Source organism: Microbacterium sp. NPDC080220, assembly GCF_040686395.1.
Taxonomy (GTDB): domain Bacteria; phylum Actinomycetota; class Actinomycetes; order Actinomycetales; family Microbacteriaceae; genus Microbacterium; species Microbacterium gawkjiense.
Genome location: NZ_JBFBOP010000003.1, coordinates 1 through 56901 on the forward strand (window position 1 = coordinate 1; position 56901 = coordinate 56901).

50 protein-coding genes, 2 rRNA genes and 3 pseudogenes (1 of these 55 only partly in view) are annotated in these 56901 nt (G+C 70.6%); 44 read left to right on the forward strand and 11 right to left on the reverse strand.

Features of this window, described 5'->3' with window-relative positions; translation table 11 throughout:
- The 3 genes from AB0P29_RS05880 to AB0P29_RS05890 form a co-directional block, all read left to right on the forward strand.
- Positions 1 to 98: ribosomal RNA gene (locus AB0P29_RS05880) — 23S ribosomal RNA — on the forward strand; the annotation flags it as partial.
- Positions 99 to 196: 98 nt separating this feature from the next.
- Positions 197 to 313: ribosomal RNA gene (gene rrf, locus AB0P29_RS05885) — 5S ribosomal RNA — on the forward strand.
- Positions 314 to 439: 126 nt separating this feature from the next.
- Complete coding sequence (locus tag AB0P29_RS05890) at positions 440 to 898, forward strand: ATP-binding cassette domain-containing protein (RefSeq protein ID WP_363379058.1); 459 nt, start codon at positions 440 to 442, stop codon at positions 896 to 898.
- A gap of 171 nt (positions 899 to 1069) precedes the next feature.
- Here AB0P29_RS05890 and AB0P29_RS05895 read toward each other — a convergent pair whose 3' ends face one another.
- On the reverse strand, positions 1070 to 2011 hold the full coding sequence (locus tag AB0P29_RS05895; protein ID WP_363379059.1) for a helix-turn-helix domain-containing protein: 942 nt from the start codon (positions 2009 to 2011) through the stop codon (positions 1070 to 1072).
- Between the two features lie 107 nt (positions 2012 to 2118).
- On the opposite strand from AB0P29_RS05895, the gene AB0P29_RS05900 reads away from it, so the two are divergent.
- The 7 genes and pseudogenes from AB0P29_RS05900 to AB0P29_RS05930 all read left to right on the forward strand — a co-directional run bounded on the left by AB0P29_RS05900 (position 2119) and on the right by AB0P29_RS05930 (position 9011).
- Positions 2119 to 2430, forward strand: a complete 312-nt coding sequence (locus AB0P29_RS05900) for an antibiotic biosynthesis monooxygenase (RefSeq protein WP_311284431.1) — start codon at positions 2119 to 2121, stop codon at positions 2428 to 2430.
- A 314-nt stretch (positions 2431 to 2744) separates the two neighbouring features.
- Positions 2745 to 3161 (forward strand): annotated as a pseudogene (locus AB0P29_RS05905) (ABC transporter ATP-binding protein); the annotation flags it as partial.
- A 48-nt stretch (positions 3162 to 3209) separates the two neighbouring features.
- Complete coding sequence (locus AB0P29_RS05910) at positions 3210 to 4331, forward strand: GuaB3 family IMP dehydrogenase-related protein (RefSeq protein ID WP_064001230.1); 1122 nt, start codon at positions 3210 to 3212, stop codon at positions 4329 to 4331.
- Positions 4331 to 5188 carry an SURF1 family protein gene (locus AB0P29_RS05915; protein WP_253034984.1) on the forward strand — a complete coding sequence of 286 codons (858 nt, stop codon included), beginning with the start codon at positions 4331 to 4333 and terminating at the stop codon, positions 5186 to 5188. Before AB0P29_RS05910 ends, AB0P29_RS05915 begins: the two co-directional genes overlap by 1 nt.
- 10 nt (positions 5189 to 5198) lie before the next feature.
- Entirely contained in the window at positions 5199 to 5717 is a 519-nt protein-coding gene (locus AB0P29_RS05920; protein WP_253034983.1) for a DUF3817 domain-containing protein, read from the forward strand.
- Positions 5714 to 7294 carry a glutamine-hydrolyzing GMP synthase gene (gene guaA, locus AB0P29_RS05925; RefSeq protein ID WP_217531550.1) on the forward strand — a complete coding sequence of 527 codons (1581 nt, stop codon included), beginning with the start codon at positions 5714 to 5716 and terminating at the stop codon, positions 7292 to 7294. The genes AB0P29_RS05920 and guaA overlap by 4 nt, the downstream gene beginning before the upstream one ends.
- Positions 7295 to 7418: 124 nt before the next feature.
- Positions 7419 to 9011, forward strand: a complete 1593-nt coding sequence (locus AB0P29_RS05930; RefSeq protein ID WP_363379060.1) for a PAS domain-containing sensor histidine kinase — start codon at positions 7419 to 7421, stop codon at positions 9009 to 9011.
- A 70-nt stretch (positions 9012 to 9081) separates the two neighbouring features.
- Here the strand turns inward: AB0P29_RS05930 and AB0P29_RS05935 are convergent, their stop codons facing one another.
- Complete coding sequence (locus AB0P29_RS05935) at positions 9082 to 9990, reverse strand: Bax inhibitor-1/YccA family protein (protein ID WP_064001235.1); 909 nt, start codon at positions 9988 to 9990, stop codon at positions 9082 to 9084.
- 163 nt (positions 9991 to 10153) lie between these two features.
- On the opposite strand from AB0P29_RS05935, the gene AB0P29_RS05940 reads away from it, so the two are divergent.
- The 5 genes from AB0P29_RS05940 (at position 10154) to AB0P29_RS05960 (ending at position 17795) form a co-directional block, all read left to right on the forward strand.
- On the forward strand, positions 10154 to 11149 hold the full coding sequence (locus AB0P29_RS05940; RefSeq protein WP_253034980.1) for a glycerophosphodiester phosphodiesterase family protein: 996 nt from the start codon (positions 10154 to 10156) through the stop codon (positions 11147 to 11149).
- A 93-nt stretch (positions 11150 to 11242) separates the two neighbouring features.
- On the forward strand, positions 11243 to 12514 hold the full coding sequence (locus tag AB0P29_RS05945) for an MFS transporter (protein WP_253034979.1): 1272 nt from the start codon (positions 11243 to 11245) through the stop codon (positions 12512 to 12514).
- A gap of 10 nt (positions 12515 to 12524) precedes the next feature.
- Positions 12525 to 13457 carry an ABC transporter ATP-binding protein gene (locus AB0P29_RS05950; RefSeq protein ID WP_253034978.1) on the forward strand — a complete coding sequence of 311 codons (933 nt, stop codon included), beginning with the start codon at positions 12525 to 12527 and terminating at the stop codon, positions 13455 to 13457.
- Positions 13454 to 14527: an ABC transporter permease gene (locus tag AB0P29_RS05955; RefSeq protein WP_253034977.1), complete on the forward strand. Its 1074-nt coding sequence runs from the start codon at positions 13454 to 13456 to the stop codon at positions 14525 to 14527. Before AB0P29_RS05950 ends, AB0P29_RS05955 begins: the two co-directional genes overlap by 4 nt.
- Positions 14528 to 14681: 154 nt before the next feature.
- On the forward strand, positions 14682 to 17795 hold the full coding sequence (locus tag AB0P29_RS05960) for a S8 family serine peptidase (protein WP_363379061.1): 3114 nt from the start codon (positions 14682 to 14684) through the stop codon (positions 17793 to 17795).
- A gap of 61 nt (positions 17796 to 17856) precedes the next feature.
- On the opposite strand, the gene AB0P29_RS05965 is transcribed toward AB0P29_RS05960, so the two are convergent.
- The gene (locus AB0P29_RS05965) at positions 17857 to 18285 is read right to left on the reverse strand and encodes a hypothetical protein (protein ID WP_363379062.1); all 429 of its coding nucleotides are present in this window, start codon (positions 18283 to 18285) and stop codon (positions 17857 to 17859) included.
- A gap of 69 nt (positions 18286 to 18354) precedes the next feature.
- On the opposite strand from AB0P29_RS05965, the gene AB0P29_RS05970 reads away from it, so the two are divergent.
- The gene (locus AB0P29_RS05970) at positions 18355 to 18984 is read left to right on the forward strand and encodes a DUF1684 domain-containing protein (RefSeq protein WP_064001242.1); all 630 of its coding nucleotides are present in this window, start codon (positions 18355 to 18357) and stop codon (positions 18982 to 18984) included.
- Here AB0P29_RS05970 and AB0P29_RS05975 read toward each other — a convergent pair.
- Positions 18876 to 19154 (reverse strand): aldo/keto reductase, encoded by a 279-nt coding sequence (locus AB0P29_RS05975; protein ID WP_363379063.1) that lies wholly within the window; start codon positions 19152 to 19154, stop codon positions 18876 to 18878. The two genes, AB0P29_RS05970 and AB0P29_RS05975, sit on opposite strands and share 109 nt — an antisense overlap.
- Between AB0P29_RS05975 and AB0P29_RS05980 the strand changes: the two genes are divergently transcribed.
- Positions 19089 to 19256 carry a hypothetical protein gene (locus AB0P29_RS05980; protein ID WP_253034987.1) on the forward strand — a complete coding sequence of 56 codons (168 nt, stop codon included), beginning with the start codon at positions 19089 to 19091 and terminating at the stop codon, positions 19254 to 19256. The genes AB0P29_RS05975 and AB0P29_RS05980 overlap by 66 nt on opposite strands.
- Positions 19257 to 19471: 215 nt before the next feature.
- Here AB0P29_RS05980 and AB0P29_RS05985 read toward each other — a convergent pair whose 3' ends face one another.
- The gene (locus AB0P29_RS05985) at positions 19472 to 20953 is read right to left on the reverse strand and encodes a protein kinase (protein WP_363379064.1); all 1482 of its coding nucleotides are present in this window, start codon (positions 20951 to 20953) and stop codon (positions 19472 to 19474) included.
- A 211-nt stretch (positions 20954 to 21164) separates the two neighbouring features.
- Here AB0P29_RS05985 and AB0P29_RS05990 point away from each other — a divergent pair, with 211 nt between their 5' ends.
- From AB0P29_RS05990 to ligD, 8 genes are read left to right on the forward strand one after another with little or no spacing between them, the layout of a single operon-like run.
- Positions 21165 to 22268, forward strand: a complete 1104-nt coding sequence (locus tag AB0P29_RS05990; protein WP_359918269.1) for an FUSC family protein — start codon at positions 21165 to 21167, stop codon at positions 22266 to 22268.
- Positions 22269 to 22309: 41 nt separating this feature from the next.
- On the forward strand, positions 22310 to 23485 hold the full coding sequence (locus AB0P29_RS05995) for a GAF domain-containing SpoIIE family protein phosphatase (protein ID WP_363379065.1): 1176 nt from the start codon (positions 22310 to 22312) through the stop codon (positions 23483 to 23485).
- Positions 23482 to 25476: a glycosyltransferase gene (locus tag AB0P29_RS06000; protein WP_363379066.1), complete on the forward strand. Its 1995-nt coding sequence runs from the start codon at positions 23482 to 23484 to the stop codon at positions 25474 to 25476. Before AB0P29_RS05995 ends, AB0P29_RS06000 begins: the two co-directional genes overlap by 4 nt.
- A complete protein-coding gene (locus AB0P29_RS06005) occupies positions 25461 to 25793 on the forward strand; it encodes an STAS domain-containing protein (protein WP_363379067.1) in 333 nt (110 codons plus the stop codon). The genes AB0P29_RS06000 and AB0P29_RS06005 overlap by 16 nt, the downstream gene beginning before the upstream one ends.
- Positions 25783 to 26202, forward strand: coding sequence for an ATP-binding protein (locus AB0P29_RS06010; RefSeq protein ID WP_363379068.1), 420 nt, complete (start codon positions 25783 to 25785; stop codon positions 26200 to 26202). The genes AB0P29_RS06005 and AB0P29_RS06010 overlap by 11 nt, the downstream gene beginning before the upstream one ends.
- 43 nt (positions 26203 to 26245) lie before the next feature.
- Positions 26246 to 28690 carry a UvrD-helicase domain-containing protein gene (locus AB0P29_RS06015; RefSeq protein WP_064001251.1) on the forward strand — a complete coding sequence of 815 codons (2445 nt, stop codon included), beginning with the start codon at positions 26246 to 26248 and terminating at the stop codon, positions 28688 to 28690.
- 39 nt (positions 28691 to 28729) lie between these two features.
- The gene (locus tag AB0P29_RS06020; protein ID WP_363379069.1) at positions 28730 to 29812 is read left to right on the forward strand and encodes an SseB family protein; all 1083 of its coding nucleotides are present in this window, start codon (positions 28730 to 28732) and stop codon (positions 29810 to 29812) included.
- Between the two features lie 45 nt (positions 29813 to 29857).
- Positions 29858 to 30871, forward strand: a complete 1014-nt coding sequence (gene ligD / locus AB0P29_RS06025) for a non-homologous end-joining DNA ligase (protein ID WP_363379070.1) — start codon at positions 29858 to 29860, stop codon at positions 30869 to 30871.
- 3 nt (positions 30872 to 30874) lie between these two features.
- On the opposite strand, the gene AB0P29_RS06030 is transcribed toward ligD, so the two are convergent.
- The 4 genes from AB0P29_RS06030 to AB0P29_RS06045 all read right to left on the reverse strand — a co-directional run bounded on the left by AB0P29_RS06030 (position 30875) and on the right by AB0P29_RS06045 (position 35168).
- Positions 30875 to 32071, reverse strand: coding sequence for an AI-2E family transporter (locus AB0P29_RS06030; RefSeq protein WP_363379071.1), 1197 nt, complete (start codon positions 32069 to 32071; stop codon positions 30875 to 30877).
- A 44-nt stretch (positions 32072 to 32115) separates the two neighbouring features.
- Positions 32116 to 33156 carry an ATP-dependent DNA ligase gene (locus AB0P29_RS06035; RefSeq protein WP_363379072.1) on the reverse strand — a complete coding sequence of 347 codons (1041 nt, stop codon included), beginning with the start codon at positions 33154 to 33156 and terminating at the stop codon, positions 32116 to 32118.
- 54 nt (positions 33157 to 33210) lie between these two features.
- On the reverse strand, positions 33211 to 34437 hold the full coding sequence (locus AB0P29_RS06040; protein ID WP_363379073.1) for an acyl-CoA dehydrogenase family protein: 1227 nt from the start codon (positions 34435 to 34437) through the stop codon (positions 33211 to 33213).
- 68 nt (positions 34438 to 34505) lie between these two features.
- Positions 34506 to 35168 (reverse strand): TetR/AcrR family transcriptional regulator, encoded by a 663-nt coding sequence (locus AB0P29_RS06045; RefSeq protein WP_253034960.1) that lies wholly within the window; start codon positions 35166 to 35168, stop codon positions 34506 to 34508.
- Between the two features lie 73 nt (positions 35169 to 35241).
- Here AB0P29_RS06045 and AB0P29_RS06050 point away from each other — a divergent pair, with 73 nt between their 5' ends.
- Positions 35242 to 36756, forward strand: a complete 1515-nt coding sequence (locus AB0P29_RS06050; RefSeq protein WP_253034959.1) for an FAD-dependent oxidoreductase — start codon at positions 35242 to 35244, stop codon at positions 36754 to 36756.
- A gap of 1 nt (position 36757) precedes the next feature.
- Here the strand turns inward: AB0P29_RS06050 and AB0P29_RS06055 are convergent, their stop codons facing one another.
- Positions 36758 to 37258 (reverse strand): hypothetical protein, encoded by a 501-nt coding sequence (locus AB0P29_RS06055; protein WP_064001259.1) that lies wholly within the window; start codon positions 37256 to 37258, stop codon positions 36758 to 36760.
- Between the two features lie 773 nt (positions 37259 to 38031).
- Here AB0P29_RS06055 and AB0P29_RS06060 point away from each other — a divergent pair.
- The 5 genes and pseudogenes from AB0P29_RS06060 to sucD form a co-directional block, all read left to right on the forward strand.
- Positions 38032 to 38172, forward strand: a pseudogene (locus AB0P29_RS06060) (histidine kinase); the annotation flags it as partial.
- A 379-nt stretch (positions 38173 to 38551) separates the two neighbouring features.
- A pseudogene (locus AB0P29_RS06065) lies at positions 38552 to 38902 on the forward strand (response regulator transcription factor); the annotation flags it as partial.
- Positions 38903 to 38905: 3 nt separating this feature from the next.
- Positions 38906 to 39658, forward strand: a complete 753-nt coding sequence (locus tag AB0P29_RS06070) for a phosphotransferase (protein WP_363379074.1) — start codon at positions 38906 to 38908, stop codon at positions 39656 to 39658.
- Between the two features lie 136 nt (positions 39659 to 39794).
- Entirely contained in the window at positions 39795 to 40961 is a 1167-nt protein-coding gene (gene sucC, locus AB0P29_RS06075; protein WP_064001263.1) for an ADP-forming succinate--CoA ligase subunit beta, read from the forward strand.
- A gap of 37 nt (positions 40962 to 40998) precedes the next feature.
- Positions 40999 to 41901: a succinate--CoA ligase subunit alpha gene (gene sucD / locus AB0P29_RS06080; protein ID WP_064001264.1), complete on the forward strand. Its 903-nt coding sequence runs from the start codon at positions 40999 to 41001 to the stop codon at positions 41899 to 41901.
- An 86-nt stretch (positions 41902 to 41987) separates the two neighbouring features.
- On the opposite strand, the gene AB0P29_RS06085 is transcribed toward sucD, so the two are convergent.
- A complete protein-coding gene (locus tag AB0P29_RS06085; protein WP_363379075.1) occupies positions 41988 to 43403 on the reverse strand; it encodes an NCS2 family permease in 1416 nt (471 codons plus the stop codon).
- Between the two features lie 55 nt (positions 43404 to 43458).
- Between AB0P29_RS06085 and AB0P29_RS06090 the strand changes: the two genes are divergently transcribed.
- From AB0P29_RS06090 to AB0P29_RS06150, 13 genes are all read left to right on the forward strand, one after another.
- Complete coding sequence (locus tag AB0P29_RS06090) at positions 43459 to 43800, forward strand: DUF2200 domain-containing protein (RefSeq protein ID WP_217531580.1); 342 nt, start codon at positions 43459 to 43461, stop codon at positions 43798 to 43800.
- Between the two features lie 65 nt (positions 43801 to 43865).
- A complete protein-coding gene (locus AB0P29_RS06095; RefSeq protein ID WP_363379076.1) occupies positions 43866 to 45179 on the forward strand; it encodes a DUF6350 family protein in 1314 nt (437 codons plus the stop codon).
- Positions 45180 to 45183: 4 nt separating this feature from the next.
- A complete protein-coding gene (gene purN, locus AB0P29_RS06100) occupies positions 45184 to 45765 on the forward strand; it encodes a phosphoribosylglycinamide formyltransferase (protein WP_064001268.1) in 582 nt (193 codons plus the stop codon).
- Between the two features lie 37 nt (positions 45766 to 45802).
- Complete coding sequence (purH, locus tag AB0P29_RS06105) at positions 45803 to 47410, forward strand: bifunctional phosphoribosylaminoimidazolecarboxamide formyltransferase/IMP cyclohydrolase (RefSeq protein WP_064001269.1); 1608 nt, start codon at positions 45803 to 45805, stop codon at positions 47408 to 47410.
- 98 nt (positions 47411 to 47508) lie between these two features.
- Positions 47509 to 48213: a hypothetical protein gene (locus AB0P29_RS06110; protein ID WP_254632232.1), complete on the forward strand. Its 705-nt coding sequence runs from the start codon at positions 47509 to 47511 to the stop codon at positions 48211 to 48213.
- Between the two features lie 146 nt (positions 48214 to 48359).
- Positions 48360 to 48515 carry a hypothetical protein gene (locus AB0P29_RS06115; protein WP_363379077.1) on the forward strand — a complete coding sequence of 52 codons (156 nt, stop codon included), beginning with the start codon at positions 48360 to 48362 and terminating at the stop codon, positions 48513 to 48515.
- 69 nt (positions 48516 to 48584) lie between these two features.
- Positions 48585 to 49235, forward strand: a complete 651-nt coding sequence (locus AB0P29_RS06120; protein WP_253034953.1) for a hypothetical protein — start codon at positions 48585 to 48587, stop codon at positions 49233 to 49235.
- Complete coding sequence (locus AB0P29_RS06125; RefSeq protein WP_363379078.1) at positions 49232 to 50347, forward strand: hypothetical protein; 1116 nt, start codon at positions 49232 to 49234, stop codon at positions 50345 to 50347. Before AB0P29_RS06120 ends, AB0P29_RS06125 begins: the two co-directional genes overlap by 4 nt.
- A gap of 57 nt (positions 50348 to 50404) precedes the next feature.
- Entirely contained in the window at positions 50405 to 51103 is a 699-nt protein-coding gene (locus AB0P29_RS06130) for a hypothetical protein (RefSeq protein ID WP_363379079.1), read from the forward strand.
- Positions 51100 to 51687 (forward strand): hypothetical protein, encoded by a 588-nt coding sequence (locus tag AB0P29_RS06135; RefSeq protein WP_363379080.1) that lies wholly within the window; start codon positions 51100 to 51102, stop codon positions 51685 to 51687. Before AB0P29_RS06130 ends, AB0P29_RS06135 begins: the two co-directional genes overlap by 4 nt.
- 48 nt (positions 51688 to 51735) lie before the next feature.
- Positions 51736 to 52599: a hypothetical protein gene (locus AB0P29_RS06140; RefSeq protein ID WP_363379081.1), complete on the forward strand. Its 864-nt coding sequence runs from the start codon at positions 51736 to 51738 to the stop codon at positions 52597 to 52599.
- On the forward strand, positions 52596 to 53897 hold the full coding sequence (locus AB0P29_RS06145) for an RDD family protein (protein ID WP_363379082.1): 1302 nt from the start codon (positions 52596 to 52598) through the stop codon (positions 53895 to 53897). The genes AB0P29_RS06140 and AB0P29_RS06145 overlap by 4 nt, the downstream gene beginning before the upstream one ends.
- A 55-nt stretch (positions 53898 to 53952) precedes the next feature.
- Positions 53953 to 56901: the 5' portion of an FtsK/SpoIIIE domain-containing protein gene (locus tag AB0P29_RS06150; protein ID WP_363379083.1), read on the forward strand. 1650 nt of this gene lie beyond the right edge of the window; the window shows 2949 of its 4599 coding nt (coding positions 1-2949); it begins with the start codon at positions 53953 to 53955; its stop codon lies off the right edge, out of view.

The window sequence follows — 56901 nt, forward strand, 5'->3', positions numbered from 1 at the left end:
GAGAGGCTCCCAGCCAGACTACTGGGTTGATAGGCCGGATGTGGAAGCGTGGTAACACGTGAAGCTGACCGGTACTAATAAGCCGATGACTTGATAACACACCGTTTAGGTGCTTGCGTCCACTGAGTGGTTCTCGATGTACGGTCGAGAACCGCATAACGAACAATCGTTGTGCAGACTGAAACATCAATAGTGTTTCGGCGGCCATAGCGTGAGGGAAACGCCCGGTCACATTCCGAACCCGGAAGCTAAGCCTCACAGCGCCGATGGTACTGCAGGGGGGACCCTGTGGGAGAGTAGGACACCGCCGGACTTCTTTCGATCGAAAGCCCCTACCAATGCTGGTCGGGGCTTTCGTGGTTTCCGGGCATAGTCGTGAGAACCTGCGTTCTCCGATGAGCTGATCGGCACCGCTCTCGGGGCGGAAGGACCGCCCATCGTGGCTCAGATCGACGTGCAGAACGTCTCGTTCACCCTCCCCGACGGGACCCCGCTTCTCGAGGACGTGGCGTTCCGCGTTCCGGCGGGATCGACGACAGCCCTCGTCGGGCAGAACGGGGCCGGCAAGATCACGCTCATGGGCATCATCCGAGGCGAGCTCCGCGCGCACGGCGGCGCCGTCACGATCGGCGGTTCGCCGGGTGTGATGGATCAGTTCATCGGGCACGGGGCTTCCGGCCAGACCGTCCACGACCTCCTCATCACCGTGGCTCCCGCTCGGATCCGCGCCGAGGCGCGAGAGTTCGAGGACGCCGAGAACGCGCTCAGTGAGTCCGACGATCTCGATGGGCAGATGCGCTACGCCGAGGCGATCGCCGATTACGCGGATGCCGCCGGTCACGAGTACGAGACCGTGTGGGACACCTGCACGACGGCGGCCCTTCCCAATCCACCCTGATGGGGTCTGCTGATCCTCTCGATGAGAACACAAGCCACCCAACCCGACCGTCCGGGAAGCCGGGGCACGTCGCATGGCCTGTGCTGCGGGCATGTCGAGTGGGTCGTCCAGGGGCGACGCAGGAGCGCGGACGCGACGTGCTGAGAGGTGGTTCTCAGGCATGGCGATCGGTCAGGAACGGCGTCGCTCCCTGCGCAGGAGGGAGCGCAGAGTCTCGGCGTTCGCGTAGCCGACCCGTAGCGCGATCTCGGCGGAGGTGAGGTCCGTGGTTGCTGAGAGGTGCCGAGCTCGTTCGATGCGAAGCCGTTGGACGAAGCCGAGCGGAGTGAGGTTGAGCGCCGCACGGACTCGTCGTTCGAGGGTGCGCCGGCTGGTGCCGAGCGACTGCGCGACGAAGGCGACGTTGAACGGTTCGTCCAGGCGGGCGCGCACGAAGCGTTCGAACTCGACGATGATCGGGTCCTCGTGCCGGAGATGATCGTAGGCGACGAAGGCCGCCTGCGACGGGCGCTCGTCGATGATGAGGAGCTTGGCGACATGTCGGGCCAGGTCGGGGCTGATCGATCGCACGAGTGAGAGCGCGAGGTCGATGTGGGCGAAGGCGGCGCCGGCGGTGACGAGGTTCCCGTCGGCCACGACCATGGTGTCGAGATCGAGGGCGACGGTCGGATAGCGCTTCAGGAACTCCGGCCCCAGGAACCAGCTGGTCGTCGCCCGCCGATGATGCATCCGTCCGGTCTCGGCGACGGCGAACACGCCGGTGCACGCCGCGGCGATCCGGGTGGTCGCCTCGTCGAGGCGCCCGAGCGAGGCGATGACCGAACGAGCATCTCGGCTCTGCAGGACGTCGTTGGTAGCGGCGGCCGTAAGGGTTCCAAGCGCAGGGACGACGACCACGTCGAACTCTCCGGACTCCGACAGCGGTTGGTCCACCGACAGGGTCATCGATGCCGTCGTGGTCACTCGCCGTTTCGGTCCGAGGATGGCGAGTTCGATCGGGTCGATCCGCGGGTCGACATCGCCGCGAGCTCCATCGGCCACCCGCACGATGTCGATGATCGACGCGATAGCCGAACCGAAGCAGCCGTCGATCGCGATCAGTCCGATACGCATGACGTAAACAGTAGCAATCCTGCCGTATACGCCACTGCCGGCCGGCCCTTGCCCGTCATACGCTGAACTCGTCCCACGAAGAACCCCGACTGCAAGGAGAGTCCCTCATGTCCACACCCGCATCACTTCCGTATGCCTTCGTCGCCAAGATCGTCGCGGCGGATGGACAGCACGACGCGGTCGCCGATCTGCTCGCCGGCGCTGTCGCACTCGCCAACGAAGAAGTAGGAACGGTTGTCTGGTTCGCGGTCAGGACCCACGCCGACACCTTCTGGATCTTCGATGCATTCCCCGACGAGGCCGCTCGCGATGCCCACGCCAACGGCGCCATCGTCGCAGCCCTGATGGCCAACCAGCACCTCCTCGGCGCAGCACCCGAGATCCTGGCGGCCGACGTCCTCGCGTCCAAGCTCCCGTAGTCCGCCAACGCACGAGACGATCGCGCCCCGCCGAGCCGTCGGACCCGACCAGGTCGCGACACAACGCCCCGTCGCGTTGCCGAGCGGTGCGAGGTCTACCGGCACACGGACAGGATGCCGGCCGCGAGCGCTCAGCCGGCGAGGGGGCCGTCGCAGAGGAGAGCGACGTCGGTGTCGGGCAGAGCCGTGAGGCCAGCGCATCGCGCGGCCACCAGAACCGAACAGCCCCTGCTCTGCGTTTCCGCAGGTCAGGGGCTGTTCGCCGGAGCCGCCTGTCGGAATCCAACCGACGACTCAATCAGGCTCATCTCAAAGCACTGGTCGAGCCCAACACGCTCGGACGGACCTTGAACAAGCGCGCCGACGACGTTCTCGCTTACGTCGACCGACCCGGCACATCCAACGGTCCGACCGAGGCGATCAGCCGCCTCGAGCACCTCCGCGGCTCCGCGCTCGGGTCCGGCGGCCAGCAGGCAGGGTTCCAGATCCTGCTGCTCGAACTCTCGGGCGCGACCCTGCTGCTCGACGAGCCGACCGACAACCTCGACCTCGTGTCGGCCGAGGCGCTGGAGAACGCCTTGACCGCGTTCTCGGGGACCGTGCTCGCGGTCACCCACGACCGCTGGTTCGCACGGTCGTTCGACCGGTTCCTCGTCTTCGGGGCCGACGGCACGGTCTACGAGTCCGACGAGCCCGTGTGGGACGAACGGCGGGTGGCGCGTGCCCGCTGAGCAGGCGGGGCGCGCGTCGGGCCCCGACGGTAGGCTGGGACGGTGACCATGGAAATCGAGCTCGGCCGCGCCAAGCGCGCGCGTCGCGCGTACGCCTTCGACGACATCGCCGTCGTGCCCTCGCGGCGCACGCGCAACCCCGAGGACGTCTCGACCACCTGGTCGATCGATGCCTACAGCTTCGGCATCCCGGTCCTCGGCGCGCCGATGGACTCGGTGATGAGCCCGCGCACGGCGATCATGCTCGGCCAGCTCGGCGGCCTCGGTGTGCTCGACCTCGAAGGGCTGTGGACCCGGTACGACGACCCGGAGCCGCTGCTCGCCGAGATCGCCGCGCTCCCCGCGGACGGCGCGACCCGTCGGATGCAGGAGCTGTACTCCGCGCCGATCAAGCCCGAGCTGGTCCGCGACCGCCTCGCCGAGATCCGCGCCGCCGGCGTGACGGTGGCCGGCGCGCTCACCCCGCAGCGCACGCAGGATCTGTACGAGACCGTCGTCGCCGCCGGCGTCGACCTGTTCGTCATCCGCGGCACCACGGTCTCGGCCGAGCACGTGTCCAGCGTCGACGAGCCACTCAACCTCAAGAAGTTCATCTACGACCTCGACGTCCCGGTCATCGTGGGCGGTGCGGCGACCTACACGGCCGCGCTCCACCTCATGCGGACCGGCGCCGCCGGCGTCCTCGTCGGGTTCGGCGGGGGAGCGGCATCCACCACTCGCGCCACCCTCGGCCTGCACGCGCCGATGGCCACCGCGGTCGCCGACGTCGCCGGCGCGCGCCGCGACTACCTCGACGAGTCGGGCGGGCGCTACGTGCACGTCATCGCCGACGGCGGTGTCGGCACGTCGGGAGACATCGTCAAGGCCCTCGCCATGGGCGCCGACGCCGTCATGCTCGGCGTCGCGCTCGCGCGCGCGACCGACGCCCCCGGCCGCGGCTTCCACTGGGGACCCGAGGCGCACCACGCCAAGCTGCCGCGCGGCACCCGCGTCGAGGTCGGTCAGGTCTCGCCGTTGGAAGAGATCCTCTACGGCCCGGCCCCCGTCGCCGACGGCACGGCGAACCTCATCGGTGCGCTGCGGAAGTCGATGGCGACGACCGGCTACTCGGATCTCAAGGAGTTCCAGCGCGTCGAGGTCGTCGTCGCGCCGTACGCCTCGTCCCACTGATGACCGGAACCCCCGCCGTCGACGATCTTCCCGACGTCTTCCCGCCGACGCTGCGGGAGGTCATGACCCGTCCGTTCTGGATCGGGATGCTGGGCCTCGCCCTGCTCGTGGCCGGGATCTTCGCGTGGCTCGGGCAATGGCAGCTGGGGAACGCCATCGACACCGATCCGCCGCCCGCGGGCATGACCGAGCAGGTGCGTCCGCTGGGTGAGGTCGTGGCTCCCGGCGCTTACCTGCCGGAGCCGCTCGTGGGCCAACGGGTCGAGGTGAAGGGTTCCTTCGTGGCCGGCGACTTCCGCGTCGTCACCTCCCGCTACGACGACGGCACGCCCGGATACTGGGTGGCGGGACAATTCCGCGTCGACCCGACGACCGCCGGGGTGGACGGTCCGACCTCCCTCGCAGTGGCGGTCGGGTTCACGCCTGACCGGGAGAACGCGGATGCCGCGGCATCCGCTCTGAGCGACGCGCCGCCGCAGGACGTCACGCTGACGGGACGGCTCATCTCCGACGAGGGCGCGAAGGAGCCGCCGCGGGACGCCGACCCTCTCGAGATCACCGCGATGTCTCCGGCCGCGCTGCTCTCGCAGTGGAGCGACATCGAGGGGCTCGACGTCTACCGTCCCTACCTCGTCTCCGCGGAGGCCTTCGGCGCGCTGCAGCAGATCCATGCGCCGGCCCCGACCGAGCTGTCGTCGGTGAACTGGCTCAACATCTTCTACGCCATCGAGTGGGCGGTGTTCGCGGGCTTCGCCTTCTACATGTGGTACCGACTGGCGCGCGACGCGTGGGAGAAGGAAGTCGAAGCGCTCTCCGACGACGGCGAGGGCGCCGAGCAGCCCCTGCCGCGCCCGTAGACTGGAAGCCATGCCCGTCCAGCCCAAACTCGCCACGTTCCCGGCGATCCGCGGCGCCCTGCGGTTCTACCAGATCGCATCGATCGTCACCGGTGTCGGCCTGCTTCTGCTGGTCGCCGAGATGATCCTGAAGTACACGCCGCTCCACGTCGAGCTCTTCGCCGGCGGCTCCGGTGGGCTGCTGTGGTTCGCGACGGCGATCCCCGGCCCCGACTGCCAGTGGTACTCGCTGTTCGCGCCGATGACGAACACGTGCGACATCGTCTCCACCGGAGACGGCGTCAACATCTCGCTCGCGATCCTCGTCGTGCACGGGTGGTTCTACGTCGTCTACCTCTTCGCGTGCTTCCGGGTGTGGAGCCTCATGCGGTGGCGCTTCCCGCGTTTCGTCGTGCTCGCGCTCGGCGGCATCGTGCCCCTCCTGTCCTTCTTCATGGAGGCGAAGGTCGCCCGCGAGGTCAGGGAGTACCTGGCCGAACGGGAGGCCGCCGCATCCGTCCCCCTCGAAACCCCCACGGAGACCCGGTGACAGAGCAGACCGAAACCTCCCAGCGACCCGTGCTGGTCGTCGACTTCGGCGCCCAGTACGCGCAACTGATCGCCCGTCGCGTCCGCGAGGCCGGCGTGTACAGCGAACTGGTGCCGCACACCGCGACGGCTGCGGAGATCGCCGAGAAGAACCCTGTCGGGATCATCCTCTCGGGCGGTCCCTCGTCGGTCTACGAGGAGGGAGCGCCGCAGCTGGATGCCGGTGTCTTCGACCTCGGTGTCCCGACGCTCGGCATCTGCTACGGCTTCCAGGTGATGGCCAAGACCCTCGGCGGCGAGGTCGCGAACACCGGCCTTCGCGAGTACGGGGCGACGGATGCGACGATCGTCACCGACAACGTGCTGCTCGACGGACAGCCCGTGGACCAGAACGTGTGGATGAGCCACGGCGACCAGGTCAGCGCCGCTCCCGACGGCTTCGAGGTCCTCGCGCGGACCGCGGCCACCCCCGTCGCCGCCTTCGCGAACGACGCCCGTAAGCTCTACGGCGTGCAGTGGCATCCCGAGGTCAAGCACTCCGACCACGGCCAGCGCGTGCTGGAGAACTTCCTGCACAAGGCGGCGGGACTGCCCGCCGACTGGAACAGCGACAACGTCATCGCCGAGCAGGTCGAGAAGATCCGCGCGCAGGTCGGGACGGGCCGGGTCATCTCGGCGTTGTCGGGAGGCGTCGACTCGGCGGTGTCCACCGCCCTCGTGCACAAGGCTGTCGGCGACCAGCTCACCGCCGTCTTCATCGACCACGGTCTGCTCCGCAAGGGCGAGCGCGAGCAGGTCGAGAACGACTACGTCGCCTCGACCGGGGTGCGCCTGATCACCGTCGACGCGCGGGAGACCTTCCTCGACGCCCTCGCCGGCGTGAGCGATCCCGAACAGAAGCGCAAGATCATCGGCCGGGAGTTCATCCGCGCCTTCGAGAAGGTCCAGTCGGACCTCATCGCCGAGGCCGCCGCGGAGGGCGACCCGATCCGGTTCCTCGTGCAGGGCACCCTCTACCCGGATGTGGTCGAGTCCGGCGGCGGTGCCGGCACGGCCAACATCAAGAGCCACCACAACGTCGGCGGGCTTCCCGAGGACCTGCAGTTCGAGCTCGTCGAGCCGTTGCGCACCCTGTTCAAGGACGAGGTCCGCGCGATCGGTCGCGAGCTGGGTCTGCCGGAGGCCATCGTCGGGCGCCAGCCCTTTCCGGGGCCCGGCCTCGGCATCCGGATCGTGGGTGAGGTCACCGCTGACCGCCTCGAGATCCTGCGTGACGCCGACGCCATCGCCCGTGCGGAGCTGACGAAGGCGGGACTGGACGGCGAGATCTGGCAGTGCCCCGTCGTGCTGCTGGCCGACGTTCGCTCGGTGGGCGTGCAGGGGGACGGGCGGACCTACGGGCATCCGATCGTCCTGCGCCCCGTCTCGAGCGAGGACGCCATGACGGCGGACTGGACCCGGCTGCCGTACGACGTGCTCTCGAAGATCAGCAACCGCATCACGAACGAGGTGCGCGAGGTCAACCGGGTGGTGCTCGACGTCACGTCGAAGCCCCCGGGGACCATCGAATGGGAGTGAGTCGCGGGGGGAACCCCCGTGACGAGCCGCGTCGCCAGCCCTTGACACGGCGTGTCCGGCCCGGTCAGAGTGAGCGCGGGCTCCTGCCCCGGTCTGCACCGCCGTCTGAGGAGGGGGTGAGGCGTTGATCGAGCGTCCGCGTACACAGCCGTACGCGCAGTTCGTCCTGGCCATCTCGGCCCTCATCGTCGTGCTGATCCTCGGGACGATCGACAGCGCCCGCATCACCCCGCTGCTGCTCGCCGGCTTCGGCGTCATCGTTCTGAGCACGGCGGCCATGACCGCCGTCTGGCTCGTCCAGCCGACCACGCACACGGAGTGGCTGGCGGCCATCCCGCTCGTGCAGATCCTCGCGTGCCTTCCCCTGCGGGACGCCGGTGTAGAGGTCCTGCCCGCGGCGGGCCTGCTGGTGATCTTCCCGCTCGGCTGGCTCGCCTTCGCCTTCCCGCCCGCCACCGTCGTGGCCGGCGTGCTGCTGACCGCTCTCGGACCGCTCATCCAGATCATCCGGACCGGTGGATTCCGCGACGCCGCCGACGTCGTCTCGGTCGTCGCCCTGCCCATCATCGCGGGGCTCATCGCGGGGACCATCGCCCTCATCGCCCGGGACCTCGGGCGGATGCGGGCGCACACCGAGGCCGTGTCGGATGAACTCGATCACGCGCTGCGGCTGTCGGGCCGCGACACCGCCATGCTGCGCGCCACCCTCGACGCGACCGACAACGCCGTCGCCGTCTTCGGACCGGATGGACGCCCGATCCTGCTCAACGCCGTCGCCGCCGAGATCAGCGGACGATCCGGGATAGACGAGATCGACCGGGACGGATTCCTCTCGGTCATCTGGCGCGCCGACACCTCGATGCCCGCCGAGGCCACCTCGGCCGACTTCGTCGAGCGCGTGCGCTCGGGGGACTTCGCCGCGCCGCGGACGGTGGAGTTCGGCGGCGACCCGCGGCGCGTGCTGCAGGTCATCGTGCGTCCCGTCGTCGCCGGCGGCGAGGAGGTCGGGATCGTGATCGTCGGTCAGGACGTCACCGAGCTCGTGGGTGCCGTCGAAGTCCGCGATCGGTTCCTCAGCACCGTCGGTCACGAATTCCGCACGCCCCTCACGGTGATCCTCGGTCACACCGACATCGCCCTCATGAACGAGTCGGCCGAGACCGAACGGTGGGAAGCCGTCGAGCGGTCAGCGGAGCGCCTGCTGCGGCTCGTCGAGCGCCTCATCGCGGCCGGACAGTCGACACGCGACGTCGAAGCGCGCTCGGGAGCCTCCCACGTCGGTCCCGTCGTCAAACACGCGATCTCGGAGGTCGCGGCCCGCGCGCGGGACCGCCGCATCCACATCCAGATGGGCGCGATGCCCGACCGGGCCGCCCGCATCGCCGTCCGCGATCTCGCGTCGATCCTGGAGGAGCTCCTCCGCAACGCCGTCGAGTTCACCCCCGCGGGAGGCGGCGACGTCGTGGTCTCGGCCTACGAGGAGGGACGCGAGATCGTCGTCACCGTCGCGGACCAGGGTGTCGGGATGACCGAGCAGGAGCGCACGCACGCCTTCGACCGGTTCTACCGCGCTCCGTACGCACACGATGCCGCCATCCCCGGCACCGGCATCGGGCTCTCCAACGCCGCGTCGCTCGCCGAGGCCTACGGGGCGACCGTGACGCTCGAGTCGCACGCCCCGCGCGGCACGGTCGCCGTCCTGCGGCTCCCGTCCTGAGCACGCGGATCGCCCGCAACGACGAAGGCCGCCCGGTTTCCCGGACGGCCTTCGTCGTGTGAGGCGGGGGTCAGTCGTTGCCCCGCAGGATGGCGATGATGCGGAGGATCTCGACGTAGAGCCAGACGACCGTGACCATGATGCCGAAGGCGCCGATCCAGCCGAACTCGCGGGGAGCGCCGTTGCGGGCACCCTGCTGCACGAGGTCGAAGTCCTGGACGAGCGAGTACGACGCCATGAGGACGACCAGCAGGCCGATGATGAGGCCGAGCGGGATGCCGAAGACCTCCTGGCTGTAGAGGCCGAAGGTGCCCTGGGTGACGCCCGTCCACATGAGGACCAGGTTGACGAGGCCGAACACCAGGTAGCTGACCATCGCGATCATAAAGATCTTGTTGGCCTTCTTGCTGACACGGACCTTGCCGCTCGCGAAGAGAGCGAGGGTCACGCCGACCACCACGAGGGTCGCGATGGTCGCCTGCAGGACGACGCCCGGCCAGATGAACTCGAAGTACGCCGAGATTCCACCGACGAACAGACCCTCAGCCGCCGCGTACGCCCAGACCAGAGCCGGGCGGACCTTTTTGCGGGACGTGAAGCTGATGACGAGCGCGAGGACGAAGCCCACGAGCGCGCCGATGATCCAGGGCATGATCGTCAGGTCGGCCGGCTCCACCTGCGTAGGCATGAGCGACCCGCCGAGGGTCCAGAACCAGCCCACGAGTGCGGTCACGAGCAGGATGCCGAACAGGCCCGCCGTCTTGACGACGGTGTCCTCGACCGTCATCCGGCCGGTGTTGGCGGAGGATGCGGTGGGGGCCGCGTACATGCCCTCGAGCTGAGCGCTCGCGGCGAGGTCGGCGGCCTGGTGCGAGGCGGCCGAGTAGTTCGTCGGCGCGGCAGGGGGAGTCAGGCCGGGACGGCGCTGATCCTCCTGGAACACCGGATTGTTGAAGGCGAAATTGCCGGACGCTGCCATTGTGTGTCTCACTCCAAAAGTCGACTCACAGCGCTGTGCTGTCGATCCAGCGTATCGGACCGTGTTTCCGCGGGTGCGGGCCCCCGCTGTGAGAGGACTATGAGGCCCCTCTGGCCGCGCTCCTGCGGCGGATCGCGTCACCCGAGCTGGGTACCCTGACCGCATGTCCGTGAACCGCCCGCTCGTCATCGGTCACCGCGGCGCGCCGGGGTACCTGCCCGAGCATTCGCGCGCCTCCTACGACCTCGCTCTCGCCGCCGGGGTGGACGCCGTCGAGCCCGACGTCGTCTTCACCGCGGACCGCATCGCCGTGGTCCGGCACGAGAACGAGATCGGGTCGACGACCGACGTGGCCGACCATCCCGAGTTCGCGTCGCGTCGGACGACGAAGGTCGTCGACGGCGCGGACCTGACCGGATGGTTCACCGAGGACTTCACGTGGGACGAGCTGGCCACGCTGCGGTGCCGGGAACGGCTGCCGCACCTTCGGCCGGGGAGCGCGGCGAGCGACCGCGGTCAGCCGATCCTGCGGCTGCGCGAGCTCCTCGACCTCGTGGCTGCCGCCCCGGCGGGAGCCGGCGTCGTGCTGGAGGTGAAGCACGCGACGTACTTCGGATCGATCGGGTACGACGTCGCGGGGCTGCTCGCCGACGAACTGCGCAGCGCCGGATGGGATGTCGGGGAGCGGCCGCTGGTGATCGAATCGTTCGAGCAGCGGATCCTGCAGGAGCTGCGGGGTCGCGGCCTCCGTGCCCGCTACGTCTACCTGCTCGAGGCGGAGGGGTCCGCGTGGGACCTCCGGGCGGCGGACGGCGACGACGCGGTCACCTACGCCGACCAGCTCACCCCGGAGGGGCTCGACCGGCTCGCGGGCGAGGTGAATGGGATCAGTCTCGACAAGCGGATCGTGCTCGAGCATCCGTCCGTCGTGGCGGACGCGCACGGTCGCGGGCTCGAGGTCTACGTGTGGACGTGCCGACCCGAGAACGCGTTCCTCGACCCGCTCTTCCGCGGACCCGGCGACGACGCGACGTTCGGCGACTGGGAGGGGGAGTGGCGCCGGATCGCGGAGACCGGCGTCGACGGCGTCTTCGTCGACCACCCCGACCTCGGCGTCGCCTTCTTCGCCCACCCGGGACGCTCAGGTGACGCGCGGTAGAATGGATGCCGGTGCGCCAGCACCCCGTGTAACTACCTGATCCGTGGAGAGTCAAGGCGGCACGACGCCTCAGCTGCACGGAGGTCATGACACATGCCCCTCACCGACTCGACACCGGTGCGCGCCCCCGAACGCGACAGCCCCCTCCGGACGCTCGCCGCTTCTGTGGGTATCGGATACTTCGCCATCGCCCTGATTGCGCGACTGCCGTACGCGATGATCGTCGTCGGCGTCCTCACGATGGTCGTCGACGCTCGCGGATCGCTCGCCGTCGGCGGGTTCACCTCGGCGATGGTCGGCCTCGGCACCATCGCGACCGGCCCCCTCATCGGCGCGGCCGCCGACCGCTGGGGTCAGCGACCGGTGCTGCTGCTCGCGACGCTCGTCCAGAGCGCCGTCCTGGTGACCCTCGTCGCCGTCGCCTACGGCGACACCCCGGACGGTGTGCTCCTGGCCGTCTCGGTGCTCGCCGGGGCGACCGCCCCGCAGGTCTCGCCGATGTCGCGCGCCCGACTGGTCGGTTCCATCGGCCGGATGCGGCTCGACCGCGTCGCCCGCGGCCGACTCCAGGAGTCGACGATGGGCTACGAGTCGGCCGTCGATGAGATCGTCTTCGTCTTCGGGCCGGTCCTCGTCGGCGTCGTCGCGATCGCGGCGAGCCCCGCCGCTCCGGTGCTCGCCGCCGCCGCCCTCACCGTCGTCTTCGTCACCGCGTTCGCGCTGCACCCGACCGCGCGCACCGCGGGCCACGCCGACCAGGGTGCGGGGCGTGAGCCGGCGCGGGCCGTGCTGCGCCCCGGCATCCTCGTCGCCGCCGCCGGCACCTTCGCGACCGGACTGTTCTTCGGAGCGATGCTGACTTCGCTCACCGCCTTCGCGGACGAGGGCGGGTTCCCCGAGCAGACCGGCATCCTCTACGGGATCATGGGCATCGGCTCGGCGATCCTCGCGCTCGGGGTGGGCCTGTTGCCGCGACGCTTCGCGTTGCCGTGGCGCTGGATCGGCTTCACCGCCGTCCTGCTGATCGGTGCGGTTCTCGCCGCCGGGGCAACGGGAGCGATCTCGATGGGGTGGGCTCTCGCGGTCGCCGGCTGCGGCATCGGCCCGACGCTCGCGACGATCTACGCGCTCGCCGCCGCTCGTTCGCCGCGCGGACGCGAGGCGACGGTCATGGCCGTGCTCGGTTCGGCGGTCGTCGTCGGCCAGGCCTTCGCGAGCATGGTGGTCGGCGCGCTGGCCGAGTCCGCCGGGGCCGCGGTGGCCCTGTCGGCACCCGTCGTCGCGGTCGCGCTGCTGCTGACCTTCGGCCTGCTCAATCTGCGCGTGCGTCCGCGCGTTCCCCAGGAGGACACCTCCGCCCCCTAGGGTGAGCGGTATGACTGCTGCCGGCATCGTCGCCCAGGGGGTGCGACGATCCTTCGGGAACGTCCACGCCGTCCGCGACGTCACCTTCCAGGCGCCCGAGGGCGCGGTCACGGGCCTCGTGGGCCCGAACGGCGCGGGCAAGACGACGCTGCTGCTGATGCTCGCTTCGCTCCTGGCCCCCGACGCCGGCACCATCCGGATCGCCGGGATCGATCCCGTAACCGACCCCGCGGCGGCGCGCGCGAAGCTCGGGTGGATGCCGGACAGCCTGGGCGCGTGGCCCTCGCTCTCGGCCCGCGAGACGATCGCTGTCACCGGCCGGCTCTCCGGCCTCGACCGGACGGCCGCCGCGGCACGCGCCGCGGAACTCCTCACCACCGTCGGCCTCGAGTCCCTCGGGGATGCTCCGGCCCGGGTGCTCTCCCGCGGCCAGAAGCAGCGCCTCGGCCTCGCGCGCGCCCTCGTCCACGACCCGCGGGTGCTCCTGCTCGACGAGCCCGCCTCGGGTCTCGACCCGCAGGCGCGCATCGACCTGCGCCTGCTGCTGCGCTCGCTCGCGGCGGAGGGACGCACGGTGCTGGTCTCCAGCCACATCCTCTCCGAACTCGAGGAGGTCGTCGACGACGCCGTCTTCATGACGCAGGGCGAGACCGTGAGCTCCGAGCGCGTCGCCGAGGCGGCCGGTCGTGCACGGACGTGGCGGATCCGCCTCGCGGATCGGGATGCCGCGACCGCCGCCCTCCCGGTGGCACGGGCCCTCGGGCTCGACGTCGCGACCCTCCCCGTCGACCGACGCGACCTGCTCGTGAGCTTCGCCGGCGACGCGGCCGCGGCGCAGGGACTCGCCGCGCTCGTCGCGGCCGGTCTGCCGGTCGCGGAGTTCTCCGCGGCCAGCGGCATCCTGGAACACACCTTCCTCGACCTCGAAGGAGGTGCGCGATGAACCTCTCGCGACTGTGGACCATCGCCCGCCTCGACCTGACCCAGCGCATCCGTACGGTGTCCTGGTACGTGCTGCTCGGTGTCTTCGCGCTCGTCCTCGTCGGGACGACCGCGCTCGCCTTCCTCTCCTTCTCGGGCCAGGAGGATTCCGGTCCCGGCGTCTACTCGGTCGTCGTCTTCGTCACGCTGCTGCTGGTCGTGCTCGTCTCGCCGACCCTCAGCGGCAACTCCATCAACGGTGACCGGGATGCCGCGACCCTCGCCCCGTTGCAGGTCACCCAGGCGACGACCCGCGAGATCGTGCTCGGCAAGTTCCTCGCCGCGTGGCTGACGGGGCTCGCGTTCGCCGTGGTCGCCGTGCCGTTCCTCGTCATCGCCACCTTCGGCGGGGGCATCAACCCGCTCGCCGTCGTGGTCTCGGCCGTCGTGCTGGTCGTCGAAGCGGGTGTCGTCGCGGCGCTCGGGACGGCGTTCAGCGGCATCCTCGCCCGTCCGCTGTTCTCCGTCGCGACGACCTACCTCGTCGTGGCGGCCCTCACCGTCGGGACGGTCATCGCCTTCGGCTTGCTCGGGTCGAGCGTCCGCACCGAGCGCGTGGACCGGTATCAGTCGGCGCAGTACGACGAGACCGGCGCGCCCGTGTGCGCGGACGGCTCCTCGAGCTGCCCGAACGATCCGGAGCAGTGGGTCTGCGGCGACTGGGAGAGCACCACCTACGAGGTGCCGCGGTTCGACTACTTCTGGTGGATCCTGGCGGCGAACCCCTTCGTGATCCTCGCCGACGCGACACCGTCGAGCTTCAACGAGTACGGGAACCCCGACGACCTGTTCGGATGGACGAAGTACTCCGTCCGGCAGTCGCAGATCGCCCCCGAGCCGGTCAGCTCGTACAGCGACTGCGTCGTGCAGGACAGCGGCCCGACACCGGAGGAGATCATCGCGTCGACGGTGCCGAGTTGGTTCGTCGGCCTCGGCGTGCAGGTGATCGCGGCGGGCCTCCTGCTGTGGTGGGCGGGTGTGCGAACCCGCACGCCGGCGCGTCGTCTTCCGCCGGGGACCCGCATCGCGTGACGCCCGCCGGGTGAGGATCCTCTCATCTGCGCATCTTCCTCTTGGGGAACGGTCAGGGGATGCATAGCCTCCTATCAGCCTCGGCCGCGGCATCCGATCGGATCCCGCCCAAGCCAGCCGAGCGCTCTTCCCAGAAGGAAAGGCGGTCCCCCCCTTGCACCGACGCATCCTGGCGGTTGCGGGCGTCCTCGCGCTCTCACTGCCCACCACCGCGGCCCTCGCCGCGACACCGAACGACGACCCCACCGCGCGGTTCGACCGCAGCACGTCGACCGGCGCCCTCGACAGCGACATCTCGGCGGCCGCGATCGACCCCGATCGGCAGGTGTCGGTCGTCATCGAGATGGAGGGCGAGCCCGTCGCCGTCGTCGAGGCCGAGGAAGGCCGCTCGCTGAGCAAGACCGAGCGGACCGACGTGAAGAAGGACCTGAAGGCCGCGCAGGACGCCATCCGCGGCGACATCACCCAGCGCGGCGGCAAGATCCGCGCGCAGATGCAGTCCGCCTACAACGGCATCCAGGCCATCGTGCCCGCCGCCGAGCTCGACGACGTCGCCGCGCTCCCAGGTGTCGTCGCGGTCCACCCCGTCGTGACGCACGAACTCGACAACGCCGTCTCCGTGCCGTTCCTCGGGGTCCCCTCGGTCTGGCAGAGCACCGGATACACCGGTGAGGACGTCAAGGTCGCGATCATCGACACCGGCATCGACTACACCCACGCCGGCTTCGGCGGCCCGGGCACGGTCGAGGCCTACGAGAAGGCCGCGGCCGCCTCGGATGCGCCCGCCGACCCGAAGCTCTTCGGGCCGAGCGCCCCGCGCGTCAAGGGCGGCATCGACCTCGTCGGTGACGACTACGACGCCGGCGGCACCGGCGACGCCCTCATCCCGAAGCCCGACAACAACCCCCTCGACTGCGAGGGCCACGGCTCCCACGTCGCCGGCACGACCGGCGGATCGGGCGTCACCACCGACGGCAAGACCTACACCGGTCCGTACGACGAGACGACGCCGTCCGTCGACTTCCGGGTCGGACCGGGTGTCGCGCCCGAGGCCGACCTGTACGCCGTCCGCGTGTTCGGCTGCGACGGCTCGACCGACGTCACCATCCAGGCCATCGACTGGGCCGTCGACAACGGCATGGACGTCATCAACATGTCGCTCGGCTCGTCCTTCGGCCGCGGCGACGACCCGAGCGCCGTCGCCGCCGCCAACGCGGTCGGGGCGGGCGTGGTCGTCGTGGCGTCGGCCGGCAACTCCGGACCGAGCCCGTACCTCACCGGTTCGCCGGGCAGCGGTGACGGCGTGATCGCGGTGTCGGCCGTCGACAGCACGGCATCCTTCCCCGGCGCCACCCTCACGGTCGGCGGCAAGAAGGTCCAGGCGATCAACGCGAACAGTGCCGCGCTCGACGACGTCGGGCAGCTGACGGTCGTGCGACTGACCGACGACCCCGCGACCACCGCCAACGAGGCGCTCGGGTGCGCGGCATCCGACTACACCCGTGCCGGCATCACACCGGGCGGCGGCCAGATCGCCGTCGTCGAACGCGGCACGTGCGCCCGCGCGGCCAAGCCGATCTTCGGGCAGCAGGCCGGAGCCGAGGCGGTCGTCATGGTGAACTCCACGAACGACCTGCCCCCGTACGAGGGTGTCATCACGGAGAACCCCGACGACGGCACGCCGTACGAGGTCACGATCCCGTTCTTCGGCGTCCGCTCGTCCGACGGTGCGGCCTTCACCTCGGGGGCGGCCGTGACCGTCCAGGCGGCGCAGATCGCGAACCCCGCGTTCCGCGATTATGCCTCGTTCAGCTCGTCCGGTCCGCGCAGCGGCGACAGCTCGATCAGCCCCGACGTCGCGGCGCCGGGCGTCTCGATCTCGTCGGTCGCCGTCGGCACGGGTGGCGACGCGTCGGTGCTCTCGGGCACCTCGATGGCCGCCCCGCACGTCGCCGGCGTCGCCGCGCTGACGGTGCAGGCCCACCCGACGTGGGACACCGAGCGGATCTCGGCGGCGATCGTGTCGACCGCCGACCCGGACGGCGTCGCGCGGATCAACCCGACCCGCGGCGGCGTCGGCCTCGTCGACACCGCGCAGGCGGTGCGGACGACGGTGACCGCCACGGGCGACAGCTTCCGCACCGACAGCGGTCGTGTGCGCGAGGCGGCGCTGAGCTTCGGCTTCGACGAGTCGAGTTCGACGCTCGGCGGGACGAAGAAGGTCACCGTCCGCAACGACGGCAAGAAGAGCGTGACCTTCACGGTCTCGACGCAGGCCTCGCCCCAGTCGGTGAAGGCCAAGGTCACGACGAGCACCAAGAAGGTGACGGTGAAGCCGGGTCGCACGGAGAGCGTCCGGGTGACGGTGTCCGCTCCGGCGTCCTCGGTGCCGGGCTCGCTGAGCGCGGACGACCAGTTCTCGTTCGCCGAGATCTCGGGTGATGTCGTGTTCACCGCGCCGGGGTCGACCCTGCGCGTGCCCTACCTGCTCGTCCCGCGCTCGAACAGCGACGTGACGGTGAAGGGCTCGCTCAGCTCGCGCGGCCGCGTGGCCGACGCCGACCACGTCCTCGACCTGCGCAACCGCAAGGGTGCGCTGGATGCGGCAGCGGACGTCTACACCTGGGGTCTGACGGACAAGAAGGATGCCCCGAAGGCGATCGCCGACACGGGTTACGACCTGCGCGCCGCGGGTGTGCAGTCGTTCGCGACCGCGAGCGGTGACCAGCTGGCCGTCTTCGCCGTGAACACGCACTCGCGGTGGTCGAACGCTGCGAGCAACGAGTTCGACGTCGTCATCGACACGAACCGCGACGGCACGCCCGACTGGGTCGTGTTCTCGTACGACTCCGGCGCCGTGCGCAGCGGTTCGGTCGACGGTGTCGCCGAGGTGTTCGTGCAGAACGTGAAGACGGGCGCGCTCACCGCGAGCGGGTTCCTCGCGCAGGCGCCGACCGACAGCAGCACGATCCTGCTGCCGGTGAACCTCGCCGACCTGAAGATCACGGGGCCGTTCGACTACACCGTGCAGTCGTTCAGCCTCACGACCGATGGCAGCGACGCGTTCGCGGGGACGGCGACGTACAACCCGGGCGATCCCGCGATCACGAACGGGCAGTACGAGGTCGTGCCGAAGGGCGGCCGGGCCTCGGTGACCGTTCGCACGGACGCCTCCGCCTACGCGGCCCAGAAGCCGCTCGGCGCGATGGTGGTCGTCGTCGACAACGAGTCGGGCACCGACGAGGCGCTGCTCGTCCCGGTGAAGTAAGGCCGGATTCACGAGAGGGGCGGTGCGTCAGCGGACGCACCGCCCCTTTCGGCATCCGTCGTCAGCGCTCGCAGAGGCGGGGCTCGTCACCCGACCCGAAGCGGTAGTCGAGTGTGCGGCCGTCGGCCCGCACGACGACGCGATATCCGTCGACGATCGCCTGCGTGTAGGACATGCCGGGGGAGGGGCACCCGAGCGAGCCGTCCGAGAACTCGACCCGCTCCGCCGACACGAGGACGGGCTCGCCGCCCACTCCGCGCGCGGCGAGATCGGCGACGATCGCCTCCCACTTGGCCGGCGGGAGGTCGGCCGGCGATCCGGTCGGGCCGAGCGGGGCGGGGCTCGCCGTGCGGAACGGCGGTCGTGCGGAGGGGCTGGTGTCGCTCGTGTCGCCGGGGGAGGGCATCGAGGTTCCTTCCGTCGCGCAGGCGGCCAGGGTGAGCGCCGACAGCAGGATCGCTGCGGCGAGGGCGGCGCGTGGTGCGGGCATGATTCTCCTCCCGGCGAGGTTACGCCGGGATCCGGCCCGGAGACAGTGCCGGCCGCATAGCCTGAAGCCATGACCAGCGCTCCGGCACGCACCGCTCTCGAGGTCGCCGACTGGCGTCGTCGCGTCTTCGCCCTGTACGCGGAGGTGCGGGCGGCCGGCGATCCGCGACGTGCGCACGACCGGTGGCGGGCGGAGCGCGACGACCTGTTCGCGCGGCATCCCGCCAGCCCCCTCCTCCCCGAGGACCGCGACGGCTTCGCGGGACTGCCCGTCGCGCCGTACGACCCGGCCTGGCGGTTCGAGGTCCCGCTGCGCGAGGCGGAACCCGGCGGATTCGAGTTCCCGACCGGCACCGACGGCGTCGTCCCGTTCGAGCGCATCGCGGTCGTCGACCTGCCGGAGGTCGGCAGCCTCGACGTCTGGCGGTTGACGACCTACGGCGGCGGGGTCTTCATCCCGCTCCGTGACGGCCTCGCCGGCGTCGCCGGGGGGACGTACGGCGGCGGACGCTATCTGATCGACACGATCAAGGGTGCGGACCTCGGGACGGATGCCGCGGCCGGCACGATCGTGCTCGACCTGAACTTCGCCTACAACCCGTCGTGCGCGTACGACCCGGCCTGGGCGTGCCCGCTCGCGCAGCCGGGCAATGTGCTGGCCAGGGAGGTCCCGGTCGGCGAGCGGTACGCCGCGTCCTGATCGCCTCCGGGCGCCGGCTGCTTCGTGACGCCGACGGCACGGATCACACCCTGTGCGCGCAGATCGAGGAGGGCAGGCAGCGCCTCGCGTGTCGTCTGCTCCTCATGGTCGTCGGGATCGTGGAGGTAGACGATGTCGATCCGGTCCGTGCCCAGACGGGTCAGGCGCACGTCGAGAGCAGCATCGACAGGCGCACGACGGACATTCCAGATGAACTGTGGGTAGAACTCGACGCCGAAGGACTCGCTCCGGATCTGACGAAGGGGAACTGACAGAGGCTGTCCGGTCGAGGCCCAGGTCGGTCGACCTCGCGATTCGATCGATCAGACCTCCGACGCGACGGCGGGAGTCGAACCCGCTTCACATCCGGTATGACCCGGTGCCCGGGACCACCCGGACCGTCGCGATGACCTCACGCTAACCCGAGGCTCCGACCGGCGGTCGGGTCATGACCCGGGATGACGTCAGGTGTCCCCGTGTGACGCGTTCATTCTTTCGCGCCCTTGCCTTTGGCGTTGTCGTTCTTGCCGTTCTTGTCCTTGTCCTTCGCGTTCTCCTGACCCTTGCCGACGTTCGGGGTCTTCCCGTGGACGGCGGCGTTGTCCGCGGCGCGCTCCTTCGCCTTCTCGTTCGCCTTGTCCTGCGCCCGCTGGCTCGGTTCGTCACCGGCGTCTTGAGAGTTCTCGGGAGCGACGCCCGATGCGGGCTGTGCGGGAGCGACCGACTCGGTCGGGGTGTCCCTCGTCGACGCCTGGTCGTCGGGCTGATCGACGGTGACGACGGCGGAGTCGCTGTCGTCGTCCGCGACGAGCTCGGCGGGGGCCGGTGTCGTCGGCTCGGTCAGCGTCTGCTCGGGCGCGGGCGCCTCACCCGGCGTGCCGCCGGCCCAGAGAGCGCCGACGAGGATGTGGACGGCGACGAAGGCGGTCGCCGCCCCGGTGAGGAGCCAGACGCGCATCCGCCGCGTGCGACGTGCCGGTCGCGAGGCGCGGCGGGTGCGGGGGACGTGATCCTGCAGGGCGGTCGGCGCGGACGCCGCGCCGACGACCGCGGGTGCCGCAGTCATCGCGTCGAACGCCTGCGTGTCCTCGTCGAGGGTGACGGTGGCGGGCCGCGCCGGGCGGACGAGGTCGCGCGGGAGTGAGCGGGCGCGGCAGGCCACCTGCGCCGCGGTCGGCCTGTCGGCGGGCTCGCGCGCGATCATCGACGCGATCAGCTCCGACCACTCAGGGCCGAGCCACACCGGGATCTCGGGGGTCTCGACGAGGCGAGCCATGACACGACCGATCCCGGATGCCTCGGGGAAGGCCCGGTCGCCCGTGATCGTCTCGAGCAGCAGCAGACCGAGAGCGTAGACGTCGGCGGGGGGACCGGCGGGTTCGCCGCGGACCTGCTCGGGGGCGAGGTAGGCGGCCGTTCCGATGACCGTGCCGGGGCTCGTATGCCGTGTGCTGTCGGCGAGGTAGGCGACACCGAAGTCGGCGAGCTTCGGCCAGAATCTGCGCCCCGGCGCCGTCGATGCGGCGAGCAGCACGTTCGACGGCTTGACGTCGCGGTGGACGATGCCCGCACGGTGGACCGTGTCGAGACCCGACGCGAGTTCCGCGGCGATGCCGGCGGTCTCGGAGGCATCCAGGGGGCCGTCCTGCAGCGCGACGGCAAGCGACGTGCCCTCGACGAACTCCATCACGAGGTACTGGGGCTGGCCCGGGACGACCTTCGCGTCGAAGAGCGTGACGAGGGACGGGTGGTTCAGGGACGCGAGCAGGGACATCTCGGTGTGCGCGCGCGGCGGGGTCGCGGGATGCTCCGACTCGGTGCGCATGATCTTGATCGCGACGGTACGGCCCAGGACGACGTCCTCGGCGCGGTACACCCGCGCCATGCCGCCCTGACCGACGCAGGGCCCGAGGACGTAGCGCCCATCGAGCATCCCCGAGGTGATCGGTTCGGCGGGCGGTTCGGTCACGTCCACTCCTGCGGGTGTTCCGGGCTGCGGCGGGCCCGTCGGTACGTCGCCTGCGGCGCGACGGTCCGACGGTATGACCTCTACGGATTCAGGTCTGGCGGCTTGACTCCGGGCTCGTTTGGTGTATGCACCGCACGCCGACGGCTACGACGCCGCCGCCGTGGACGCAAGGGGGCCGCGGGGGTGGCGTGTGCGCGGCTACGGTTCCGGCATGGCCCCTTCGCTTCCTCGACGCACCGCGGCGCAGGTCGCGCTCGGCGTGCGTCGGGCCGGAGGCGACGTGTTCACGCCGCGACGACTGATCCTCGCGCTCAAGACCGCCGTCGCGGCTGCGGTGGCGTGGTTCTTCGCGCCCCTCGTCCCGTTCGCCGACGCGGACTACTCCTACTACGCGCCCCTCGGTGTGCTCGTCAGCATGTACCCGACCGTGGCGGACTCCGCCCGCGCGGGCGTCCAGTCGCTCGTCGGCCTGGCCTGCGGCATCGCGGTCGGGTTCGGAGGCCTCGCGATCGTCGCCTCGGGCGCTCCGGGGATCGTCGCCGTCGGTGCGGTGGTGCTGGTCGGCGTGGCGGTCGGCGGCATCCGTGCCCTCGGTGTCGGCCGGGACTGGGTGGCGCTGGCCGGGCTCTTCGTCCTCCTGCTCAGCAAGAACGATCCCGACGGTTTCTCGTCCTCGTACCTCGCCACGATGGCCTTCGGGGTGCTCGTGGGGGTCGTCGCGAACTACGTGCTCGTGCCGCCGCTGTACCTGCAGTCGGCGCGCGACCGGTTGTCCGAGCTGCGCGCCGCCGTCGCCACCGCGCTCGACCGTGCGGCGGACTCCGTGGCACAGGGCCGGCCCGACGCCGGGGTGCTGCGCGAGGACGGCGAGGCGCTCGCCGAACTGTCGATCGCGGTGTCCGCCGACGTCGACGAGGCGTCCCGGTCCGAGCGCGCCAACATCCGCGCCCGCGGTGTCGGCGGTGTGCACGACGAGAACGCGCAGCGGTGGTGGGGTCTCGAGCGCGCGACGTATCTCGCCCGCGACCTGCTCGACGTCCTGGCGCAGCACGAACGGCTCGACGAGCGGCACGGCGATCCGCAGGCGCTCGCCACGGCGATGAGGTCCGTCGCGGACCTGCTCGCGACGCCGCCGGGAGACGCCGAGACGGGGGCGCGGACGGATGCCGCGTGGCGCGACATCGACGCCTACGGCGCGTCGCTGCCCGCCCCCGACGAGGCCACCGACACGCACGACCAACCGGGGCTCTGGCTGGCGGCGACGCTGGGACGGATGACCGACATCTCGATACGGGTCTCGGACGCCCTGCCCTGACCAGGTTGCGACGCACAGGAGACTCATATCAGAGTGGGGGGATGACGACGGTGGACGTGGATGCGGCGGCGCGCGAAGCGGCGAGGCAGCGCGCGCTCGAGCAGCTCGACATCCTCGATCACCCGACGGACGAGCGTGTCGACCGCGTCACACGGCTCGCCCGCGAGATCTTCGGTGTGCCGATGGTGAGCGTCACGCTGCTGGACGACGACCGGCAGTGGCGACTCTCCGAGCAGGGGTTCGATGGGGAACGCGAGGCCCCGCGCGAGGGCTCCTTCTGCGGCGCGACGGTCGAGCGGGGATCGATGCTCGTCGTCGAGGACGCGGCATCCGACGGGCAGTTCCGAAGCAATCCCTTCGTCGTCGGCGATCCGCACCTGCGCTTCTACGCGGGCCAGCCCCTCGAGGCGCCGGGCGGCGAACACATCGGCACCCTCTGCATCCTGGACACGAAACCCCGGACGCTCACGGAACCCCAGCGCGAGCTCCTGCGCGAGATGGCGCTCTGGGTGCAGTCGGAGATCGCGCGGGAGCACGAGTTCGACCGTGCCGGCGAAGTGCAGCGCGCGCTCCTGCCGAAGCGCGCGCCCGAGGTGGCCGGCTTCACTCTCGCCGCCGACGCGATCGCCTCCGGCTCCGTCATGGGCGATCTCTACGACTGGTACCTGCACGAGGGACGGCTGCGGCTGACCCTCGCCGACGTGATGGGCAAGGGGATCGGCGCCGGACTCATCGCCGCAGGTGTGCGCGCCTCGCTGCGCACCGCCCGTGATCGTCCGTTGATCGCCGCCGTCGAAGACCTCGATCGCCAGGTCTCGGACGACCTCGCCGATCTGCACATGTTCGTCACCGCCGTCGTCGCCGATGTCGATGGCGCGACGGGCGACGTCGAGCTCGTCGACGCCGGGCACTCCCTCTCGTTCGTGGTCCGGGCCGATGACACGTGGCATCCCGTGCGTTCGACCGGTCTGCCGCTCGGGATGGGGATCGAGGATGCCCGCACGTCCGCGCGCCTGCGGTTGGAGCCGGGCGACGCCCTGCTGTGCTGCAGCGACGGCGTCCTCGACATCCTCGACGTCGACGACCCCTTCGGTCAGGTGCTGCGCGCACTCCGCCAGCGGGGTCCGGCGGGTGCGGTCGCCGAGGGCATCGCGCTCGCACGCGAGCGGAAGGCCCCCGACGACGTCACCCTCATGGTCGTCCGGCGGGACGCATGAGCGGGCGTTTCCTCGCCATCCGCGTGCTGGCCCTGCTGTCGGTGCTCCTGGGGCTCAACTACGTGCTCTGGCGATGGCTCGCGTCGGTCAATTGGGAAGCCTGGTGGATCGCCGTGCCGCTGGTGGTAGCGGAAACGTACAGCCTCGTCGACACGATCCTGTTCGCGGCGACGATGTGGCGGGCGAAGGAGCGTCCGCGTCCCACGTCGCCCCCGCAGGGGACGGTCGACGTCTTCATCACGACCTATAACGAGCCGATCGAGATGGTGATGGCGACGGCCCTCGCAGCGAAGCGCATCACCTATCCGCACCACACCTGGATCCTCGACGACGGCGCGCGAGACGATCTGGCGCAGGCAGCCCGCGAGGCCGGCATCGGCTATCTCACCCGGTCGGCCGACTGGGCGGACAAACCGCGCCACGCCAAAGCCGGCAATCTGAACAACGCCCTCCTGCAGACCGATGGCGAGTTCCTGTTGATCCTGGATGCCGACCAGGTGCCCGACCCGCTCATCCTCGAGAACACGCTCGGCTACTTCGCCGACGACCCGCAGGTCGCGCTCGTGCAGACGCCGCAGTGGTTCGTCAACGTCGCCGAGGCGGACCCCCTCGGGAGTCAGGCGCCGCTGTTCTACGGTCCGATCCAGCAGGGCAAGGACGGCTGGAACGCAGCCTTCTTCTGCGGGTCCAACGCGATCCTCCGTCGCGACGCGCTCATGCAGCTCGGCATCGTCGGGTACGTGCGCGACCTCGAGGACTCGGTCGTCACTGCGCTGAAGGCGTCCCAGCGGATGCTGCGACGCGCGGCATCCGATCGCTCCCTGACGCCGGAGGTCACCGCTGAGGTCCGGCGGCTCGGCGAGGCGGTGCAGCGGGCCCGGGCGGAGCTGGCCCTCGGCGGTCCGATCGCGGAGGTGACCGCAGCCGTCCACGCGGAGGTGCAGGCAGCATCGCGGCGCCTCGTCGACGCCGACATGGCGGCCATCCGCGCGGACGTCGCCGAACTCGCGGCGCTCGCGGTTCAGCGCGATGCCGAGCTCGACGCGTTCGTCGTGGACGAGAGCGCCCTCGAGTCGCTGTCGGTGCGGGAGATGTCGCCCCTTGCCACGATCGCGGCCGTCGACGCCCTCGTCGAAGCCGTGCGCGTCGATCGCCCCGGCGAGGCGCAGCCCATCCAACCCCTCGCGACCATCTCGGTGACCGAGGACATGGCCACGGCGATGCAGCTGCACGCGCTGGGCTGGAAGAGCGTCTACCACCACGAGATCCTCGCCCGCGGTCTCGCCCCTGAAGACCTGCGCACGATGCTGAAGCAGCGGCTGCGGTGGGCCCAGGGCACCATGCAGGTCCTGCTGCGCGACAACCCGCTGCGCAAGAAGGGTCTCTCGGTCGGGCAGCGGCTGATGTACTTCGGCACGATGTGGAGCTATCTCAGCGGGTTCGCCGCGGTCATCTACCTCGCGGCCCCGATCATCTATCTGCTCCTCGGCGTCCTACCGGTGACCGCGTGGTCCGTCGACTTCTTCGCCCGGTTCCTGCCGTACTTCATCGTCAACCAGATCCTCTTCGTGGTCGTCGCCAAGGGGATCAAGACGTGGCGCGGTCAGCAGTACTCGCTCGCGTTGTTCCCCGTGTGGATCGCCGCGTGCGTCACGGCGTTCGCGAATGTGGTGCTCGGGAAGTCCCTCGATTTCGTCGTGACGCGCAAGGACGGTCGCGCGGCCGGCGGACCGCCCTGGCGCGAGATCTGGCCGCAACTGACGGCGATGGTCCTGCTCGCCATCGCGACCATCGTGGGGATCGGCCGCGTCATCGCGGGCACCGCCGACGGTACCGGCACCCTCGTCAACACCATCTGGGTCGGGTACGACCTCGTCGTCCTCAGCGTGCTCATCCAAGCCGCTCGGTATCAGGGCTTTCAGCCGCCCGTCGCCGCGGCGGAACCCACCGCATCCATCGAACAGAAGGAGCCTCCGTGGACATCACCGTGACACCCGCCGACGGGTACGCCGTCGTCGCGGTCGAGGGACGACTCACCGCGCCCGGTGTGGCCCGCTTCCGAGACGCCGTCGACGACGCGATCGCGGCCCGCTCGGCGCGGGTCGTCGTCGACCTCTCCCGCACGGAGTTCATCGACTCCTCCGGCATCGGGGCCCTGATCGGTGGGTTGAAGGCGGCTCGGCTCGCCGACGGTGACCTCCGAATCGCGGACGTCCCCCCGGCCGTGGCCCGCGTCCTGACACTGACGAACCTCGACCGGGTCCTTCGGGCATACCCGAAGGCGGAAGCCGCGTTCGATGGGCAGTGATCCGGTCGTCCGAGAGGTCATCGGCCCGGCTGAGCTGGCGCTGGTCGATGCGGTCCACGATGCCCTGGATCAGATCTGGCGGGACGCCCCCGGCGTCACGGACGAGGACCGGATGCTGTTCGCCCTCGCCGTGAGCGAGGTCGCGACGAACGTCGTCGAACATGCCGCGGGTGACGAGCGTCCGACCGTGTCGATCCGGCTGTCGGCCGACGACACCGAGCTGGTCGCCGTCATGTCCGACGACGCCGATCCCGCCCTGATCCGGCTCGATCAGGTGACCATGCCCGGCGCGGACGCCGAATCGGGACGGGGCCTCGCGCTCGCGCTCGCCGCCCTCGACGAACTGCGTCACGAGACCGACGACGGCAACGTCTGGATCCTGCGCAGGGAGCGACGCCCGTCGGCGTGAGCCGCGGATCGATGTCGGTGGGCGAACGTAGACTCGTGGGGACATGAGCGACTCCATCAAGCCCGTGATCGTCGGCGCCGGAGCGTCCCGCCCCGCCGGCGATTCCCGACCCGACGAGGACCTGCTGGCAGGGCTCAACCCGCCGCAGCGCGAGGCCGTCATCCACCGCGGTCCGGCGCTGCTGATCATCGCCGGCGCCGGCTCGGGCAAGACGAGCGTTTTGACTCGGCGCATCGCGTCGCTGCTGCGCACACGGGAGGCGTACCCCAGCCAGATCCTCGCCATCACCTTCACGAACAAGGCCGCGGGTGAGATGCGCGAGCGCGTGCGGCAGCTCGTCGGCGAGAGCGCCCAAGGCATGTGGATCTCGACCTTCCACTCCGCCTGCGTGCGCATCCTGCGCCGCGAGGCCGACCAATTCGGCTTCACGAAGAGCTTCACGATCTACGACTCGGGCGATTCCCGCGCCCTCATCAAGCGCCTCGTGAAAGAGCACGAGGGCGACTCGTTCGGCTTCACCCCCGCGGCCGTTCAGGGTCGTATCTCCAAGCTCAAGAACGAGTTGGCGGATGCCGAGTCCTACGCGCGCCAGGCGAACATGAGCGACCCCGCCGAGCGCGTCTTCGTCGACATCTTCGCCGACTACCAGCGCTCGCTGCAGAAGGCGAACGCGTTCGACTTCGACGACCTGATCGCGCAGACCGTCTACCTGTTCCGCGCGTTCCCGCACGTCGCCGACGTCTACCGCAAGAGGTTCCGGCACATCCTCGTCGACGAGTACCAGGACACGAACCACGCCCAGTACGCGCTCATCCACGAACTGACCCGGCCCGTCGTCGGCAAGGCCGGTGACGCCTTCTCCAGCGGCGGCATGATGATCTTCGAGCCCGATGAGGCGCCTGAGGTCGAGGGAGCGTCGCTCACCGTCGTCGGCGACTCCGACCAGTCGATCTACGCCTTCCGCGGGGCGGACATCCGCAACATCAGCGAGTTCGAGCGCGACTTCCCCGGCGCGAAGGTCGTGCTCCTCGAGCAGAACTACCGCTCGACGCAGAACATCCTGTCGGCCGCCAACGCCGTCATCGGCCACAACTTCGACCGCAAGGACAAGAAGCTGTGGACCGACGTCGGCGACGGCGACCCGATCATCGGCTTCACCGGCTACTCGCAGCACGACGAGGCGCAGTTCGTGGCCGACGAGATCGAAGCGCTGCACCGCAAGGGCGTCGATTACGCGCAGATGGCGGTGTTCTACCGCACCAACTCGCAGTCCCGTGCGCTCGAGGAGATCTTCATCCGCTCGGCCGTCCCGTACAAGATCATGGGCGGCACGAAGTTCTACGAGCGCGCCGAGATCAAGGACGCGCTGGCCTACCTCGTCTCGGTCGCGAACCCCGCCGACGAGATGGCGGTGCGCCGCATACTCAACAAACCCCGCCGCGGCATCGGCGACGTCACCGAGACCGCGATCGCCCGCTATGCGGCATCCGAGGGGATCACTTTCCGCGACGCGCTCGCGAACTCCTCCGCACTCGGCGTCGGCGCGAAGGTGCAGAAGGCGATCGCCGACCTCGACGCGGTCCTCGCCGAGGCATCCGAGATCATGCTGCCGAGCTCGGGCGAGATCGCGCCGTCGACGTCGGTGACCGAGGGGCTCCACGTCCTGCTGAACAAGTCCGGCTACTACGACGCCCTGCGCATGTCGAAGGACCCGCAGGACGAGGCCCGCGTCGAGAACCTCGACGAGCTTGTCGCGGTCACGCGCGAGTTCGCCCGCAACAACCCCGACGGCACGCTACTCGACTTCCTCACCGAGGTGACCCTGGTGTCGGATGCCGACGACCTCGACGACGCCAGCGGTTCGGTCTCGCTCATGACGATGCACACCGCGAAGGGCCTCGAGTTCGACGCCGTGTTCGTCACCGGTGTCGAGGAGGACCTCATCCCGCACCGCATCTCGGCGGGGGAGCCCGGCGGGCCGCAGGAGGAGCGGCGTTTGTTCTACGTCGCGCTCACCCGCGCCCGCAAGCGTCTGCACCTCTCGTTGGCGATGACCCGCGCGCAGTTCGGCGAGGTGTCTGCGGCGATGCCGAGCCGCTTCCTGCAGGAGATCCCGCACGAGCTCATCGACTGGCGGCAGTCGCCCGGCGACGTGAACTCGCGCGGCGGGACGCAGTCACGGGCGCTCAACGGTCGGTCCGGCTCGCGATTCGGCGGCTCGAACCGCTACGGGGACGACCTCGTGCCGCTGCCGCCCCGTGAGAAGTCCGACGCGCTCGCGAAGTTCGCCAACCGCATCCCGGCGAAGATCCGCGACAACGGCGACATGGAACTCGCGGCGGGCGACCGCATCCGTCACGACGATTTCGGCGAAGGCAAGGTCGACATGGTCACCGGCGAAGGCGCGAAGCGCGTCGCGCACGTGCGCTTCGACACCGCGGGTCCGAAAAAGCTGCTGATCAAGGTCGCGCCCATCACCAAGCTGTGAGGAACGTCCGGCCGCCCGCATCCCGCGTACCCTGAAGCAATGGCCCTGTTCTCCCGCCGCCCGAAGAAGGACTCCGACCCGAAGGGCGAGGTCCCCGTCGACGCGCAGGCCGACGTCGACGAGGTGCAGCAGGACGTCAACGCCGCCGTCGCCGCCGAACAGGGCGAAGACACGGATGCCGAGCCGGTGCCCCACGTGCCGATCTCGGTCTCGACCTACGGCAAGCCCGTCCCGCGCCCGGCCCCCGAGCCGGAGCGTCTGCCGAAGACCCCCGAGACCGCGCCCGCCCCGAGCGAGAGCCGTCCCGGGATGCCCGACAACACCCTGCTCAGCACGGTGCTGCAGGAAGTCCCCGAAGAGGTCGACAACGCCGCGATCCTCGCCGTCATGCGCCAGGCGCTGCAGGGCACCCTGTACCTGCGCATCCTCGGCGACGCTCGCGCCCAGGCCGCTGCCGGTGAGCCGCTGCGCCTCGCGATCTCGATCGTGAACGACAAGAAGTTCCTGCTCGCCTACACGGGGGCGGCCGCGCTGCAGGCGGGGCTCGGCGACGAGGCGCAGAGCACGTCGATCCTGGCCCAGCCGTCGCAGCGTGTGCTCCGCAACGTCATCGACGCCGGGTACGACGGCATCGTCTTCGACCACGCCGGCCCCGGCCGCCGCATCGTCCTGCCGACGGGCCTCATCCAGCGCAGCCTCGACCAGGCCGACCCCGAGTTCACGATCAAGAATCTCCTCGCCGGCCCGCGTACCGACGAGACCGCCCGCGCCGTCGTCGACGCGCTCGTCGCGCGCGGCGCCTGGATCGCGGCAGGCCCGCGAGCCGACGGTCAGGGGATGGGCGTCGCGGAGGCCCGCTCGGCCGAGGGCGGCCGCTACCTGCAGGTCTTCTCGCACCCGCTCGAGGTGCTGACCCTGCGTCGCGAGGACCAGCCCATGCCGCTCACGGCCGCCCAGCTGGGCGCCGCGCTCAAGAGCGAATCGGGCCTCGACGGATTCCTCATCGACCCCGCCGGCCCGTGGATCCGCATCGAGCGCGCCGAGCTGGATGCGCTCATCACGATCGCCGACGCGGCGGAAGCCGTCGACGCCGCTGCCGACACCGACGGCGACAAGGCCTGAGCAAGCCCCTGTCCCGACCCCGAGTCCGCCCCTAGGGTGGGGCGCATGGCGTCGGAGCGGATCACCCTGCAGTTGCCCGGAGGCAGGGAGCTCTCGCTCTCGAGCCCCAACCGGGTCGTCTTCCCCGAGGCGGGGATCACGAAGCACGAACTCGCCGAGTACCTCCTCACCGTCGAGGTCCCGTTCCTGCGCGCGAACGGGCACCGCCCGGTGTCGCTCGAACGGTTCCCCGACACGGTCGACGGCGACAGCTTCTTCTCGAAGAACCCGCCGAAGGGGACTCCGGACTACGTCGACCAGGTGATGTGCACCTACAACAGCGGACGCCGGCACCCGCAGGTGGTGCTCGGCGAGATCGCCGCGGCCGTCTGGGCCGTGCAGATGAACACCGTCGTCTTCCACCCGTGGGCCTCCCTCGCGTCCGACACCGACAACCCGGTCGAACTGCGCATCGATCTCGACCCGCAACCCGGGACGGATTTCGCGGATGCCGCCGCCGTCGCACCCGTGCTGCGCGAGGTGCTGCGCGAGGCCGAGCTCGAGCCCTGGCTGAAGACGAGCGGCAATCGCGGCCTCCACGTCTTCTGTCCCATCGAGCCGACGCACGAGTTCCTCGACGTCCGCCACGCCGTGATCGCCGCGGGTCGCGAGCTGGAACGGCGGATGCCGGACCGGGTCACCACGAATTGGTGGAAGGAGGAGCGCGGCGAGCGCATCTTCGTCGACTTCAACCAGGCCAACCGCGATCGCACGATGGCCGGCGCCTACAGTCCGCGCGCGCTGCCGGGCGCGACGGTCGCGACCCCGATCACGTGGGATGAGCTCGCCGACGGCGTCGACCCGACCGCGTTCACCGTGCGGACCGTGCCCGAGAGGCTGGCGGACAGCGGGGACCCCTGGGAGGGGTTGCAGGACTCGCCCGGACGCATCGACACGCTGCTCGAGTGGTGGCAGCGCGATCTCGAGGCGGGCCTGGGCGAGCTGCCGTTCCCGCCGGAGTTCCCCAAGATGCCGGGCGAGCCGCCGCGGGTGCAGCCGTCGCGCGCGAAGAAGGACTGACGCTCAGTCGGCGGTCCGGGGCGTGCCCGCCGTGACCGTGTCGGCCTTCTCCTCGATGGGTTGTTTGCGTCGTGCCCACCGGGCGGGCGTGTTCGGCCCGTCCCACACCTGGATGATGCCCCACACGGCCGCCGTGAGCGGCACGGCGAGGATCGCGCCGACGATGCCGCCGAGCACGGTGCCGATCGTCAGGGCGATGAGCACCGCGAAGGCGTGCAGCTTCATGGACCGTCCCATGAGGAAGGGCTGCAGGAAGTTGCCTTCGAGCTGGTTCACCGCCACGACGATCACGACGACCCAGATCGCTGCGATGAGGCCGTTCGTCACGAGGGCGACCAGCGCCGCCAGGATCCCGGCGACCGTCGCTCCCACGATGGGAATGAACGCGAGGACGAACACGAGTGCGCCGAGCGGGAGGGCGAGCGGGATCTGCAGGACCAGGAGACCGATCGTGATGCCGACCGCGTCCACCGCCGCAACGGCCGCCGTTCCCCGGAGGTAGGCGCCGAAGGTCTGCACGGCCTTGTGGCCGACTCGTACGGCGCGCTCGTAGTCCGATCCGCGGAAGGGGCGGATGAGGAACTCCCAGAGCTGCGGGCCGTCCTTCAGGAAGAAGAACAGCGTCACGATCATCAGGACGAGCCCGGTCAGGAAGTTGGCGACCGCGCTCACTCCGGCGAGCGCGCCCGACCCGAACTGCGCGCTCGTGAGGAAGTCGGTGGCGTTGCCGACCCACTCGTCGATCTGTTTCTGGTCGATGTCGAACGGCAGAGACTCGGCCCAGGCGAGCACGCTCTGGAACCCGTCCTGCGCCTTCTTCGACAGGTCGTCGAACTGGTCGCGGACGGCGTTGACGACCAGCCAGCCGATCCCGCCGAGCACGACGACGAACGCGAGCAGCGTGAGGATCGTCGCGAAGACCGACGGGATGCCGCGGCGACGCAGCCAGGCCATGAGAGGCGCCGCCGCCGAGGCGACGATGAGGGCGAGGAGCACCGGGATGACCACGACGGTGAGCTGCAGCATCCCGAGGATGAGCGCCGTCGCGATCACGCCGACGATGATCACCTGCAGCGACCGGGTCGCGAGGGTGCCGAAGCCGTCGGACCACATGCTGCCGGGCTTGCCGGCTGAGGTCACCAGCAATGGCTTGTTCTCATCGGGTCGCACCGTGCGGGAGGAGGAGAAGAACAGGCCCATGCAGCGACCCTATCGACCGGCTGTCTCCGGTGAGGGCCCTTGACTCAGCTGAGGACGTCGGCCAGGTCGTACGCGGTCACGGTCTCGAGCTGGTCGAACGTGCACGAGCGGGCGTCGCGCTCGGGACGCCACCGCTGGAACTGCACGGTGTGGCGGAAGCGGTCGCCCTCGAGCTGGTCGTAGGCCACTTCGAGCACCCGCTCGGGTCGCAGACGCACGAACGAGGTGTCCTTCGAGGCGGTGAAGCGGGATCGGTCGGACTGGCCGGTCACCGCGTCACCGTCCTCGTTGCGGACGACCAGCGGTGCGAGCTCGTCGATCAGTTCGAGCCGGCGGGCGTTGCTCCACGCCGCCACGCCACCCACCTGATGCAGGTGCCCGTCGCCGTCATAGAGCCCGACGAGCAGCGAGCCCACTCCCTGACCGCTCTTGTGGATGCGGTAGCCCACCGCGACGACGTCGGCCGTGCGCGCGTGCTTGATCTTGAACATCGTGCGTTTGCCCGGCGCGTAGGGGAGGGCGAGCGGTTTTGCGACGACGCCGTCGAGTCCGGCGCCTTCGAACTCCGCGAGCCACCGCTCGGCGACGGTCGGGTCGTCCGTCGTGCGGGTGAGGTGGATCGGATGCGGCACACCGCCCAGCAGGTCCTCGAGCTGCATCCGCCGCTCGGCGAACGGCTCCTCGCGCAGGTCGCGCTCGCCGCGGGCGAGCAGGTCGAACGCCACGAACATGGCGGGGGTGGTCTCGCTCAGCATCGCGACCCGCGAGGCAGCGGGGTGGATGCGCTGCGACAGCTGCTCCCACTGCAGCCGCTGCGCGCCCGGCTCGCCGTCGGCGACGACGATCTCGCCGTCGAGCAGGCACGGCTCGGGCACGAGACGGGAGATCGCGTCGACGAGCTCGGGGAAGTAGCGCGTAAGCGGCTTCGAGCCGCGCGACCCGATCTCGACCTCGGACCCGTCCCAGCCGATGAGGGCGCGGAAGCCGTCCCATTTCGGTTCGTAGAGCAGGCCGCCGGCGGTCTTTCCCGGATCGGGGATGCCGGGGACGGACTTCGCGAGCATCGGCGCGGGGATCTCGTACATGCGGCCCATCCTGCCCCGCCCGTCGGGCCGCCGGAACGGGGTTGCGGCGACGGGTCAGGCGAACGCGCTCACGCCGGTGATGTCGCGACCGAGCAGCAGCGCCTGCACCGACTCGGTGCCCTCGTACGTGTGGATCGCCTCGATGTCGGCCATGTGCTGCATGACCCCGTTCTCGAGCAGGATGCCGTTGCCGCCCAGCAGGTCGCGTGCCGTCGCGGCGACCCGCCGTGCGGCACGCGTGTTGTGGAACTTCGCGAGCGACGCCTGCGTGGGGCGCAGCCCGCCGGCGGTTTCGAGGTCGGCGAGGCGCCGGCAGTAGAGCTGCATCGCGGTGAGGTCCTCGAGCATGTGCGCGAGACGCTCCTGCACCATCTGGAACCGGGCGAGGGGCTTGCCGAACTGCACCCGCTGCTGCGCGTACTGCAGCGCCGTCTCGTAGCAGGCCGTCGCGTGGCCGAGCGCCGACCACGCCACGCCGGACCGCGTCGCGTACAGCACGGTCGAGGCATCCTTGAACGTCTTCGTGCCGGGGAGGACGGCGTCCGCGGGCACGCGCACGTCGTCGAAAGCGATGTGAGCCTGATGGATGCCGCGCAGCGACGCCTTGCCCGCGATCACGGTGCCGGTGTAGCCGGGCCGGTCCTGCTCCACGAGGAAGCAGCGCACATTGCCGTGGTGCTCGTCGCCCTCGGCGTCGACCCGCGCCCACACGAAGGTGATGCCGCCCGAGGCGCCGTTGCCGATCCACTTCTTCGCGCCGCGGATGACCCACTCGTCGCCGTCGCGGCGGGCGACGGTCTCGAGCGACACGGAGTCGGAGCCGTGGTCGGGTTCGGTCAGGGCGAAGGCGGCGGGCACCTCGAAGCGGGCGATGGGAGTCAGCCAGCGCTCCTGCTGCTCGTCGCTGCCGAAGAGGGCGAGGGTGCGCAGCGCCAGCCCGCCCTGGACGGCGAGGACCGTGCCGAGGGATCCGTCGCCGCGCGAGATCTCCATGTTGACGAGGCCCGCGGCGAGGGGCGAGAACCGGGTGAGCCGCGGGTGGTCGATCCCGTCGTTCAGCAGGTCGAGCTCGCCGAAGCGCCGGGCGATGTCGAGCGGGTACTCGGCGGTGTCCCACGCGTCGCGCATCCGGTCGCCGACCTCGTCGACGAAGGCCCGCGTCCGCTGCCACACGTCCCGGTCGGCGCCCGGGATGTCGGCGAAGACGGCGTAGTAGTCGGTGTCGAGGGGGCCGAGCACGTCGTAACGGCCCGAGGCGCCGCCGGGCAGGGGAGTGGTCATCGCGCCAGGATACGCCGGGTTGGCATCCAGTTCCACCGAGGGTGGAACGGCGTATCAGGCTCTCGGTGTCACCGGAGGGAGCCGAGCCGACGTGCGACCTCGGCGGGCGGCATCCGTCGGGGGAACGTCGCGACGACGATGTCGTCCGCCGCCGGCGGCTCGGGGTCGGGGTGCACACCGAAGCGGCGGAGCAGCTCGTCGTAGGCGGACTCGAGGACGGCGGCGGGGACCCGCTTCGATCCGCGCAGCAGTCGACGCAGCACATGGTTGTGCACGGCGGTCACCGCCGCGGCGAAGGCCACGGCGTCGACGGGGTCGAGCCCGGGGACCGAGCGTCGCAGGTAGTCGTCGAAGAGTCGCTCGTAACGGAAGACGGTCACGATCTCGCGGTCGCGAAGCGACGGTACCTGACGGACGACGGCGTAGCGGCGCCGGGCGACCTCGGGGTCGGCGGCGAAGTGGCGGTACACCTGCACCGATGCCTCGCACACCGCCGCCCACGGGTTCTCGTGGGTCTCGGCGAGATACGTGCGGAGCATCTCGAGCAGGACCTCGTGGTCGGCGAAGACGACGTCGTCCTTGCCGCCGAACTGCCGGAAGAACGTCGATCGCGAGACGCCGGCCGACTGGGCGATCTGCTCGACCGAGGTCTGCTCGTAGCCGTGCTCGGCGAACAGCGCGAGCGCGGCGGCCACCACTGTGCTGCCCGTGGGACGGAGGTCGTCGGCCATGGAGGGAAGCCTAGTCCGGCGGCCGTCTGTCAAGGCCTGTGCCGTCGGCGACGCGACATCGTTGACTCGGCCCATGTCCTCCCTGTGGAAGCAGCACCCCTCCGAGTCCCCCGGCATCCCCTTCACCCCCGGCAGTCGCCACGAGGTGGTCGTCGTCGGTGCGGGACTCACGGGACTCGCGACCGCGTACGAGCTCGCGCGGTCCGGCGTCGACGTCGCCCTCGTCGAGCGCGGCGGCGTCGGCGAACTCGCGTCGGGGTCGAACACCGGCAAGGTGTCGCTGCTGCAGGGGACGACGCTCTCGTCGCTGCGGTCGGGGCACCCGGCATCCCTCGTCCGGGCCTACGCCGAAGCGAACCGCGACGGCTTCGCGTGGATGACGGACACCGCCGACCGTCTCGGCGTGCCGCTCACCTCACGCACCGCCTACACCTACGCCCAGGGCGACGAGGGCCGGCGCTCGGTCGTGAAGGAGTACGACGCCGCGCGCGAGGCGGGCCTCGCGGTGCGCCTCGTCGACGACGCCGAGCTCCGCGAGGCGGCCGTGCCGATGGTGGCCGCGGTCGCGCTCGACGACCAGCGCGCCGTCGATCCGATGCAGCTGCTCGCGGCGCTCGCCGACGCGTTCGTCGCCGCGGGCGGGACCCTCCATCTCGGCGTCCATGTGCGCGGGGTGAAGGTCTTCCCCGAGCCGCGGGTGGAGACCGACCGGGGGCCGCTCTTCGCCTCGCAGGTCGTGGTGGCCACCGGCATCCCGATCCTCGACCGCGGCCTCTACTGGGCGAAGGTGAGCGGGATGCGGTCGGCCTGCGTCTCGTTCACCCTCACCGCTCCGCTGCCCGACGGCATGTACCTCTCCGCCGACGAGCCGACCCGTTCGGTGCGCACGATCCTCCCCGGCGACGGACCCTCCGACGTCGCGCAGATCGTGGTCGGCGGAGCCGGCCACCCCGTCGGACGCACCGCGTCGGAGCGCGCGATGCTCGATGAGCTGTCGCAGTGGGCGCAGCAGACGCTGCCGGTGGGGGAGGAGACCCACCGGTGGTCGGCGCAGGACTACGTCTCGCACAACCGCATCCCGTTCATCGGCGCGATGCCGCGCTCGCTCGGCCGCGTCCGTTTCGCGACCGGCTATGCCAAGTGGGGGCTGACGAACGCGCCCGCGGCGGCGCTGCGCATCGTCAGCGAGCTGCGTGGCGAGAGCTGGCGTGACCGGCCGCGGTGGATGACGCAGATCGGCACGCGTCTGACGATGCCCGCCGACATCGCACAGGGCGCGGTCGAGAACGCGAAGGTCGGGCTCGCGGCGGCGAAGGGATGGGCCGCCGCCGAGGCCGAGGCCGTCCCGGTGCCGCAGCCGGCCGAGGGGGAGGGCGTGGTCGCGCAGCGCGGCGGCCGTCCCGTCGGGATCTCGACGACCGGGGGCGAGACCCGCGCGGTGAGCGCCGTGTGCCCGCATCTCGGCGGGGTCCTCGAGTGGAACGACCTCGAGTGCACGTGGGACTGTCCGCTGCACGCGTCGCGGTTCACGGCATCCGGGGAACGCATCGAAGGCCCCGCATCGCGAGGCCTCCGACGCGTGGACTGACTCAGCCGGCCGCGGCGATCACCCCGGTGATGATGAGGGTGACGAGGGTGGTCCACAGCACGATCGCGAGGCCCTGCCAGAAGAGCACGGTGCGCGTCGGCACACCGGTGCCTTTGAGGGCGGCCGCGGTGAACTGGGTGGGCAGGATGAGCGGGCCGAGCAGGCTCACCCCGGGTGTGCCGTAACGGTGGTACGCCTTCTGGAACTTCTCGGAGCGCGCCGACACGGGCTTCTCGGACGCTCCGGCACGGGTGGTGACGGCGGTGCGCACGCGGGCGGTGGCGAGCACGACGATGGCGACGCAGAGGAAGTTGCCCGCGGCGCCGGCGAGCGCGGCGACGACGGGGTGGATGCCGCCGATGATGCCGATCGCGGCTGCGCCCTCGCCCTCGATGAAGGGGACGGCGCCCGCCAGGGCCACGATGAGCGGCTGCACGAGGTCGGGCACCTGCGCGACGAGGTCCTGGAAACCGGCGACGAGGTCGGAGACGGGGTTCGACATGATGTCCTCTCGGATGCGGCGACCGGATCTCGTATCGCCGTGTTCCCATCCCACCGAGGATGCGGTGGCGGCGGCAGTGCTGCGGCGTCACCTCGCGCCGGGAGATCCGATGACCCGAGGGGTGACATTCGTCATGGTCGTACTGTGGCCGCGTGACCAGCCCCGACCCGACCCCGACGCGCACCGCCGTCTCCCTCGCCCGCGGGGTCACTGCGACCGGGTGGTACATCGCGTCCTCGATGGTGTTCTTCCTCATCGGTGCGCTGCTGGTGTGGGGTGTCATCGTCCTCGTCGCGCGCGGCGGCTGGCGCGACCCCGTCACGCTCGTGGGGTTCCTCGGCTTGTCGACCGTCGTCGTCGTGACGACGATCGCGCTGCTCGCCCGCTACCGCCGCGACGGCGACCTCGATGACACCGACCGTCCGTCCGGCGGTCGGCGCTTCCTGTCGCTGCCCGTCGTCGCCGGGGTGCTCGCATCAGTCGGCGTCGGCCTCGTGTCGGCCTCGGCGCTGCTGGGGGCGGCGCTCGTCGGCACGGTCCTCTGCCTCGTCCGGTGGGCCCCCGGCATCCGCTGGCGCGGTGTCGTGCTGCTCGAGGTCGCCCTCGCCGTCCTGTGGGTCGTCGAACTCAGTCGGGCGTCGGGGGGCAGCGACGCCTTCCTGCCCGCGTTCTTCGCGCTCAGCCTGCCCGCGATGCAGGCGCTCTCGCTCTGGTCGTGGGACGTCGTCCTCGAACTCGACCGCGCGCGGCGGACCGAGGCGCGGCTCGCCGCGATGCAGGAACGCCTGCGTCTGGCGGGCGAACTGCACGACCTGCAGGGGCACCACCTGCAGGTGATCGCGCTGCAGCTCGAACTCGCCGAGCGCATGATCGGACGCGACCCGGATGCCGCCGCGCACCGGATCGCGCTCGCGCGCGCGTCCGTCGACGAGGCGCGCGAGGGCACCCGGTCGCTCGCCGGCCGCTTCCGCGGGGTGCCGCTGCCCGACGAACTCGCCAACGCGGCGGACCTGCTGCGTGCGGCCGGTCTGGAGGTCACCCTCGACGTCGCCGCGGATGCGGCATCCGCTCCCGCCGACCTGCTGGGGCCGGTCGTCCGCGAATGCACGACCAACGTGCTCAAGCACGGCGGCGGCCGGTGGGCGCGGCTCGGTCTCGAGCGCGCGGGACAGTACTGGCGGCTGACCGCCGCGAACGACCCCGGGCCCGGCTCGACCATCGGCGCGGGCGCGGGGCTCGAGGGCATCGGCCACCGGGTCGGCGTCGTCGGGGGCGACGCCGTCACCCGCCGTGCGTCCGGGGGTGCTGCGCCGTGCGCTCGGCGCGGGGGTCGACGGCTTCGTGCCGAAGTCCCGGCCCGCAGGCGACGTCGCCGCCGTCATCCGCGAGGTCGCCGCCGGCCGCCGGTACGTCGACCCCGAGATCGCCGCCGACGCCCTCAGCGACGAACGCTCCCCGCTCACCGACCGCGAGCTCGACGTGCTGCGGGCCGGCGCCCGCGGCGAGACGATCGCCGACATCGCGGCATCCCTCCACCTCTCCGCCGGCACCGTCCGCAACCACGTGTCGTCGATCCTCGGCAAGCTCGGCCTCGCGACCCGCCAGCAGGCGGCGATCACGGCGCGCGAACGCGGCTGGATCTGACGGATGCCGCACGAAGAGCCCCTCGCGGGCGGCAACGCGAGCGGGGCCGTCGTCCGCATCGGCGACACGGTGCGCAAGCCGTGGACGGCGTCGACGCCGAGCGTCATCGCCTACGTGCAGGCGCTGCGAGCGGCGGGTGTCGACGCGCCCGAACAGCGCGGGCGGGACGATGCCGGGCGGCAGATCCTGGAGTACGTCCCCGGTGAGCTCGCGATCGGGCGCGGGCCGATGTCGGCGGGCGAGTTGCGGCGCGTGGGCGCGATGGTGCGGGCCATCCACGACGCGAGCGCCGCGTATGCGGTACCCGCCGACGCCGTCTGGGAGACCGCGATCCCGGCGCCCGGCGCCGAGCTCGTGTGCCACAACGACCTCGCCCCGTGGAACCTCGTCGTCGGCGAAGACCGGTGGGTCTTCATCGACTGGGATGCGGCCGCCCCCAGTACACGGCTGTGGGACCTCGCCTATGCCGCGCAGGCGTTCACGCTCAACGACACCTCGGTCGTCGCCGCGGAGGCGGCGCGCGGACTCGCCGCCTTCGTCGACGGTTACGGCGCCGAGGCTCGGCTCCGCCGCGAACTGCCCGAGGCGATGGCGCAGCGGACCGCCGCGATGTACGACCTCCTCCGGACATCGCACGAGGGCGGCACCGAGCCGTGGTCGTCGATGTTCGCGGACGGGCACGGCGCGCACTGGCGGAACGTGACGGCGTACGTCGAGCGGCACCGGCGGGTCTGGCGCGCCGCACTCGAGCGCTGAACGCGCCCCCGCCGAACGAGGGTGCTCCCGCGCGGGGCACTCAGGCGCGGGTAGTAGGCTTTTCGACCGGGCGATCTCTCGACATCGAGATAATTCGGCGCCCGTCACCCCCACCGTCGCCCAGCGAAGGATTGCAGTGGACCTTTACGAGTACCAGGCACGAGACCTGTTCGAGAAGTACGAGGTGCCGGTGCTCGCCGGCATCATCGCCGACACCCCTGAGGAGGCGAAGGCGGCTGCCGAGAAGATCGGCGGTGTCGTCGTCGTCAAGGCTCAGGTCAAGACCGGAGGTCGCGGCAAGGCCGGCGGCGTCAAGGTCGCCAAGACCCCCGACGAGGCCTACGCGGCAGCCGAGGCCATCCTCGGCCTCGACATCAAGGGCCACGTCGTCCAGCGCGTGATGGTCGCCCAGGGCGCCGACATCGCCGAGGAGTTCTACTTCTCGGTGCTGCTCGACCGCTCGAACCGCTCCTACCTGAGCCTCTGCTCGGTCGAGGGCGGCATGGAGATCGAGGAGCTCGCCGTTGAGCGCCCCGAGGCGCTCGCGCGCATCGAGGTCGACCCGCTGCAGGGCATCGACAAGGCCAAGGCCGTCGAGATCGCGAAGGCCGCGAACTTCCCTGAGGACCTCGTCGAGAAGGTCTCGGACGTGTTCGTGAAGCTCTACGACGTCTACAAGGGCGAGGGCGCGACGCTCGTCGAGGTCAACCCGCTCGTCCGCACCGGCGCCGGCGACATCGTCGCCCTCGACGGCAAGGTGTCGCTCGACGACAACGCCAGCGAGGTGCGCCACCCCGAGCACGAAGAGCTCGAGGACAAGGGCGCCGCCGACCCGCTCGAGGCGAAGGCGAAGGCATCCGGCCTCAACTACGTCAAGCTCGACGGTCAGGTCGGCATCATCGGCAACGGCGCGGGCCTGGTCATGTCGACCCTCGACGTCGTCGCTTACGCCGGCGAGAACCACGGCGGCGTCAAGCCCGCCAACTTCCTCGACATCGGCGGCGGCGCGAACGCGCAGGTCATGGCCTCGGGTCTCGACGTCATCCTCGGTGACGAGCAGGTCAAGAGCGTCTTCGTCAACGTCTTCGGCGGCATCACGTCGTGCGTCGCCGTCGCCGAGGGCATCGTGAAGGCCCTGGAGATCCTGGGCGACGCGGCCACCAAGCCGCTCGTCGTCCGCCTCGACGGCAACCAGGTCGAGGAGGGTCGTGCGATCCTCGCAGAGGCCAACCACCCGCTCGTCACGCTCGCCTCGGGTATGGACGAGGGCGCCGACAAGGCCGCCGAGCTGGCGAACGCCTGAGACGCGCCGAGACTACCGAGACACAGGGACAACAGACATGTCTATCTACCTCAACAAGGACTCCAAGGTCATCGTCCAGGGCATCACCGGCGGTGAGGGCACCAAGCACACCGCCCTCATGCTGAAGGCCGGGACGAACGTCGTCGGCGGCGTCAACGCCCGCAAGGCCGGCACGACCGTCACTCACGAGAAGCCGCACGAGGGCGAGGTCGACCTCCCCGTCTTCGGCTCGGTCGCCGAGGCCATCGAGAAGACCGGCGCGGACGTCTCCATCGCGTTCGTGCCGCCCGCCTTCACGAAGGATGCCATGATCGAGGCGATCGACGCCGAGATCCCGCTGCTCGTCGTCATCACCGAGGGTGTGCCCGTCGGCGACACCGCCGAGGCGTGGGCCTACGCGAAGAGCAAGGGCAACAAGACCCGCATCATCGGTCCGAACTGCCCCGGCATCATCACGCCCGGCGAGGCGCTCGTCGGCATCACGCCCGCGAACATCACCGGCAAGGGCCCCATCGGCCTCGTGTCGAAGTCGGGCACGCTGACATACCAGATGATGTTCGAGCTCCGTGACCTCGGCTTCTCGACGGCCATCGGCATCGGCGGCGACCCGGTCATCGGCACGACGCACATCGACGCCCTCGAGGCGTTCGAGGCCGACCCCGAGACCAAGGCCATCGTCATGATCGGCGAGATCGGCGGCGACGCCGAGGAGCGCGCGGCCGACTACATCAAGGCGCACGTGACGAAGCCCGTCGTGGGTTACGTCGCCGGCTTCACCGCTCCCGAGGGCAAGACCATGGGCCACGCCGGCGCCATCGTCTCGGGCTCGGCGGGCACCGCGCAGGCCAAGAAGGAGGCCCTCGAGGCCGCCGGCGTCAAGGTCGGGAAGACCCCGTCCGAGACCGCCGACCTGATGCGCGCCATCATCGAGGCGCTCTAAGCCACTCGAACGAAGGGGCGGATGCTGCGGCATCCGCCCCTTCGTCGTTCCCGGAATGCCCGTGAACGACCTCGACGTGGGGGCGGTCAGACCCCGAAGGCGGCTTCGATGGGGCCGCGGGCGAAGTACAGGACGAAGCCGGCCGCGACGATCCAGAGCAGCCAGTGGACCTGCTTCGCCTTGCCCGAGAACGTGTTGAGCACGACCCAGCTGATGAAGCCGGCGCCGATGCCGTTCGCGATCGAGTACGTGAGCGGCATGACCGTGGCGGTCAGGAACACGGGCAGCAGGACGTTGAAGTCCGACAGGTCGATGTTCTTGATCTGCGTGAGCATGAGCGCGCCGACGAGAACGAGCGCGGCGGCGGCGACGAAGCCGGGCACGAGGCCCGTCACGGGCGTGATGAACATCGCGAGCAAAAACAGCACGCCGGTGACGACGTTGGCGAGACCGGTGCGGGCTCCCTCGCCGATGCCCGAGCCGGACTCGACGAAGACCGTCGCGGAGGATGACGAGGTGCCACCGCCGACGACGGCGCCGACACCCTCGACGATGAGCGCCGACTTGATGCGCGGGAAGTTGCCGCGCTCGTCGGCGAGTCCCGCCTCGCGCGCGAGGCCGGTCATCGTGCCCATGGCGTCGAAGAAGTTCGTGAAGACGAGGGTGAACACGAACATGACGAGCGCGAGCACACCCACCCGTCCGAGGTCGAACCCGAAGTCGACGGCGCCCACGAGGCTGAGGTTCGGCGCGGCGACGATGCTACCGGAGAGGCCGAAGTCCGCGACCGGCGTGAAAATGTTCACGATCGCGGCGAGGATCGTGCCGGCGACGAGGGCGATGAGGATCGCGCCCTTCACGCGCAGCGCCATGAGGATGCCGCCGATCAGCAGGGTCGCAATGAACAGCAGGGTCGCGGGCGAGGTGATCGAGCCGCCGACGCCGAGCTCCAGCGGGGTGCCCTCGGCGGGGTTCACGAATCCGGCGTTGACGAACCCGATGAAGGCGATGAACAGGCCGATGCCGACCGTGATGGCGAGCTTCAGCTGCACGGGCACGGCGTCGAAGATCAGCTTGCGCAGGCCGGTCGCGGCGAGCAGCACGATGATGAGACCGTTGATGACGACGAGCGCCATCGCCTCGCCCCACGAGACCTGTCCGACGACCGAGAACGCGACGAAGGCGTTGATGCCGAGACCCGCCGCGAACGCGAACGGCAGGCGCGTGACGAGGCCGAACAGGATCGTCATGACACCGGCGGTGAGGGCGGTCGCCGTGGCGACGGCCGCCGGCGCGAGGGTGATGCCCTCGACGTCGGGCGTCGACAGGATGGCCGGGTTCAGGATGACGATGTAGGCCATCGTCACGAACGTGACGACGCCGCCGCGGATCTCGGTGCCGACGGTGGAGCCGCGGCGGCTGATCTCGAAGTAGCGGTCGAGGAACGACGCGGATGCCGGGGCTGCGGCCCCGCGGGACGAGCGGGATGTGGTGCTGTTCACCCTCCGAGGGTAGTGCGTCCTGGCGGGCCTCGCGGGGCGGGCGTATCCTCACCGCATGCACCGCATCTTCGGCACGCCGTTCGCCGCGGTCTACCCGCTCTACCTCGCGAAGGTGGAGCGCAAGGGGCGTACCAAGGCCGAGCTCGATGCGGTCGTGGAGTGGCTCACCGGCTTCGACGACGCCGCCCTCGCCCGGCAGATCGAGAGTGAGGCCACGTTCGAGCAGTTCTTCGCCGCCGCCGAGCTGAATCCCGCCGTGACGCGGATCACCGGGGTCGTCTGCGGGGTGCGCGTCGAGGAGATCGAGGACCCGTTGATGCGCCGCATCCGCTACCTCGACAAGCTCGTCGACGAACTCGCCCGGGGCAAGGCGCTCGAAAAGGTCCTGCGCGTCTGATGCGTCGGTCCGCGCCGGAGCGGGAGCCCGGCGGGAGGCCTGCGCGCGGGTAGGGTCGGTCTGTTGTGAATCGCCTGCTCGTCTCCCTCCTCGCCGCCGTCGACGCCCTCCTGGCCGTCGCGGTCGGTGTCGGTGTCGTGCTCGCGCCCGTGACCCTCGTCTGGATCTTCGGGATCGGCGGCGACGCGGACTGGGCGGCGTTGTGGCCCGCGGTCGCGACGATCTGGCAGCTCGGCCACTTCGCGCCGGTCGCCGTCTCCCTGCCCGCCGAGCTCGTCGTCTCGGGCGGTCTGCCGTCGGGCGGTGCGCAGTTCACCCTGTCGCTCGCCCCCACCGCCCTCGCGGCGTTCACCGCGATCTCGGCGTGGCGCTCCGGCGCGCGCGCGGCGCGGGCGGGCGCGTGGGTGACGGGCGTGGCCGGCGGCACCGTCGCGGTCGCCGTCGTGTCCACCCTCATCGCCCTGTCCGGTCGCGCCTCGATCGCCGCGGTCGACCTGCTGCCCGCCGTCGCCGGCCCGACGCTCGTGTTCGCCGTTCCCGCCCTCGTCAGCGCCGTCATTCGCGCCTGGAACGACGGCGACGACGGCATCATCGATGCGCTCTCCGAGCGGCTCCCCGACGACGTGCAGGAAGCAGTGGATGCCGGTGCCCGCGGCGTCGCGATCTGCGTCGCCGGGATCGTGGCGGTCGGTGCCGTCGTCCTCGCCATCCTGTTCTTCGCCCGCGGCGGCGAGGTCATCGCATTGACGCAGGCCGCGCAGGCCGATCTCCTCGGCGTCGTCGTCCTCGCCCTCGGCAGCATCCTCTACCTGCCCACCCTGGTGATGTGGTTCGCTGGCTTCGCGGTCGGCCCCGGCTTCGCCGTCGGCACCGGGACGGCCGTCTCCCCGGCAGGGACGAGCCTGGGTGTCGTCCCCGGCATCCCCGTTTTCGGCGTCATCCCCGACTCGACGTCGGGGTGGCTGCTGCTGCTCGGACTCGTGGTGGTCGGCTTCGGCGCGCTGGCCGGCGCCGCGACGCGCAGCGCCCTGCTGGTGGGACCGGGGGCGGATGCCGAGCCGCTCCGCCCGCGCCTGGTCGCCCTCGCCATCCTCGTCGTCGGCACCGGGGCCGTGGTCGCCGTCCTCGCGTGGGCGGCGCAGGGGTCGATCGGCCCGGGCCGCCTCATCCACGTCGGGCCCGAGCCCTGGCTCGTCGCCCTCGTGGCGGCGGCCGAGGTGGCCGTCGGTGCCGCCGTCGTCCTCCTCTCACCGCGCGGTGAGGACGCCGAGCAGCCCCTCGTGCGCGAGACGCCCGCGACGACTCCGACCGCCGAGTCCCGTCCGGCACCGGCCGCCGCGGTCTCGCCCGATGAGTTCCCCACCACCCCGCTAGACTGAGCCGGTGCTCACGGTCGCCGTCCTCATCTCGGGCACGGGATCCAATCTGCGTGCCCTCCTCGACGCCGCGAGCGAGCCCGACTTCCCCGCCCGCATCATCGTGGTGGGGGCCGACCGGCAGGCCGACGGCTTCGCTCATGCGGAGGCGTACGGCATCCCGACCTTCATGGTCCCGTTCCAGGAGTTCGACAGTCGTGAGGCCTGGGGCGAGGAGCTCCTGGCGCACCTGGACGTCTGGGAGCCCGACCTCGTCGTGCTGAGCGGGCTCATGCGCCTGCTGCCCGCCGCCGTCGTGGCGGCGTGGGCGCCGCGCCTGATCAACACGCACCCGGCCTATCTGCCAGAGTTCCCCGGCGCTCACGGTGTGCGGGATGCGCTCGCCGCCGGTGTCACCGAGACCGGCGCGAGCGTCATCGTCGTCGACGACGGCGTCGACACCGGGCCGATCCTGGCGCAGGAGCGCGTGCCGGTGCTCCCCGACGACACCGAGCACACCCTTCACGAGCGCATCAAGCCCGTCGAGCGCCGGCTGCTCATCGACGTCGTGCGTCGCATCGCGACGGGCGAGCTCGACCTCACTTCCTGAACCGCACCCGAACGCCCCCGACCCGAGGAGTTCCCGCATGGCCGGACCGCAGATCGATCCCTCCCTCTACCGCGACCGCGACGTCGTGCCGGTGCGCCGGGCGCTCGTGTCGGTGAGCGACAAGACCGGGCTCCTCGAGCTCGCGCAGGCCCTCGCCGCCGCCGACGTCGAGATCGTCTCGACCGGCGGATCCGCCGCGCTGCTGCGCGAGAACGGCATCGCCGTGAAGGACGTGTCCGAGATCACCGGCTTCCCCGAGTCGCTCGGCGGACGCGTGAAGACGCTGCACCCGAGCGTGCACGCAGGCCTCCTCGCCGACCTGCGGCTGGAGGACCACGAGACCCAGCTGGGCGAACTCGGCATCCTTCCCTTCGAGCTCGTCGTCGTGAACCTGTACCCGTTCGTCGAGACCGTCGCCTCCGGGGCGGAGGGCGACGCGGTCGTCGAGCAGATCGACATCGGCGGACCGGCCATGGTGCGCGCATCGGCCAAGAACTTCGCCAACGTCGCGATCGCGGTCTCGCCGGAGTCCTACCCGGCGATCATCGACGCGCTCGGGCAGGGCGGGACGACCCTCGCGCAGCGGCGGGAGCTCGCCGCCCGCGCCTTCGCGCACACCGCCGCCTACGACCGCGCCGTCGCGACCTGGTTCGCGGAGGAGACCCTCGAGGGCGAGGGCGACCTGCCGCAACACCTCACGATCAAGGCCGAGCGTCTCGCGACGCTGCGTTACGGCGAGAACTCGCACCAGCGCGCGGCGATCTACACCCGCGTCGGCGGGCACGGCATCGCGCAGGCGACGCAGCTGCAGGGCAAGGAAATGTCGTACAACAACTACGTCGACGCCGATGCCGCGCTCCGCGCCGCGTTCGACCTGATCAAGCCGGCCGTCGCCATCATCAAGCACGCGAACCCGTGCGGCATCGCGATCGGCGCCCCGCAGGCGCTCGACCCGATCGCATCGGCGCACCTGCGCGCGCACGAGTGCGACCCCGTATCGGCGTTCGGCGGCGTCATCGCCGCCAACCGCACCGTGACGCTCAAGATGGCGGAGAACCTGCGCGACATCTTCACCGAGGTCATCGTCGCCCCCGACTTCGAGCCCGAGGCGCTCGAGGTCTTCAAGCTGAAGAAGAACCTGCGTGTCCTGCAGCTGCCCGCCGACTGGCGCCAGGAGCCCATGGACGTGCGCCTCGTCTCGGGTGGCCTGCTGCTCCAGGACGCCGACCGGTTCCCGAACGAGATCGAATCGCTCGTGGACAGCTGGCAGCTCGTCTCGGGTGAGCGGCCCGCAGACGACCAGCTCGAGAACCTGTCGTTCGCGTGGAAGAGCTGCCGTGCCGTGAAGTCGAACGCCATCGTGCTGGCCAAGAACTCCGCTACGGTCGGCATCGGCATGGGGCAGGTCAATCGCGTCGACTCCTGCCGTCTCGCGGTGGAGCGCGCGGGTGACCGTGCTGCGGGCTCGGTCGCGGCATCCGATGCGTTCTTCCCGTTCGCCGACGGACCGCAGGTGCTGCTGGATGCCGGGATCACGACGATCATCCAGCCGGGCGGGTCCGTGCGCGACCAGGAGGTCATCGACGCCGCCCAGGCCGCCGGGGTCACGATGTACTTCACCGGGGAGCGTCACTTCTTCCACTGAACAGGTGGCGGCGGATACTAGCGGGTCGGAGCCGGGGGAGTTCTCCCCATCGAAATCGGTCCCGTCGTTCGCCTAATGTCGTCGCGGGAGGTTCCGCCATGGGAATGATGCTGCCGAACGAGCTCATCTGGGTGATGGAGAAGCTCGGCTTCGACTGGCCTGACATCGATGAGGACGAACTCCGCCGCGGCGGCCACATCATCGAGGTGTTCCGCACGGAGCTCGAGGGCAAGCTGCAGGCGATGGACCGCAAGGTCAACACCGAGCTCGCCGTGGCGCTGCGCGGCCAGGCGGGCCCGGCGTACGTCGGGGCCTGGAACGCGAACCGCGCCCAGAACCTGCAGAAGCTGCTCGACATCCTCGGGCCCGTGCCGACCGGGGTGGACATCGCCGCCGGTGCCGTCACCGCGCTCAAGATCAAGGTCATCGCCGACGTCACCTCGACGATGATCGCGCTCGTCGCGATGCTGACGAACCCGATCACCGCCGCCGGGGCCGGCCCGATGCTCATCATCAAGAAGAAGCTGCTCAACGCTGCCGTCGACATGGCTGTCGAGCAGGTGCTGAACCAGGTCCTCCCCATGGTCATCGAACCGCTCGCGAACGAGCTGCCCGGTGTCATCATGGCCGCCCTCGACTCGCCCATCGTCGAGGCTGTCGCGGGCGACCCCGACGAGTTCTACGCCGACCTGCAGGCTCTCGAGCAGGCGCAGGGCGAGATGGAACAGCACGCCGCCGACGTCGAAACCCTCACGGAGAGGCTCATGTCCGACCTCGCCGGCCTGAACATCGGGGGCGACTGACCGTGCGGGACGCCGTGGTCGCCGACGACGATCTGAGCGCCGCCATTATCGCTCTGCTGGGGTGGGGGACGTCATCGCACCCTCGCTCTCGCGTGCAGGAGACCCCGGGCGGGGCCTCGCCCCTAGAGGAGCGCGCCCAGGCAGCAGTGACCGAGTGTCTCGCCATCGCTCCCGCTTGGACCCGCGACGATCTCCCCACGGCGGGTCGCAGTGCGCGGGCGGAGATGGCGGCGCGGCATCCGGAACTCTCGTCGGGCGCCCTGGATGCGCTGGCCTGGGCCTACACGTACAACTGGCGATGAAAGGGAGTGAGGTGAGTCATGAGGATCGGTAGCGAGGTCGTTCGACCCATGATGAATTCGCTCGAGGGGATGCCTGTCCACGTCCGTCAACTCGCGCAGATGTTCCGCAAGCACGGGCAGAAGCAGAATCAGAGCACGAACCGGGTGACGGACCTCGACGCGACAGACGTGCCCCAGCCCCTCCGCGACGGCTGGAAGAAGGACTCCTGGCACACGCCGGACCGCGTCGTCGGATCGGGGAAGCCGAATCGGCCCTACCCGGCGGAATACCTCGACGCCGACTACATCCAGCAGCACCTGCAGCGGTTCGAAGGTGGCGCGACTCGGTTCTACCGCAGCGAGAGCCTGGACCGTTACGGGCCCGGCAATCAGGGCACGACGTTCGTGTTTCCGACCTCCGAGATCGACAACATCATCCAGCAGGCCGACGGTGACCCGAAGAAGCTCGGCGTCATGCTCGGCTTGGGGGAGAACTTCTTCGTCGATGCCAACGGCAACGCCGTCGACATCACGCGGGCCGACTTCAGCTACGAGGAGATCGTCAACGGGAACCTCCGGATGCCGCGGGGTAACGAAGCCGGCGCGAACGAGGCGTGGATCCCCGGCGGCTATCTGCCCGAAGGGATCCCCGAGGCCGTGCTGAACACGCATCCCGATGCCGGTCGCGGTGACCCGTCGGCCGGCGGGACGTGGGGCTCGTACACGCCCTTCCGACTGTGACCCTCGGCGACGCGGGCGCGGTCCGATACCCGGAGCGCTTCGAGATCCACCGGCTCGAGGCGCTCGGCGAGAACCCCTATCTGACCGACGACGATGCCCGCCGCCGGTACGACGAGGGCAAGGGACTGAGCGTGGTCGCGGCGTCGACCCCGCCGACGTGGTTCCTCGATGTGTCTGTACGCCGCCACCGGTTCTCGGTCACGTTCTACGCACCGACGAAGACGCCGATCCGCCGGGTCGGGTGGGAGGAGATCGGCGGGCGCCTGCTGCGTCGGAATGCGGTCGATCTGTTCTATCCCGAGGGCGATCCGGGGCGACGCGTACCGTACTCCCGGCTGCTGCGAGTCGAGCACCGCTGGTACGCGGACGGCGTCGTCCACATCGAGCGCTCCTCTCCGATCGATGAGGATCTCGTCGCCGAGATCAGCGCGCCGCAGGAGCTGCGGTGGCTCGACGTGCCGGCCTTCGGCGACTGGGGGCCGCTCATCTCGGCATCCGCTCCTCCGGAGTTGACCCGGTTCGATCTGGATGCGATCGACGGGGCCGAGGCGTACGCGCGTGCGGAGATCGCCGCCGGTGGTTCCGCCTCCGAGCAAGGCGGCTGGATTCTGCCGGCATCCGATACCACCGTCCTCGACGCGGTCACAGCGCTCACCCGTTTCGAGCCGGTGCCCTCGGCGGTTCCGGTGATCGAGCGAGAGGCGGCGAGGATCGTGCCGGTGATGCTGCAGGGCACCGCGCCGCGCGCGTCCGGGCGGGATGCCGCGGAGGAGCGTCGGCGCGTCGACGATCGTGCAGCGGGGCTCGCCGGCGCCTTCGAGTACGCCGCCGGGCGACCGATCGATCTGCCGCTCGACGGACGCGGCGACGGACCGGTGGCCGCCTACGCGGCGGCGCTGCGTGCAGTCGGCGTTCGGAACGCACGATGGTGGGTCCTGAACGAGACCGGCGTCGTCCTCGTCCGCTCCGGAGATGCGGAGGCGGGCGATCTGGCGCTCGCGGTGCACCTCGTGCCGGCGCGCTGGGTGTCGGGGCGCAGTGCGACGACGTCCGGACGTGCGCCCGCCGACCTGCAGTGGTCGAGGGGGGACATTGAACCATGGACCGCGTGAATGCAAGACCTGGGTGGCCGGTGATCGTCGTGGCTACCCTGACCGGGGAGGGGGATCATGGGCATCGGTGAGGTCATCAGACCGTTGAAGAACTCGCTGGACGGCGTTCCCGTCCACGTGCGTCAACTCGCGGACATGTTCCGTAAGCACAGTCAGCGCCAGGACCTGAACCGCTCGCAGGTCACTGCGCTCGACAACGTGAGCGGTGCGTGGCGCACCGACACGCACTGGACGCCGGACGCCGTCGTGAGCTGGAAGGGCGACGCGCCCGACCCCGGCGACTACCTCGACGGCGACTACATCTCCCAGCACCTGGCGCGTTTCGACGACGGCGCCAGCAGGATCTACTTCTCCGACACGCTGCACACGTACGGCCCCGGGCAACGGGACGGCTCGACCTTCGTCTTTCCGACGTCCGAGCTCGACGAGATCATCCGCAATGCCGACGGCGATGTGAACATCATCGCCGATCAACTTGGCATGGAGCGCAGCTGGTTCTTCGACGACAACGGCAATCCGCTGCCCCTCGAAGTGCGCCATTGCGACCCCTCTGAGTTGACGAACCTCCGGATGCCGTCCGGCAACGAGGCGGGCGCGAACGAGCACTGGATCCCCGGCGGGTATCTGCCCACCGGCATCCCTGAAGCGGTCATCGACATTCCCTCCTCGGCGACGGGCGTGGGGCGCGACCTCGACGGCGACTACAACCCGGGCTTGTGGCCGGGCAGGGCGCAGAGGTTGGACCTGAACTCATGACTCAGCCCGACGCCACCGTGTCGGGAGAGCCCTGGCTCACGGGTCACGTGATCGACGCGGCCGACGTCCGCTCGGACGACGGCGAGGGCGCCCTCGTCAGAGGCGGCCGCATCGTGGAAGAGATCGAAGCGCGGCTCGTCGATGCCCGCGCCGACGAGCCTGACGGCGATCTGATCCCGGGGACGCCGCTCCTCCGCCGCGGCGACGTGTCGATCGTGCCCCTCTCGTGGGAGCCCGCGACGAGTGACGAGATTCGCGCGGCCGTGCGCGAGCGCGCCAGCGAACTGTGGCGGAGCATCCGCAGCGCTTGCGAGTACCGTCACGGCGCCGCCCTGGCCGTGGAGCCGGGCGACGCGCCCTCCAACGCGTATGTGCGGGCGTTGGAGCGCCACGGGGTCCGCCGCGCCGACTGGTGGGGCTCCGGCGACAGGGCGATCGTCCTCGTCGTGCACGGCGAGCCGCTCCCGGCGCTCGCGTCGGCCAGTGCCGTCCACATCGTCCCCCTCGGATGGCTGTCGACGACCCGGCCGACGCGCAGGATCCCGCCCGTGGACCTGACGTGGTCGCCGGCGACGGACCGGTGAGGGACCGAGGACTTAGTCTGTGAGAACGCTGATGAGAGGGCTGAACCGATGAGTGCGATCGCGACGGATGTGACCGTGCGTATCTATGGTGCGAGCGAGCTGGGAGTGCTCGCGCAGACGGCTCCGGGACCCGCGCACCCGCGGGTCGAGTACGTCGGCGGTGAGGTCTTCGTCGGGCTCGATCACCGTGATCGGGGCTCCGCCGTCACTCAGGGGGAGACGGAAGGGGCGGATGCCGGGTTCCGGGACGCCCTGCGCGCTGCGGTCTCGCTCGTCGGTGAGCTCCCCTCCGCGGTGGAGGGGACGGTGGTCATCGAGGACGAGGCGCTCGCCGCTGCGGTGCTGCTCGACCCGTCGCGGGTGGCGGGGCTCGAGCTCTCCGGCGACCCGGTGGTGTTCCCGTACGCCCGTGATCGAGTGGTCATCGTGGGTGCGGAAGATCAGGCCGCCATCGCGCGGACGCTGGACGTCGCGGAGGAGCTGTTCGACGCGGACCGGCCCCTGGTGAGCGCGCACCCGATGGTGCGGGCCGACGAGGGGTGGGCGCCGTTCCCGTGGCGGGAGCGAGTGTCGGAGCTGGCGATGCGGTTCGAGCGCGTGCTGCGGTTGTTCTCGGTGCGCGCGTACGACGTGCAGACCGTCGCACTCCAGCGCCCCGACGTGCACATCGCGCCCGCGAAGATCCGGGTGCTGGAGTCGGGAGTGACGACGACGTTCGCGACGTGGCCGCGGGGCACCGCGACGCTCCTGCCGGTGGTCGACAACGTCATCATCGCCGACCCGTCGGGGACCCTCAGCGTCGCGACGCTGACTCAGTTCCTCGACGCCGCCGGTGATGCGGTCGTGCGCACCGGGCTCTCACCCGCGCGCTACTTCGTGCCCGGCGATCAGCCCGCAGCACCGACGGCATGATCTGGGAGATCGATCAGCCGGAGGACCGGCCGGACGGCGTCGACGCGATGGGTCGGCCCGACCCCGCGTACGCGGCCGCCCTGGGCCTCGTCCGTGCACCGTTCGGTCGTCGATCCCTCGCCTTCCTCCTCGACATCCTCATCTGGGTCCTCCTGCAGCTGCCGCTGTGGCTCGGGGCCGTCCCGCTGCTCCTGAAGCTCGCGACCGGGGCGATCTCGCCCTATGGACTCGTCAACCACCCCGGCTTCGTGCTGGCCGCCGTGATGGCGAGCATCACCGTGGCGCTCTCGCTCGCCTTCCTCATCGTGCAGTGGGTCCTGCAGGCGCGGCGCGGACTGACGATCGGCAAGGGGTTCACGGGGCTCCGGAGCATCAACGTCCGCACGCTCGAGAAGCCCGGCGCCGGAGCCGTCCTGCTCCGTGCGCTCATCGTCGGCCTCGCCGGCGTCATCCCGGTCATCGGCACCGCGGTCATCCTCGCCTCACCCACCTTCGACCCGCAGGAGCGGGGCCGCGGGCTGCACGACCGTGCCGCGCGGATGTGGTTGGTCGACATCCGCCGCGGCTTGAACCCGTATGACGAGAAGCGGATACGGATCGCCCGGAAGACCGTCAAGGCGGAGCCTGTCCCCGAACGCCCGGAGCGCCCGTCGCTCGCCACCCCCACCCGTCCCGGCGCGCGTCCGGACTACCGTCCCGGCAACCGCATCAGCGCGGGGGTCCTCGGCGTGAATCGCGGATCCGACGGCCGCCCTGCGGCGACGGAGGATGCCGCGGCGTCGGAGGATGCCGCGGCGTCGGCCGCTCCGGGGGTCATCAATGCCGCCCCCGGCCTCGCGACCCCCCGCGTCGCGCCCGCGCCGACGCCGGTACCGGCCCGCGAAGCCGCGCCCGCGCCCGCACCCGAGCTCGTGCCGGCACCGGCCCGCGAAGCCGCGCCCGCGCCCACACCCGAGCCCGCGCCCGCGCCGTCGCCCCGGTGGGGCCTGCGCTTCGACACGGGGGAGACGGTCGCCGTCACCGGGCCGCTCCTGATCGGTCGCGATCCCGACCCGGCGAGTGCACCGGGTGCCGAGCCGCACCGCCTGCTCGACGAGAGCCGTTCCCTCTCGAAGACCCACGCGATTCTGACGCCCACCGCCCACGGGCTCGAGGTCGTCGATCGCGGGTCCACCAACGGCAGTGCGGTCGTCCGTGCGGGCGTCGAGACAGCGGCCGTCGCCGGGGTGGCACTCGCCGCGGCCGTCGGCGACACCGTCCGCCTCGGAGACCGCCTCGCCGAGGTCGTCGCACTGTGATCGTCCCGCCCGCACCCGTCCGCCCGACGCGTCCCCACCCCCTCGGAGAAGAGCGATGCGGCTGAAGCTCACCCTGCACCGGCACGACAACGACCCCGTCGACATCGTCGTGACAGCCGACTCCACGGCGACCGTCGGCGACGTCGCGCGGTACATCGCGGCATCCGATCCCGCCCGGTCGACCACATTCGCCGAGGACGACGTCCTCACCCTGTCGGTCGCGCCGCCGACCGCGTCCCGCGCCGTCGAACTGCCCCACGACCTGCCGATCGGCGAAGCGCCCCTCGGGTCGGGGTTCGCGGCATCCATCGTCAACTACGGCGCCGGATACATCCGCGCCGGACGCGGCGAAACCGTGGGCATCCTGCGGGCCACCGCCGGGCCCCTCGCCGGACAGGAGTTCGCCCTGTCGGCAGGTCACGTGTCCATCGGGCGCGACCCGGGCAACGACGTCGTGCTCACCGACCCCATGGTCTCGAAGCGCCACGCACGACTCGAGGTCGGTGCGCACGCCGAGGTCGTCGACCTGAACTCCGCCAACGGCGTCCTCGTCGACGGCGTCGAAGTGCAGCGTGTCCGCGTCGAGGACGGTCGGCCCTTCGTCATCGGCGCGACGACGCTCGTCGTCTACCTCACGAACGCGTGGGACGGTGCCGCCGCCGACGACCCGATCATCGAGCGTGGCGGCGGGCTGCTGTTCAATCGCAGTCCGCGCGTCGAGGTCCGTTACCCGGGCACGCGCTTCAAGCCGCCGCGCCTGCCCACCGAGAAGATCGGCAAGATCTTCCCCTGGCCGATCATGGTCGCCCCGATCCTCATGGGTGCGGCGCTGTTCGCGCTCAACGGCAACCCCCGCTCGCTCCTGCTGATCGTCATGACACCGCTCATGGCGTTCGGCAACCTCATCAACCAGTCGGTCCAGAGTCGCAAGAGCGAGGACCACGAGCGACTGCTCTTCGAGCGGCAGTTCGAGCAACTGGAGGAGGACTTCTTCCGCGGCAAGCCCGAGGAGGAGGCGGCTCGCAACGCCGAGGCGCCGGCGGTCGCCGACGTCTTCGAAGAGGCGATGCGGCTCGGTCCGCTGCTGTGGACCCGACGTCCCGAGCACTGGAACTTCCTCGCTCTGCGACTCGGGACCTGCTCGCTCCCCGCGCGCAACGGGATCGACGACGCCGAGACGCCCGACGGGCTGCCCGAGTACATCGACCGCGTCGATCGGTTGCGGCTGCGCTACGAGATGGTCGACGACGTCCCCGTCTTCGAGACGTTCCCCACCTCCGGTTCGATCGGCATCGCCGGTCCGCGCGCGCTCGTGGCCGATGCGATGCGCGGCGTGGCCGTGCAGGTGTTCGGCCTGCACGCGCCCAACGACGTCGTGACCGTCGCCTTCTCGGACTCGTCCTGGACGCCCGAGCTCGAGTGGCTCAAGTGGCTTCCGCACACGACCGCCGAGCGCAGCCCGTTCCGCTCGGCGCCGCTGGCCGATTCCGCGCCGAGTGCCGCGGGCCTGCTCAACTCGCTCGAGGAGTACGTCCGTCGCGCCTCGGCCGGTGGCCGCGAGGGCGAGCCCCGTGGCCCGTTCAAGGACGACTGGAATCCCCTCCTCTACGGGACGGATGTCGCTCGTGCCGCCGAGGACCGCGTCCGCACGCCCCCGATCTCGGTGGTCGTCTTCGTCACCGGCGATGCGCCGGTCGACCGCGGGCGCCTCACCGACGTCCTCGAGCGGGGCGCCGATCACGGTGTCCACGCCGTGTTCATCTCCGAGACGGTCGAGTCGCTGCCCGCTGTCTGCCGCAGCTTCATCGAGCTGCGGAACGACCTCGCCGATGCGCGGGTCGGTCTCGTCCGCAACGGCGAGGCCTTCGAGCACGTCGCCGTCGAGGGGGTCTCGAACGCCTACATGGAGATGTTCGCGCGACGCCTGTCGCCGGTGGTGGATGCCAGCACGGTCGTGCACGACGCGTCCGACATCCCCAACTCGGTCAACTTCCTGCAGCTCATCGACCCCGCGATCGCCGAGAACCCGCACGCGGCGATCGAGCGCTGGCAGCAGAACAACACGATCGTGGACCGCACGCCGACGCCGCGGCCCCGTCTGAAGAAGGCCGGCACGCTCCGCGCGATCATCGGGCAAGGGCCGAGTGACGCGATGGCGCTGGACCTGCGGACGCAGGGACCGCACGCGCTCGTGGGTGGCACGACCGGTTCGGGCAAGTCCGAGTTCCTGCAGGCGTGGGTGCTCGGCATGGCCGCCGCGCACAGCCCCGACCGCGTGACCTTCCTCTTCGTCGACTACAAGGGCGGCTCGGCCTTCGCCGACTGCGTCGACCTGCCGCACTGCGTCGGCCTCGTCACCGACCTCAACCCGCACCTCGTCCGCCGGGCGCTGACGAGCCTGCGCGCGGAGCTGCAGCACCGCGAGCACCTGCTGAACCGCAAGAAGGCCAAGGACCTCCTCGAACTCGAGAAGCGCCAGGACCCGGAGTGCCCGCCGTCGCTCGTGCTCGTCATCGACGAGTTCGCCGCCCTGGCCTCGGAGATGCCCGAGTTCGTGGACGGCGTCGTCGACATCGCCCAGCGCGGCCGCTCCCTCGGCATCCACCTCATCATGGCGACCCAGCGCCCCGCCGGCGTCATCAAGGACAACCTCCGCGCGAACACGAACCTGCGCATCGCCCTCCGCATGGCGGATGAGGCGGACTCGCGCGACGTGGTGGACGACGATGTCGCGGCGAGCTTCCCCGCGTCGGTCCCCGGGCGCGCGATCGCCAAGACCGGCCCCGGCCGCCTCGTGCCGTTCCAGTCCGCCTACACCGGCGGCTGGACGAGTCTGGAGGACACCGCGGTCGCCGAGGTGCGCGTCGCCGAGCTGCGTTTCGGTGCGGCCGCCGAGTGGGAGCCCGACCGCCCCGCCGAGTCGGACTCGCACGAGGAGGACCTCGGACCGAACGACCAGAGGCGCATCGTGTCGAACCTCGTGACCGCGTGCGAGGTCGCGGGT

Excerpts from the sequence above, each read along its gene's own strand:
- AB0P29_RS06015 (WP_064001251.1), top strand. The coding sequence starts at position 26,246 with ATGAGCGACTCCATCAAGCCCGTGATCGTCGGCGCCGGAGCGTCCCGC.
- AB0P29_RS05970 (WP_064001242.1), top strand. The coding sequence starts at position 18,355 with ATGACCAGCGCTCCGGCACGCACCGCTCTCGAGGTCGCCGACTGGCGT.
- AB0P29_RS05965 (WP_363379062.1), bottom strand. The coding sequence starts at position 18,285 with ATGCCCGCACCACGCGCCGCCCTCGCCGCAGCGATCCTGCTGTCGGCG.
- AB0P29_RS06055 (WP_064001259.1), bottom strand. The coding sequence starts at position 37,258 with ATGTCGAACCCCGTCTCCGACCTCGTCGCCGGTTTCCAGGACCTCGTC.
- AB0P29_RS06110 (WP_254632232.1), top strand. The coding sequence starts at position 47,509 with ATGGGAATGATGCTGCCGAACGAGCTCATCTGGGTGATGGAGAAGCTC.
- AB0P29_RS06040 (WP_363379073.1), bottom strand. The coding sequence starts at position 34,437 with ATGACCACTCCCCTGCCCGGCGGCGCCTCGGGCCGTTACGACGTGCTC.
- AB0P29_RS05915 (WP_253034984.1), top strand. The coding sequence starts at position 4,331 with ATGACCGGAACCCCCGCCGTCGACGATCTTCCCGACGTCTTCCCGCCG.
- AB0P29_RS06020 (WP_363379069.1), top strand. The coding sequence starts at position 28,730 with ATGGCCCTGTTCTCCCGCCGCCCGAAGAAGGACTCCGACCCGAAGGGC.
- AB0P29_RS06120 (WP_253034953.1), top strand. The coding sequence starts at position 48,585 with ATGCCTGTCCACGTCCGTCAACTCGCGCAGATGTTCCGCAAGCACGGG.
- AB0P29_RS05935 (WP_064001235.1), bottom strand. The coding sequence starts at position 9,990 with ATGGCAGCGTCCGGCAATTTCGCCTTCAACAATCCGGTGTTCCAGGAG.
- AB0P29_RS05950 (WP_253034978.1), top strand. The coding sequence starts at position 12,525 with ATGACTGCTGCCGGCATCGTCGCCCAGGGGGTGCGACGATCCTTCGGG.
- AB0P29_RS05940 (WP_253034980.1), top strand. The coding sequence starts at position 10,154 with ATGTCCGTGAACCGCCCGCTCGTCATCGGTCACCGCGGCGCGCCGGGG.
- AB0P29_RS05990 (WP_359918269.1), top strand. The coding sequence starts at position 21,165 with ATGGCCCCTTCGCTTCCTCGACGCACCGCGGCGCAGGTCGCGCTCGGC.
- AB0P29_RS06140 (WP_363379081.1), top strand. The coding sequence starts at position 51,736 with ATGAGTGCGATCGCGACGGATGTGACCGTGCGTATCTATGGTGCGAGC.
- AB0P29_RS05920 (WP_253034983.1), top strand. The coding sequence starts at position 5,199 with ATGCCCGTCCAGCCCAAACTCGCCACGTTCCCGGCGATCCGCGGCGCC.
- AB0P29_RS05895 (WP_363379059.1), bottom strand. The coding sequence starts at position 2,011 with ATGCGTATCGGACTGATCGCGATCGACGGCTGCTTCGGTTCGGCTATC.
- AB0P29_RS06070 (WP_363379074.1), top strand. The coding sequence starts at position 38,906 with ATGCCGCACGAAGAGCCCCTCGCGGGCGGCAACGCGAGCGGGGCCGTC.
- AB0P29_RS06010 (WP_363379068.1), top strand. The coding sequence starts at position 25,783 with ATGGGCAGTGATCCGGTCGTCCGAGAGGTCATCGGCCCGGCTGAGCTG.
- AB0P29_RS05910 (WP_064001230.1), top strand. The coding sequence starts at position 3,210 with ATGGAAATCGAGCTCGGCCGCGCCAAGCGCGCGCGTCGCGCGTACGCC.
- AB0P29_RS05900 (WP_311284431.1), top strand. The coding sequence starts at position 2,119 with ATGTCCACACCCGCATCACTTCCGTATGCCTTCGTCGCCAAGATCGTC.
- AB0P29_RS06130 (WP_363379079.1), top strand. The coding sequence starts at position 50,405 with ATGGGCATCGGTGAGGTCATCAGACCGTTGAAGAACTCGCTGGACGGC.
- ligD (WP_363379070.1), top strand. The coding sequence starts at position 29,858 with ATGGCGTCGGAGCGGATCACCCTGCAGTTGCCCGGAGGCAGGGAGCTC.
- AB0P29_RS06090 (WP_217531580.1), top strand. The coding sequence starts at position 43,459 with ATGCACCGCATCTTCGGCACGCCGTTCGCCGCGGTCTACCCGCTCTAC.
- AB0P29_RS06050 (WP_253034959.1), top strand. The coding sequence starts at position 35,242 with ATGTCCTCCCTGTGGAAGCAGCACCCCTCCGAGTCCCCCGGCATCCCC.
- AB0P29_RS05945 (WP_253034979.1), top strand. The coding sequence starts at position 11,243 with ATGCCCCTCACCGACTCGACACCGGTGCGCGCCCCCGAACGCGACAGC.
- AB0P29_RS05955 (WP_253034977.1), top strand. The coding sequence starts at position 13,454 with ATGAACCTCTCGCGACTGTGGACCATCGCCCGCCTCGACCTGACCCAG.
- AB0P29_RS06045 (WP_253034960.1), bottom strand. The coding sequence starts at position 35,168 with ATGGCCGACGACCTCCGTCCCACGGGCAGCACAGTGGTGGCCGCCGCG.
- purH (WP_064001269.1), top strand. The coding sequence starts at position 45,803 with ATGGCCGGACCGCAGATCGATCCCTCCCTCTACCGCGACCGCGACGTC.
- sucD (WP_064001264.1), top strand. The coding sequence starts at position 40,999 with ATGTCTATCTACCTCAACAAGGACTCCAAGGTCATCGTCCAGGGCATC.
- AB0P29_RS06035 (WP_363379072.1), bottom strand. The coding sequence starts at position 33,156 with ATGTACGAGATCCCCGCGCCGATGCTCGCGAAGTCCGTCCCCGGCATC.
- AB0P29_RS06145 (WP_363379082.1), top strand. The coding sequence starts at position 52,596 with ATGATCTGGGAGATCGATCAGCCGGAGGACCGGCCGGACGGCGTCGAC.
- AB0P29_RS05995 (WP_363379065.1), top strand. The coding sequence starts at position 22,310 with ATGACGACGGTGGACGTGGATGCGGCGGCGCGCGAAGCGGCGAGGCAG.
- AB0P29_RS06135 (WP_363379080.1), top strand. The coding sequence starts at position 51,100 with ATGACTCAGCCCGACGCCACCGTGTCGGGAGAGCCCTGGCTCACGGGT.
- AB0P29_RS06000 (WP_363379066.1), top strand. The coding sequence starts at position 23,482 with ATGAGCGGGCGTTTCCTCGCCATCCGCGTGCTGGCCCTGCTGTCGGTG.
- AB0P29_RS05980 (WP_253034987.1), top strand. The coding sequence starts at position 19,089 with ATGGTCGTCGGGATCGTGGAGGTAGACGATGTCGATCCGGTCCGTGCC.
- AB0P29_RS06030 (WP_363379071.1), bottom strand. The coding sequence starts at position 32,071 with ATGGGCCTGTTCTTCTCCTCCTCCCGCACGGTGCGACCCGATGAGAAC.